Raw genomic sequence first — 43,413 nt, forward strand, 5'->3', positions numbered from 1 at the left:
CCCCGCTGACCCGGCGGCTTGTAATCCGTTGTTCCGTGTCAGTGGAGGCGCATTATAGGGAGTTATTTCAGGCTGACAAGTTAAAAATATAAAAAACCTATCAAGCGATTACTTTTCAATCAATACGTCCATTTCCGCCTGGATTTTAAACAAAAACGAGCCCCGCAGGGCCCGTTTATTGTTGTTTTGTGACTTACTGCACTGCCACTATGCGATCGTCATTCACTTCCAGACGAATCGTTTTGCCCGGAATCAGTTCACCAGACAGAATTTGCTGCGCCAGCGGGTTTTCGATCTGCTGCTGGATAGCACGTTTCAATGGACGCGCGCCATACACCGGATCGTAACCATTCGCGCTCAGCAGTTTAAGCGCCTCGTCAGAAATATGGATTTCATAGCCACGCTCTTCCAGACGTTTGTACAGACGCTGCAACTGGATCTGAGCAATAGAAGCAATATGCTGCTCACCCAGCGGGTGGAACACAACAACCTCATCTATACGGTTGATGAATTCCGGGCGGAAGTTATTGCTCACAACGCCCAGCACCATATCTTTCATATGGCCGTAATCCAGCTCACCGAAGCGTTCCTGGATCAGATCGGAACCCAGGTTTGAGGTCATAATGACAACCGTATTACGGAAGTCGACCGTTCTCCCCTGTCCGTCAGTCAGACGACCATCATCAAGCACCTGCAGCAGAATGTTGAACACATCCGGATGCGCCTTCTCCACTTCATCCAACAAGATGACAGAGTAAGGACGACGACGTACTGCTTCCGTCAGGTAACCACCTTCTTCATAACCGACATATCCCGGAGGTGCCCCGACCAAACGAGACACGGAGTGTTTCTCCATAAACTCGGACATATCGATACGCACCATTGCATCGTCACTGTCGAACATAAAGTTTGCCAGCGCTTTGCACAGTTCGGTTTTACCGACACCGGTTGGACCAAGGAACAGGAATGAACCAATCGGACGATTCGGATCGGACAAGCCCGCACGGCTACGACGGATGGCGTTAGAAACGGCTTCCACCGCTTCGTTCTGACCAATTACGCGGCTGTGCAGCTCCTGCTCCATACGCAATAGTTTTTCCCGTTCGCCTTCCAGCATGCGAGCAACTGGGATCCCGGTCCAGCGCGCCAGCACCTCAGCAATTTCTGCATCCGTGACTTTATTACGCAGCAGACGCATGGTTTTGCCTTCAGACTGGGTAGCTGCTTCCAGCTGTTTTTCCAGTTCAGGAATTTTGCCGTACTGCAGTTCAGACATCCGCGCCAGGTCGCCAACGCGGCGCGCCTGTTCGATGGCGATTTTTGCCTGCTCCAGCTCAGCCTTGATAGTTTGCGTTCCCGAGAGGGAAGCTTTTTCAGCTTTCCACTCTTCCTCTAACTCAGAATACTGGCGTTCTTTGTCGTCCAGCTCTTCGTTGAGCATATCGAGACGTTTTTTACTTGCCTCATCAGACTCTTTCATTAATGCCTGCTGTTCCAGTTTGAGCTGGATAATACGGCGGTCGAGTCTGTCGAGTTCCTCCGGCTTGGAGTCAATCTGCATACGAATGCTGGATGCCGCTTCGTCAATAAGATCGATAGCTTTATCCGGCAACTGACGATCGGCAATATAGCGGTGAGACAGCGTAGCTGCCGCAACAATCGCCGGGTCAGTAATCTGCACATGATGGTGCAGTTCATAACGTTCTTTCAGGCCACGCAAGATTGCGATGGTGTCTTCCACTGAAGGTTCAGCCACAAACACTTTCTGGAAACGACGTTCCAGCGCCGCATCTTTTTCGATGTACTGGCGATATTCATCAAGCGTTGTTGCGCCTACGCAGTGCAGCTCCCCACGGGCCAACGCAGGTTTCAGCATGTTCCCGGCGTCCATTGCGCCATCGGCTTTACCCGCCCCAACCATGGTATGCAATTCGTCGATAAACAGAATGACGTTGCCTTCCTGTTTCGAGAGATCGTTCAGCACACCTTTTAAGCGTTCTTCAAACTCACCACGATATTTGGCCCCAGCCACCAGCGCGCCCATATCCAGCGCCAGTACACGACGGCCTTTTAAGCCTTCCGGCACTTCACCATTGATGATGCGTTGGGCCAGCCCTTCAACGATGGCGGTTTTACCGACACCGGGTTCACCGATTAACACCGGGTTATTTTTAGTACGACGTTGCAGCACCTGAATGGTACGGCGAATTTCTTCATCACGGCCGATGACCGGATCGAGTTTGCCCTGTTCGGCACGTTCGGTCAGATCGACGGTATATTTTTTCAAGGCCTGACGTTGGTCTTCAGCCCCCTGGTCATTCACGCTTTCACCTCCACGCATTTGTTCAATTGCCTGAGTGATATTGGCGGTCGTCGCGCCTGCTGATTTTAATAAATCGGTCAGCGTACCGCGTGACTCAAGCGCCGCCAGAACGAACAGTTCTGACGAAATAAAGTTGTCCCCACGTTTTTGCGCCAGCTTGTCGCAAAGATTCAGTACACGCACCAGTTCCTGAGAAGGCTGCACATCGCCGCCGGTACCTTCTACCTGTGGCAAACGGCTCAACGCCTGGTCAATGGCTGTACGTAACTGGCCAGCATTAATGCCAGCAGACGTTAATAAAGGACGTACCGATCCCCCTTCCTGATTCAGCAAGGCGCTCATTAGATGAAGTGGTTCGATAAATTGATTGTCGTGCCCCAATGCGAGTGACTGGGCATCGGCAAGAGCAAGCTGGAATTTATTAGTAAGACGATCCAGACGCATAACTCCTCCCATAACAGGTCAAAATTGCTACTGGAGATTAAATGAGGTCATCCCTCAATTATTCAAGGTGAATGACCTGAATTATGTGAAAAGAATATTACACGTACCGGATCGTCTTGATTCTTTAGGTTATATCAGCCAAATAAAACTTGCCATACGACCCGTGGTATTGTCACGACGATAAGAGAAGAACGTCTCACTTTCGCTGAAGGTGCAACGGTCGCCACCGTAGAGATTCTCCACGCCGACATTGGCCAGGCGCTGACGGGCAAGCTGGTAGATATCCGCCAGATACTTGTCGCCGCGCGGCACAAATGCAAGGTCCGCTTGCGGATCTTTCGTCATGAACGCCTCGCGGACTTCTGGTCCAACTTCAAACGCGTTTGGACCTATCGCCGGGCCTAGCCAGGCAATAATGTTTTCAGGTTTGTCGGCAAAACACGCCACCGTCTCTTCCAGCACGCCGGCGCATAATCCGCGCCAACCCGCATGGGCAGCAGCAACTTCCGTTCCGGCACGATTGCAAAACAACACCGGCAAACAATCAGCGGTCATCACCGCACACACGGTGCCCGGCGTGTTGCTGTACGACGCATCTGCACGTTTGGAGGCGTAAGGCTCGCCGGTCAGTTTCAGGACATCCTTACCGTGGACCTGCTCCAGCCAGACCGGCTTTGACGGCAGATTGCCCGCAGCAAACAGTCGTTTGCGGTTCTCTTCAACATGCTCCGTGTTATCGCCGCAATGGGCGCCCAGATTCAGCGAATCGTAAGGCGGCATACTGACTCCGCCAATACGGGTAGAACTACACGCCGCGACACCTTGCGGTATCGGCCACTGCGGGACAATTAGCTTACTCATAGCCAGGCAATATCATCCTTGTGTTCTTCGAAATCAGCGCGCATCACTTCAATCAATTGCACCATATCTTGTGGAATCGGCGCATGCCATTCCATTTCGATACCGGAAATCGGGTGATACAAACGCAGCATGGTCGCATGCAGCGCCTGACGGTCGAACTTACGCAGTACGGAGATAAATTCGTCAGAAGCGCCTTTCGGTGGACGTGGACGGCCACCGTAGACCTGATCGCCCACCAGAGGATGAGTGATATGTGCCATGTGCACGCGGATCTGGTGCGTACGTCCGGTTTCCAGACGCAACCGCAGACGCGTGTGCACACGGAAGTGTTCCATAATGCGATAGTGCGTTACCGCCGGTTTCCCCATTGGGTGTACGGCCATGTGCGTACGCTTGGTCGGGTGACGGCTAATCGGTTCCTCAACGGTTCCGCCAGCAGTCATGTGACCAATCGCCACGGCTTCGTACTCACGGGTAATTTCGCGCAGCTGCAACGACTCCACCAAACGTGTTTGCGCCGGAACCGTTTTTGCCACCACCATTAATCCGGTCGTGTCTTTATCCAGACGGTGCACGATACCAGCACGAGGAACATCCGCGATTGGCGGGTAGTAATGCAGTAACGCATTCAATACCGTGCCATCGGGATTCCCGGCGCCCGGATGCACTACAAGGTCACGGGGTTTGTTGATGACAAGAATGTCGTCATCTTCATAAACGATATCCAGTGGGATATCCTGAGGTTCAAAACGAACCTCTTCATCAATTTCTGCGTTGATGGAGACACGCTCTCCACCCAACACTTTTTCTTTCGGTTTATCGCAAAGTTGGTCATTTACCAGTACGCGCTGGTCGAGGATCCATTCTTTTATGCGCGATCGCGAATAATCAGGGAACAATTCGGCCAAAGCCTGATCTAAGCGTTGACCGAGCTGATTTTCGGAGACTGTTGCGGTGAGTTCTACTCGTTGTGCCATAAACTGCTTCTTCGTTTAACGTTGGGTTTTACGGCTTTGCCGTTTAATATAGTGTGCTATTGTAGCTGGTCTTAACCGGGAGCAGGAACAGAGAATCTCCCGTATTACATTTTGAGGAAAGTCAAAACGTCATGACGCGCATGAAATATCTGGTGGCAGCAGCCACGTTGAGCCTGTTTTTGGCGGGTTGCTCTGGTTCAAAGGAAGAGGTGCCCGATAATCCGCCAAATGAAATCTACGCGACTGCTCAGCAAAAGCTGCAGGACGGTAACTGGAAACAGGCAATAACGCAATTGGAAGCGTTGGATAACCGTTATCCATTTGGACCGTATTCTCAGCAGGTGCAATTAGATCTCATCTACGCCTACTACAAAAACGCCGATCTGCCACTTGCTCAGGCTGCTATCGATCGTTTTATCCGTCTTAACCCGACACACCCTAACATTGATTATGTCATGTATATGCGTGGCCTGACCAATATGGCGTTGGATGATAGCGCACTGCAAGGATTCTTTGGTGTTGATCGCAGCGATCGCGATCCACAACATGCCCGAGCTGCGTTTAATGACTTTTCCAAACTGGTGCGTGGGTATCCGAATAGCCAGTACACCACTGACGCCACCAAACGTCTGGTGTTCCTGAAAGACCGGCTGGCGAAGTATGAATACTCCGTTGCGGAATACTACACTGCCCGCGGCGCATGGGTTGCCGTGGTAAACCGTGTGGAAGGCATGCTGCGCGACTACCCGGATACCCAGGCAACACGTAATGCCCTGCTGTTGATGGAAAACGCTTATCGCCAGATGCAGATGAATGCGCAGGCTGAAAAAGTCGCGAAAATCATTGCCGCCAACAGCAGCAATACCTGATTTGCCTCAGAATGCAAAACGGCAGCCCAAGGGCTGCCGTTTTTTTATCCGTTAACGCCACAACTGAAGCGGTTTAGCTCCAACGCATCCCATCAAATATGGCCTGCTTTCAGGTATTCCTCAAGTAAAAAATCGCCTGTTCCTGCGGTGCCTCACAAAAAGGTTTTCTTGACAAAAAGCGACAAAATAATGTGATTTAGATCACACATTTTGACATTGGGAACGGTATGCTGGAATCACCAAGACGGGAAAGACAAGAGGTAAAATTTATGACAATGAACATTACCAGTAAACAAATGGAAATTACTCCGGCAATTCGCCAGCATGTCGCAGACCGTCTCGCCAAACTAGAAAAATGGCAAACTCATCTGATTAATCCACATATCATTCTGTCTAAGGAGCCACAGGGTTTCATTGCTGATGCCACCATCAATACACCGAACGGACATCTGGTCGCCAGCGCAAAACACGAGGATATGTACACCGCAATTAACGATTTGATCAACAAGCTGGAACGGCAGCTCAATAAAGTGCAGCACAAAGGCGAAGCCCGTCGTGCAACAACTTCAGTCAAAGACGCCAACTTCGTCGAAGCAGAAGAAGAGTAGTCCCTTACATTGAGTGTATCGCCAACGCGCCTTCGGGCGCGTTTTTTGTTGACAGGGTGAAAACAGTACGGGTACTTTACTGACGTAGCCAAAGGAAAATTACATGAAACTTGTCCCGTTCTTCTTCGCATTCTTTTTTACCTTCCCCTGAATGGGAGGCGTTTCGTCGTGTGATAAAGAATGCGAAGACGAACAATAAGGCCTCCCACAACGGGGGGCCTTTTTTATTGATAACAAGAAAGGCAACACTATGACATCGGAAAACCCATTGCTGGCGCTGCGCGATAAGATCAGCACGCTGGATGAAAAATTACTGGCCCTGCTGGCTGAGCGACGTGGACTGGCCGTAGAAGTTGGTAAAGCCAAACTGCTTTCGCATCGTCCGGTTCGTGATATCGACCGTGAACGTGACCTTTTGGACCGACTCATTCAGCTTGGCAAAGCACATCATCTTGATGCTCACTACATTACTCGCCTGTTCCAGCTCATCATCGAAGACTCCGTCCTGACTCAACAGGCACTGCTCCAGCAGCACCTGAACAAAATTAACCCACACTCCGCGCGCGTGGCCTTCCTTGGGCCAAAAGGGTCATATTCTCACCTCGCAGCACGTCAGTACGCTGCCCGCCATTTTGAACAATTTATTGAAAGCGGCTGCGCAAAATTTGCCGATATCTTTAATCAGGTCGAAACCGGACAGGCTGACTATGCTGTAGTTCCGATTGAAAACACCAGCTCCGGTGGGATTAACGACGTTTACGACCTGCTGCAGCACACCAGCCTGGCTATCGTTGGCGAGATGACCATTACAATAGACCACTGTGTACTGGTGTCTGGCACAACGGATCTTGAGACCATTGAAACGGTATATAGTCATCCGCAGCCGTTCCAGCAGTGCAGCAAGTTTCTGAATCGCTACCCGCACTGGAAGATTGAGTACACCGAAAGCACCTCTGCGGCGATGGAAAAAGTTGCGCAGGCTAACTCACCGCGCGTGGCGGCCCTGGGGAGCGAAGCCGGAGGCGTACTGTATGGATTGCAGGTTCTCGAACATATTGAGGCTAACCAGTCGCAAAACATCACCCGTTTCGTGGTGCTGGCACGTAAAGCAATCAATGTATCCGACCAGGTTCCGGCAAAAACCACGCTGCTGATGGCAACAGGACAACAGGCCGGTGCGCTGGTTGAGGCGCTGCTGGTACTGCGTAACCATAATCTGATTATGACTAAACTGGAGTCACGCCCGATTCACGGCAATCCGTGGGAAGAGATGTTTTATCTTGATATCCAGGCCAACCTAGAATCGCCCCAGATGCAAAAAGCATTGAAAGAGCTGGGTGAGATTACGCGTTCGATGAAAGTACTGGGATGCTATCCAAGTGAGAACGTGGTGCCAGTCGATCCGAGTTAACGTTTGACAATGCCGGATGGCGCTACGCTTATCCGGCCTACGATTCATACGATTTTTGAAGGCCGGATAAGGCGAAGCCGCCATCCGGCATCTTAATTAAGGACGGCTGTCATTCGCCTGACGTAACAAAGTACGGCTTTCACTCTGGAAGCGTTTCGCATAATCGCCAAACCAGTGCTCCACCTTACGGAAGCTGTCGATAAACGCTTGCTTATCGCCCTGCTCCAGCAAACCGATCGCCTCGCCAAAACGTTGGTAGTAGCGTTTAATCAGCGCAAGGTTGCTCTCAGACGACATAATAATATCGGCATAGAGCTGCGGATCCTGGGCAAACAGACGGCCAACCATTGCCAGTTCAAGGCGGTAAATCGGCGAAGAGAGCGCCAGCAGCTGCTCCAGTTGAACGTTCTCTTCCGCTAAATGCAGACCGTAAGCAAAGGTCGCAAAGTGACGCAGTGCCTGAATAAACGCCATGTTCTGGTCATGTTCAACAGCGCTGATCCGATGCAGTCGCGCACCCCATACCTGAATCTGTTCCAGAAACCACTGATAAGCTTCCGGCTGACGTCCGTCACACCAAACTACGACCTGCTTGGCCAGACTGCCGCTGTCCGGACCAAACATTGGGTGTAACCCCACCACCGGGCCATCATGTGCAGCCAGCATCGCCTGCAAAGGGCCATTTTTCACTGAAGCCAGATCCACCAGGATGCAGTCAGACGGCAGACGCGGTAGTTTGGCGATCACCTGCTCGGTGACGTGGATCGGCACGCTGACGATCACCATGCCGGCATCAGAGACGATCTCCGGCGCGCGATCCCAGTCCTGCTGTTCCAGGATCCGCACCTGGTAACCTGACAGGGTGAGCATTTTTTCGAACAGACGCCCCATCTGACCGCCGCCGCCGACAATCACCACCGGCCGCAGAGAAGGACAAAGCGTTTTAAACCCTTTGTCGTTCTCACTGGAGTAGGACTCACGCATAACGCGGCGTAGCACATCTTCAATCAGGTCCGGCGGCACGCCAAGGGCTTCCGCTTCCGCACGACGAGAGGCCAGCATAGAGGCTTCCCGTTCCGGTACGTAGATCGGCAGCCCAAAGCGGCTTTTTACTTCACCAACTTCGGCAACCAGCTCCAGGCGGCGTGCCAGTAAATCCAGCAGCGCCTTGTCGACTTCATCAATTTGATCGCGTAATGCGGTCAATTCAGCAACCATAACCAACCTCTTATGCTACACGCGCCGACAGCTGACCGTTTAAATCCTGGCTAATTTCACGCAGCAGCGCATCCGTCATTTCCCAGCTAATGCAGGCGTCAGTTACGGATACGCCGTATTTCATTTCGCTGCGCGGCTGTTCAGAAGACTGGTTGCCTTCGTGAATATTACTTTCAATCATCAAGCCAATGATTGAGCGATTGCCATCTTTGATTTGTGCAATCACGGATTCAGCCACGGCAGGCTGACGGCGGTAATCTTTATTGGAATTACCATGACTGCAATCTACCATCAGAGAAGGTCGTAGTCCCGCCTGCTCCATCTCTTTTTCGCACTGGGCGACATCTGCCGGGCTGTAGTTCGGCGCTTTACCTCCGCGCAAGATCACGTGACCGTCCGGATTCCCCTGTGTTTGCAGCAGTGCAACCTGCCCGGCCTGGTTAATACCGACAAAGCGGTGCGACTGCGCGGCCGCGCGCATGGCGTTAATGGCGGTCGCCAGGCTACCGTCGGTACCATTCTTAAAGCCAACCGGCATCGAAAGACCGGAAGCCATTTCACGGTGAGTCTGCGATTCCGTAGTACGGGCACCGATTGCGGACCAGCTAAACAGATCGCCCAGGTATTGCGGGCTATTTGGATCCAGCGCTTCAGTTGCCAGCGGCAGTCCCATATTTACCAGTTCAAGCAGCAGCTGACGCGCAATTTTCAGACCTGCTTCAACATCAAAAGAGCCATCCATATGAGGATCGTTAATTAACCCTTTCCAGCCGACAGTGGTACGGGGTTTTTCAAAATAGACGCGCATCACCAGGTAGAGGCTATCGCTGACCTCTGCGGCAAGGGCTTTAAATCGACGAGCATACTCAATCGCCATTTCAGGATCGTGAATGGAGCATGGGCCACATACGACCAGCAGGCGAGGATCGCGACCAGAGATAATATCTGAGATGGTTTTACGCGACTGGGCGATTTGCGCCTCTTGCTCCTGGCTCAGCGGAAATTCAGCTTTCAGCTGCTCCGGAGTCATCAGAACCTGTTCGTCGGTAATATGTACGTTGTTCAGCGCGTCTTTTTGCATGATGGTGATCCTGTTTAGCTCGTTTGCGATAGTTGATCCTCAGCGAGGAGGAAATAACGATATCACAACAGGTAAAGATTTCAATCCACAATCCGTAAATTTTAATTTACATAGTGCTATTTTAAGGCAAAAACAGCCCTTATAAATGTACATTTAAATTTACACAACCGAATTTTCAGATCCACTATGCTTAAAAAAACGAAGGAGCACAGGCAATGAAGCAACTCATCAGCACCTTATTTCTATTACTTCTTAGCGGATGTCAGATAGATCCCTACACCCATGCCCCTACCTGGACTGGTACCGACTGGTACGACGCCGGGATACAAGATGCCATTTCGGGGTATGCCGTTAAAGATAATGAAACGCTTGCCGACAACTACAATGACCCCGAGGTCGATCGTACGGAATACCTTAAGGGTTACACTGAAGGACAACGCAAAACCTGCCAGCAGGATTTTGTTTATGCCAGAGGCCTGACCGGGAAAACTTTTCCGCCCAGTTGCGATACTGTCGAAAATGTTGACCAGTTACACAGCGCCTGGCAGCAAGGGGCAAACGAGGGTGCCGCCTCGATAAGGTTAAATTAAACAATGGGTTATATTTTATAAACCATTAAGATTTAACTTAAATCACCAATAGCATTATTCCAGGAATAATGACGGCTTAGGAAAATAATGTTATTTTGTTGCAAACAATCTTGAATGTATTTCGACGTTTTACAGCAAACGCTGGTAGGTAACTATTCATGAGCTATTCTTACCGACTCATACTTCTACTGGCACTGCTCCTGACCGGATTACCGCTGTATGCCCAAAGCGTTACGGAAGAAGCAAAATCGGTACGCGCTATGGTTTCCGGCATCGTCAGTTATACACGCTGGCCCGCACTTTCCGGGCCCCCAAAACTGTGTATTTTCTCTTCATCGCGTTTTTCCAGTGTCCTGAAAGATACCAGTGCAGGCGCATTACCCTATCTTCCCGTCATCATCCGTACGGAACAAGAAATATTAGTTTCGCAGTGTGACGGTTTTTATTTTGGAAAAGAATCCCCTACTTATCAGGTGGAATTAAAGAATAAATATCCGACTAAGGCATTGTTATTAATTGCTGAACAGAACCCCGAATGCGTTATTGGCAGCGCCTTTTGTCTCATAATTAAAGACGAAGATGTGAGATTTTCCGTAAATATGGATTCCCTTTCACGCAGCGGCGTAAGGGTCAGTCCAGACGTATTGATGCTTGCACGGAATAATAAGCATGGATAAGGGCCATTCTCCCATAGCACGCCCGACGTTTAAGCGAACATTACGGCGTATCAGCATAATCAGCGTTCTGGTAACCATGATGCTGATCTGGCTGCTGCTCAGCATTTCTTCCGTGCTGGCATTAAGACAGTATGCGCAAAAGAATCTGGATCTGACTGCCGCTACCATGACCCGTACGCTCGAAGCTGCATTAGTCTTTTCTGATAGTGTTGCAGCAACTGAAACGCTGGCGGCACTGGGCCAGCAGGGGCAATTTTCCGTTGCAGAAGTCCGTAATAAAAACCAGAAGGTGATCGCCACCTGGCGCTATAACGCGCAGGATACCACTGAAAAGATCAGCGGGATGATCAGCCACTGGCTGTTCCCACAACCGGTCACTCAGCCGATTTTGCATAATGGCAACGTCATCGGCGAAGTACGATTGACTGCGCGCGATAGCGTTATCAGTCATTTCATCTATTTGTCGCTGGCCGTCCTTACCGGGTGCATTCTGTTGGCATCCGGAATTGCATTAATGCTCACTCGCTATTTACACAATGGCGTTGTGGATGCACTGCAAAACATTACCGAGGTGGTACATGATGTTCGTACCAACCGTAACTTTTCACGGCGCGTATCAGAGGAACGCATTGAAGAGTTTCATCTCTTTGCCCTGGACTTTAATAGTCTGCTGGACGAGATGGAGGAGTGGCAACTTAAACTGCAGGCAAAAAACGCTCAGCTGTTGCGTACTGCACTACATGACCCTCTGACGGGTTTGGCAAATCGCGCAGCATTTCGCAGCAGCATAAATGCCCTAATGAATGATGATGCCGCCCACAGCAGCTCGGCATTGTTATTCCTTGATGGCGACAATTTTAAATTTATTAATGATACCTGGGGCCACGCAGCGGGGGATCGGGTCCTGATTGAAGTCGCAAAAAGGTTATCCGAGTTTGGGGGGAGTCGCCATTACCCATACAGACTTGGCGGCGATGAGTTCGCCATGGTGCTGTACAGCGTTCATTCTGAATATGAGGTTCAGCGGATCTGCGCGGCACTGTCACAAGAGTTTAACCGACCTTTTGACCTGCATAATGGTCATCTGGCAAGCATGACGCTCAGCATTGGGTTTGCGCTGACGTGGGAACATGCCTCTGCCGAAAAATTACAAGAACTTGCCGATCAAAATATGTATCAGGCTAAACATTTGCGTTCTGAACGCATTATTAAAAAATAAGGAATTACACACATGCTAAAACGTTTATTATCCCCGTTTCTTCTGCTTTTACTGATTCTGGCTGGCTGTCAGGCACCTCAGGGGAAATTTACCCCGGAGCAAATTGCAGCCATGAAATCATACGGATTTACTGAAGCATCAGGAGACTGGTCTCTCGGCCTGTCTGATACCATCCTGTTTGACAAAAATGACTATAAACTCCGTCCTGAAAGTGAAAAACAGATCAAGGAAATGGCATCCAAACTAGCAGCTACCGGGCTGAATCATGCTCGCCTGGATGGTCATACTGATAACTACGGCGAAGACAGCTACAACGAAGCTCTGTCACTCAAACGCGCTAATGTCGTTGCCGATGCCTGGGCGCAGGGCGCTAATATTCCCCGCACCAATCTGACTACTCAGGGACTCGGGAAGAAATATCCCATTGCGAGCAACCAGACATCAAAAGGTCGCGCTGAAAACCGCCGCGTGGCGGTCGTGATCACGACACCATAATCATCCCCCAACTGGCTGCGCGCCGCGCAGTCCTTCCATTGCCATAAAGAACAAAAGAGTAAACGTCGGGATAAAAAAAGGGCCAGCCTTTCGGCCAGCCCTTTTCTAACAGGATGTCGCTTGCGCGAATCTTAGTTAAGACGCTCTTTGATACGAGCAGACTTACCAGTGCGCTCACGCAGGTAGTACAGTTTAGCTTTACGAACAGCACCACGACGTTTAACAGCAATGCTGTCAACTACCGGAGAGTGAGTCTGGAAGACACGCTCAACGCCTTCGCCGTTGGAAATTTTACGAACAGTGAATGCAGAGTGCAGACCGCGGTTACGAATAGCGATAACCACGCCCTCGAATGCCTGCAGACGTTTTTTGGAACCTTCAACAACCCATACTTTCACTTCCACGGTATCACCCGGACGGAAGGAAGGTACGTCCTGCTTCATCTGTTCTTGTTCAAGTTGCTTAATAATGTTGCTCATAATTTAATCTCTTATCCTGGGTAAACTGATATTGGGGGCTTACGCCTGCCCATCATGTTTATGTTGCTGTTGTGCGTGTTCCGTTTTGAACTCCGCCAGCAACCTTGCTTGCTCTTCAGTCAGAGCCAGGTTTTCCAGAAGTTCAGGTCTTCTAAGCCAGGTCCGGCCCAGCGACTGCTTCAAACGCCAGCGACGTATCTCAGCGTGGTTCCCCGACAGTAACACTGCCGGTACTTCCATCTGCTCTAACACTTCAGGTCGGGTATAGTGCGGGCAATCCAGCAACCCATCAGCAAAAGAATCTTCGATTGCCGAAGCTTCATGACCCAGAACTCCCGGAATAAACCGAGAAACGGAGTCGATCAGCGTCATTGCCGGTAACTCACCACCGCTGAGTACGTAATCGCCGATTGACCATTCTTCGTCAATTTCGGTTTGAATCACGCGCTCATCTATTCCTTCATAGCGACCACATACCAGAATCAGCTTTTGATTCGTGGCCAGTTCGCTAACGCCCGCTTGATCAAGCTTGCGTCCCTGAGGTGACAGATAAATCACCTTTGCGCCTTCACCAGCCGCAGCTTTTGCTGCATGAATGGCGTCCCGTAAAGGTTGCACCATCATTAACATCCCCGGTCCGCCGCCGTAAGGACGATCGTCCACGGTACGGTGCCGGTCATGAGTAAAGTCACGAGGACTCCAGCTCTGGATGTTCAGCAGGCCATTTTTTACTGCCCGGCCAGTTACCCCGTAATCGGTAATTGCGCGGAACATTTCTGGAAACAGGCTAACGATACCTATAAACACAAGCCAATCCCCATAACGCCGACTTTTACCGTTTATCCGGTGGTTTAAAAACCAGGATCCCAATCTACTTCGATAGTACGAGTAGCGAGATCGACTTTCTTGATAACCTGCCCATCGAGGAACGGCACAAGACGTTCCTTGATACCAAACGCATCTTTCAGGTTTGCCTTGATGACGATGACGTCATTCGAACCGGTTTCCATCATATCGACGACTTTACCGAGATCGTAGCCTTCAGTAGTCACTACCTGGCAGCCCATAAGGTCTTTCCAGTAGTAGGAACCATCTTCCAGCGCTGGCAACTGCGAGGAATCCACGACAATTTCGCAATTAGTCAGTAGATTCGCCGAATCACGATCGTCAACGCCTTTCAGCTTGATGATCAGATCCTGATTGTGGTGCTTCCAGCTTTCCAGCTGTACTTGCTGCCACTGACCCGCCTTCTGGATAAACCAGGGCTGATAGTCAAAAATGCTTTCGGCGTCTTCAGTGGAAGAAAACACTCTGAGCCAACCACGGATACCGTAAGAAGACCCCATTTTCCCCAAAACGATGGGTTCCACAGGAGCCTGTGCGGCGAGTTGCTTGCTCATCATGACCACCGTGACAGATTAAGCTGCTTTGTTTGCTGCTTTGATCAGCGTAGCTACGCGATCAGAAATAGTCGCGCCCTGGCCAACCCAGTGAGCGATGCGATCCAGATCCAGGCGAGTGCCTTCTTCTTTTTCGCTAGCGATTGGGTTAAAGAAGCCAACGCGCTCGATGAAGCGACCGTTGCGTGCATTACGGCTGTCGGTAACAACAACCTGGTAGAACGGACGCTTTTTAGCGCCGTGACGAGCTAAACGAATAGTAACCATAACATCCTCTTGTGTGAATAAAACACCCAGGCCCCATCGAGGAACGGAGCCCGGGTGTCATATTAAAAGCCCGAAAATTTTACTGATTTCTGGGGAAAATGCAATCAGCAGTTGATAACTCTGCTATAAAAGGCCGTTGGCGGTGCCGTCAGTTCGGTGCCGGCGTGCGCGCAGCCACCGGAGCGTACACGCAGTACGTGAGGATGGCGAGCACACCCCGGTGCCGAAATGGCAAACAAGCCAGGCCGATTAGCGGCCTGGGAATCCAGGCGGCATCATCCCCTTCATACCACGCATCATCTTCGCCATTCCACCCTTCTTCATTTTCTTCATCATGCGCTGCATGTCGTCGAACTGTTTCAGAAGGCGGTTTACGTCCTGAACCTGCATACCGCAACCGGCAGCGATACGGCGTTTACGGGAACCTTTGATAATTTCCGGTTTAGCGCGTTCTTTCATCGTCATCGAGTTGATGATGGCTTCCATACGCACCAGCACTTTATCGTCCATCTGCGATTTCACATTGTCAGGGATCTGACCCATGCCCGGCAGCTTGCCCATCAGGCTTGCCATACCGCCCATGTTTTTCATCTGGTTGAGCTGTTCAAGGAAATCGTTGAGATCGAAGCCATCGCCTTTTTTCAGCTTGCTGGCTAATTTTTCTGCCTGCGCGCGGTCAACCTTGCTTTCGATATCTTCGATCAGCGACAGCACGTCGCCCATGCCGAGAATGCGCGAAGCAATCCTGTCCGGATGGAACGGCTCCAGTGCTTCGGTTTTCTCGCCGACGCCGAGGAATTTAATCGGCTTACCGGTAATATGACGAATAGAGAGCGCCGCACCGCCACGGGCATCACCATCAACTTTTGTCAGCACTACGCCGGTTAACGGCAGCGCTTCGTTAAAGGCTTTTGCGGTATTCGCGGCATCCTGACCGGTCATGGCGTCGACCACAAACAGCGTTTCTACCGGTTTGATAGAAGCGTGGACCTGTTTGATTTCGTCCATCATCGCTTCGTCAACGTGCAGACGACCGGCGGTATCCACCAGCAGCACGTCGTAGAATTTGAGTTTGGCTTCTTTCAGCGCGGCGTTAACGATATCGACCGGCTTCTGGCCGACATCCGACGGGAAAAAGTCCACACCGACCTGCTCGGCCAGCGTTTCCAGCTGTTTAATCGCCGCCGGGCGATAAACGTCCGCGGAGACCACCAGCACTTTCTTCTTATGCTTCTCGCGCAGGAATTTACCCAGCTTACCGACGCTGGTCGTTTTACCCGCACCCTGCAGGCCCGCCATCAGCACCACGGCTGGCGGCTGTGCAGCCAGATTCAGGGTCTGGTTTTCTTCGCCCATTGCCGCAACCAGTTCGTTACGGACAATCTTGACGAACTCCTGACCCGGCGTCAGGCTTTTGTTAACTTCATGACCAACCGCTTTCTCTTTTACGCGATTGATAAACTCACGCACTACCGGCAGCGCTACGTCAGCCTCCAGCAGCGCCATGCGCACTTCGCGCAGCGTCTCTTTAACGTTGTCTTCAGTAAGGCGTCCACGGCCACTGATATTGCGCAGCGTGCGCGACAAACGATCGGTTAAATTATCAAACATTGTCTCTCGCCTGGGGTGGAAACGGTCGGTCGCGACAGCGACACATCAACAGAAATTTGTCGCAGTATAACATGAAGCCGCCTTTGTTGTTATGCAACGGTTGGAGCAGCGGTCACGTAACGCTATACTGCTTTTCTTTATCACTGGCCAACTGTCGACACCTATATGCCCGTTTTTGCTCTGCTCGCCCTTGTCGCCTACTCAGTCAGCCTCGCGCTGATTATTCCCGCACTGCTGCAAAAAAACAGCGGCTGGCGGCGTATGGCTATTCTTTCTGCGGTCGTTGCGCTGGTAAGCCATGCTATTGCCCTGGAAGCGCGTATCCTACCCGGCGGCGAAAGCGGACAAAACCTGAGTCTGTTGAACGTCGGCTCGCTGGTAAGCCTGATGATCTGTACGGTAATGACCATCGTCGCGTCCCGCAATCGTGGCTGGTTATTGCTGCCTATTGTCTACGCCTTTGCGCTGATAAACCTGGCCTTCGCCACGTTTATGCCTAACGAGTTCATCACTCATCTCGAAGCTACGCCGGGCATGATGATTCACATCGGGCTATCGCTGTTCGCTTACGCCACGCTGATTATCGCCGCACTCTATGCGCTACAGCTTGCGTGGATTGACTACCAGCTGAAAAACAAGAAACTGGCCTTCAGCAATGAGATGCCGCCACTGATGAGTATTGAGCGGAAAATGTTTCATATCACCCAAATTGGCGTGGTTCTGCTGACGCTCACCCTGTGCACTGGCCTGTTTTACATGCATAACCTGTTCAGTACCGAGAACATTGATAAAGCCGTTCTCTCTATCGTGGCATGGTTTGTCTATATCGTTCTGTTGTGGGGGCATTACCATGAAGGTTGGCGCGGACGTCGCGTCGTATGGTTTAACGTCGCAGGCGCAGGCATTCTGACGCTGGCCTATTTCGGCAGTCGCATCCTGCAGCAGTTCGTGAGTTAAATCTTTAAGGAATCCTACGTGGAACACATCTCCACCACCACGCTCATTGTCACGCTCCTCATCATGGTGGTCATTTCCGCCTATTTTTCCGGTTCTGAAACCGGAATGATGACCCTGAATCGCTATCGTCTACGTCATCGGGCCAAGCAGGGAAATCGACAGGCGAAACGCGTTGAAAAGTTACTTCGTAAGCCGGATCGCCTGATAAGCCTGGTGCTCATCGGTAATAATCTGGTGAATATTCTGGCCTCCGCGCTCGGCACCATTGTCGGTATGCGCCTGTATGGCGATGCGGGCGTCGCCATTGCCACTGGGGTACTGACGTTTGTGGTGCTGGTTTTTGCCGAAGTGCTGCCAAAGACGATTGCCGCGCTATATCCGGAAAAAGTCGCCTATCCGAGCAGCGTCCTGCTGGCTCCGCTGCAGATTCTGATGATGCCGTTAGTATGGCTACTCAACACCATCACGCGGCTGCTGATGCGCATGATGGGCATCAAAACGGATATCGTAGTGAGCGGTTCGCTGAGTAAAGATGAACTGCGAACGCTGGTGAATGAATCGCGCTCGCAAATCTCACGCCGTAACCAGGATATGCTGCTGTCAGTGCTGGATCTGGAAAAAGTCAGCGTCGATGACATCATGATCCCGCGTAATGAAATCATCGGCATTGATATTAACGATGACTGGAAATCAATCGTGCGTCAGCTTTCGCACTCTCCGCACGGTCGTATTGTGCTGTATCGCGACTCGCTCGACGACGCCATCAGCATGCTACGCGTACGTGAAGCCTGGCGATTGATGGCCGAGAAAAAAGAGTTCACCAAAGAGACCATGTTACGCGCCGCCGACGAAATTTATTACGTTCCGGAAGGCACACCGCTCAGCACCCAGCTCATTAAATTTCAGCGCAATAAGAAGAAAGTGGGCCTGGTCGTCAATGAATATGGCGATATTCAGGGACTGGTTACGGTCGAGGATATCCTGGAAGAGATTGTTGGTGACTTCACGACCTCAATGTCACCGACGCTTGCCGAAGAAGTCACGCCGCAGAATGACGGTTCGGTGATCATTGACGGTAGCGCCAACGTTCGTGAAATCAATAAGGCGTTTAACTGGCACCTGCCGGAAGATGATGCTCGTACTGTGAACGGTATTATTCTTGAAGCGCTGGAGGAGATCCCGATTGCTGGCACACGTGTGCGTATTGGGCAGTACGATATCGATATTCTCGACGTGCAGGACAATATGATTAAACAGGTGCAGGTGTTGCCCGTCAAACCGCTGCGGGAAAGCGTATCGGACCAGTGAGAGTAATCCAGACCGGGTAGCGCATCAGCATTACCCGGTCTGAGGCTGATTAACCTTTGGCTTTCGCCACAGAGACCATCGCCGCACGGATGGTACGTCCGTTCAGGGTATAGCCTTTCTGCATAACCATCAGCACATTACCGGCAGCAACGTCGTCAGACTCTACCATTGCAATCGCCTGGTGCACGTTCGGGTCCATCGGCACGTCGATATCCGCAACCACCTGTACGCCAAACTTCGCCACAACATCCAGCATTGACTTACGGGTCAGCTCAATACCTTCGACCATAGCCGCCATAGCGTCATTGTCTTTGTCCGCAACTTCCAGCGCACGGTCCAGGCTATCCAGCACCGGCAGCAGTTCGTTGACGAATTTTTCCAGTGCAAACTTATGCGCTTTTTCTACGTCCAGTTCGGTACGACGACGCAGGTTTTCCATTTCCGCTTTGATACGCAACACGCTGTCGCGCTCGCGCGTTTCGGCTTCAGCAAGCTGAGCTTCCAGATTCGCAATTTTTTCATCGCGCGGATCCACCTGCTCAGCAGAAGCGTCTGGTTCAACCGCCTCAACTTCTTCGTGCTGATCCATGATAATTTCTTCCGGGGCTTGCCCCTCAGGCGTTTTCTGTTCTTTACTACTCATGAATTTCTCCGCGTTTTTTTCGCATTCATCTCGCTAACTTGGCTTATTATGGGGATCAGATTCAGGGATTCAAGGGAAGTACTCACATTGTCACTAATCTTCGTTACAAGGACCTCGAGAAAATGAACAAACATTTCAAGTGTATTGGCATTGTGGGGCATCCACGTCACCCCACTGCACTGACCACACATGAAATGCTCTACCGTTGGCTGTGCGCCAAAGGTTATGAGGTTATCGTTGAGCAACAAATCGCCCACGAGCTGCAGCTGAAAAATGTGAAAACCGGTACGCTCGCTGAGATTGGCCAGCAGGCAGACCTCGCCGTGGTAGTCGGCGGCGACGGCAATATGCTGGGCGCCGCACGCACCCTTGCACGTTATGACATCAAGGTTATTGGCATTAACCGCGGTAATCTCGGTTTTCTGACCGACCTTGACCCAGACAATGCCCACCAACAGTTAGCTGACGTGCTGGAAGGCCACTACATCAGCGAAAAGCGCTTTTTACTTGAAGCCCAGGTGTGCCAACAGGATTGCCAGAAGCGTATTAGCACGGCGATCAATGAAGTTGTGTTGCACCCCGGAAAAGTGGCGCACATGATTGAATTTGAAGTCTATATCGATGAAATTTTTGCCTTCTCCCAGCGCTCGGACGGCTTGATTATTTCCACACCGACCGGCTCTACCGCCTACTCGCTCTCTGCCGGAGGTCCGATCCTGACGCCTTCGCTGGATGCTATTACGCTGGTCCCGATGTTCCCGCATACGCTTTCCGCGCGACCGCTGGTGATCAACAGTAGCAGCACCATTCGCCTGCGCTTCTCTCATCGCCGTAACGATCTGGAAATCAGTTGCGACAGCCAGATCGCCCTGCCTATACAGGAAGGTGAAGACGTATTAATTCGCCGCTGTGATTATCATCTAAACCTGATACACCCAAAAGATTACAGCTATTTCAACACATTAAGCACTAAACTAGGCTGGTCAAAAAAATTATTCTAATTTAACGCCAACCTCTTTACTGTATAAAAAACCAGTTTATACTGTATGTAATTACAGTTATGGTTTTTCATACAGGAAAACAGCTATGTTGGCACAACTGACCATCAGCAATTTTGCTATCGTTCGTGAACTTGAGATCGATTTCCAGAACGGAATGACCGTTATTACCGGTGAAACCGGTGCGGGTAAGTCCATTGCCATTGATGCTCTCGGTTTGTGCCTGGGCGGACGCGCAGACGCCGACATGGTACGTGCAGGCGCCACGCGAGCCGACCTCTGCGCGCGATTCGCCTTAAAAGACACCCCCGCGGCTCTGCGCTGGCTGGAAGAAAACCAGCTTGAGGAAGGCCGTGAATGTTTGCTGCGTCGTGTTATCAGCAGCGACGGACGTTCACGCGGCTTCATTAACGGCACTGCCGTACCGTTGTCACAGCTGCGCGAGCTGGGCCAGTTGCTTATTCAAATCCACGGTCAGCATGCGCATCAGCTCCTGACAAAATCAGAACACCAAAAGTCTCTGCTGGATGGTTACGCCAATGAAGCGTCCCTGACTCAGGAAATGGCTGCGCGCTACCAGCTGTGGCACCAAAGCTGCCGTGACCTGGCGCATCATCAACAACAGAGTCAGGAACGCGCAGCCCGGGCGGAACTGTTGCAATACCAGTTAAAAGAACTGAACGAATTCAACCCGCAGCCGGGTGAATTTGAGCAAATTGATGAAGAGTACAAGCGTCTGGCTAACAGCGGGCAATTGCTCACCACCAGCCAACAGGCGCTGGCTATCCTGGCGGATGGCGAAGACATCAACCTGCAAAGCCAACTGTACACCGCAAAGCACCTGGTCACTGAACTGGCAGGCATGGACGGCAAACTTTCCGGTATCCTGGATATGCTGGAAGAGGCCACTATCCAGCTCAGCGAAGCCAGCGACGAGCTGCGCCACTATTGCGATCGTCTGGATTTGGACCCTAACCGTTTGTTCGAACTTGAACAGCGTATTTCCAAACAAATCTCATTGGCCCGCAAGCATCATGTTGCCCCTGAAGCGCTGCCACAGTTCTATCAGTCTTTGCTGGATGAACAACAGCAGTTAGACGATCAGGCCGACTCGCTCGAAACCTTAACCCTGGCGGTGAATAATCACCACCAGCAGGCTCTGGAAACGGCAAAAATGCTGCACAAACAGCGCCAGCATTATGCTCAGGAACTGGGACAACTGATTACAGAGAGCATGCATACTCTCTCAATGCCGCACGGTGTCTTTTGCATTGATGTGAAATTTGAGGAACATCATTTGAGCGCAGACGGTGCCGATCGCGTAGAGTTTAAAGTGACCACTAACCCAGGCCAGCCGTTGCAGCCGATTGCGAAAGTGGCTTCAGGTGGGGAACTGTCGCGCATTGCGCTGGCTATTCAGGTTATTACCGCACGCAAAATGGAAACACCTGCGCTGATTTTCGATGAAGTGGATGTCGGTATCAGCGGCCCGACTGCTGCGGTAGTGGGAAAAATGCTGCGTCAGTTGGGCGAGTCAACTCAGGTAATGTGTGTTACTCACCTGCCGCAGGTTGCTGGCTGTGGCCATCAACACTTCTACGTCAGCAAAGAAACGGATGGCGCGATGACCGAAACACACATGCAGCCGCTTGATAAACGCGCTCGCCTGCAGGAATTAGCCCGCCTGCTTGGCGGTAGCGAAGTAACGCGCAATACCCTCGCAAATGCAAAAGAACTGCTGGCGGCATAAACTTTTTTACCTTGTTAAGGTCTGAGTTCAACATAAAATCGCCGACCGACCCGACAGCAAAAGGTTTTAAAGTGGTGAAAGGTCTATTATCATCGGCATATTACATATGAGCCGCGTACTGCTCGGGCCCGAAAAGGAATCAAATCACTATGCGCTGTAAAACGCTGACTGCTGCTGCAGCAGTACTACTGATGTTGACTGCAGGCTGTTCCACTCTGGAGCGAGTGGTTTACCGCCCTGACATCAACCAGGGAAATTATCTGACACCTACCGATGTCGCCAAAGTGCGCACGGGTATGACGCAACAGCAGGTTGCTTATGCTCTGGGTACACCAATGATGTCCGATCCTTTTGGCACTAACACCTGGTTTTATGTGTTCCGTCAGCAACCTGGTCATGAAGGCGTAACCCAGCAAACACTGACGCTGACCTTTAACAGCAGCGGCGTTTTGACCAACATTGATAACAAACCTGCTTTGACCGACAACAAGTAGGTTTGATAGATCAAAAAAGGTGCTCAATGAGCACCTTTTTTATTGTCTGCTATTTTTTAGCGGATTTCTCTGCTCGCTGTCTGCGCAGCTCTTTCGGATCAGCAATCAGTGGCCGGTAGATTTCCACCCTGTCACCGTCCTGCAGAACATCAGCAAGCTTTACCGGACGGCTGTAAATGCCCACTTTATTTTTGCTGAGATCGATATCGGTACGTAATTCCAGCAGCCCGGAAGCGCGGATAGCCTCTTCCACCGTAGCGCCCTGTTGCAGCGTTACACGTTGCAGATACTGTTTCTCGGGCAGCGCATACGCCACTTCAACGACAATTTTAGCTGACGCTGACACTGTAAACCTCTTTCGCGCGAACCGTGAAGGCCTGCACCATGTTTGAAGCCAGCTCTTTAAAGATACGACCAAACGCCAGCTCGATTAATTTATTGGTGAACTCAAAATCGAGATGAAATTCAATGCGGCACGCTTCATGACTCAGTGGCGTAAACTTCCATCCGCCAATGAGTTTCTTGAACGGTCCGTCGACCAGATGCATCAGGATGCTCTGGTTACTGGTCAGTTGATTGCGCGTAGTGAACGTTTTGCTGATCCCTGCTTTCGAGACATCCACCGCCGCTGTCATCTGTCCCGGAGTTGACTCCAGCACACGGCTACCGGTGCAACCCGGTAAAAACTGGGGATAGGATTTAACATCATTCACTAGCTGATACATCTGTTCCGCACTGTAAGGTACTAAAGCGGTCCGGCTAATCTGAGGCATAACAATTTCCATCAATATCAATCACACAAATAATACCATTTATCCCCCGCTAAAAAAAACGCTATAGCCTAACTCGTGCTAAGATAGCGCCTTGCGCCCCGCTGGATGAAATGGGGTGTTTTTCGATTCCAGATTACCTATACTGAGCGGCATTATGACGAAGAAAAAAGCACACAAACCTGGCTCAGCCACAATCGCGCTGAACAAGCGCGCACGACACGAATACTTTATTGAAGAAGAGTTCGAAGCAGGACTCGCTCTGCAAGGTTGGGAAGTCAAATCCCTGCGCGCGGGTAAAGCTAACATCGGCGACAGCTACGTCATCCTTAAAGACGGCGAAGCGTTCCTGTTTGGCGCCAACTTCACACCGATGGCTGTTGCCTCAACGCATGTGGTATGTGATCCCACCCGTACCCGTAAGCTGTTGTTAAACCAGCGTGAGCTCGACTCCCTGTATGGTCGAATGAATCGTGACGGTTATACCGTCGTTGCGCTTTCACTGTACTGGAAAAATGCCTGGTGCAAAGTGAAAATTGGCGTCGCAAAAGGTAAGAAACAGCACGACAAGCGCTCCGATGTGAAAGAACGCGAATGGCAGTTAGATAAAGCACGTATTATGAAAAATGCTGGTCGCTAATCGCAACTCCCCTATGACCAGTCTCTCATCCTGAGACTGGTTCTTATTTTTTAGTTATTGAAACCCACCTAATACATTCATCGAGTTTATGGTTTGTTTGAGCTGAATCGTTCAGGTATAAAATAAACTTCCCTGGCATTACCGTAGCACTCCATAGTCTAATAAAATAAAACTTCAAGACCATACCACCTGTATTTAAACTTATTTAATAACACTATTATTACTGTTGTTTATTATATCACCCCCTCATTCCAGTTAAATCACAAACCCTTTAGATACAATAAATTAACTAAAAAACCAACCATTAAATACGCACCGGAAAGTATCCTTTTCAATAAGCCAAATATATTTTTAATATGGATAAGTTGCAGAATACTTTCTTTCTGACTATATCATCTAATACGAAAGAACTATTCAGCCGACAGGTCCCGAACGTATTTGATAAGTAAACGAACATCTGTATGACCTAATCAATGTAATTACATGTCTAAATTCATCTTTATGATGAACGGGGCCCCTGTCTGCTCATTTTCCCAGCGCGCTGTTGCGGATTAATACTCCCGACATGCCATCAGGAGTGAACATATGCGTCTACTCGCCGTTGTATCAAAATTAACTGGCGTTTCCACAAATGTTGAATCCTCTGAAGTTACGCTCATTTCGCCTTCTATCGTGAAACTGTCGGTGTCGCGTGAGGAGGTGAGTCAACTGACACGCGTTAATCAGGATCTGGTTGTCACACTCCGCTCAGGTGAAACCATCACCATTAAGAACTTCTACGTCGGAAAAGGTGATGCGCAAAACCAGCTTGTTCTGGAAGACAGTAATGGTGCGCTGTGGTGGGTTCAGGATACTGATGGGGCATTCCATTTCCAGCATTTGGACGATCTCACTCCACTAATGACTGCCGAGGGAAGCCATGAAGGCGGCGCCGTCTGGCCGTGGGTTCTTGGTGGGATCGCGGTCGCAGGCGGAATTGGCCTCGCGGCAGGTGGTGGCGGCGGCGGCGGCGGCGGCGGCGGCGGCGGCGGCGGCGGCGGGAGTGATAATAACGCCGGAAACGGAAATGGCGGAAATGGCGGAAATGGCAACGGTGATAATGGGGATGGCGGCTCACCGCCAACAACAACCCCTAACATGCCTGACGTACCCGTTATCACCAGCATAATCGATAACCAGGAGCTGATTACTGGTCCTGTTAATCAGCAGGAATCCACCAACGATAATACGCCCACTCTCCAGGGCACCGGCCCCGCAAATGCCACATTGCATATTTTTGATAACGGCGTCGAAATCGGCCAGGTCACTATCGATGCCAACGGCAACTGGTCGTTTACGCCATCCTCTCCGCTCGCAGACGGTACCCACAAGTTTACCGTCAGTGCATCAGACGGTACGGGCAGCAGCGACATGTCGGACAGTTGGGAGATTATTGTCGATACGCTTGCCCCCGACGCCCCTGTGGTCACAGAAGTAACTGACGATTCAGGTTCCATTAAAGGCTTGATAGGTAATAACGGCGTAACCGACGATGCCACTCCAACACTCACAGGCACTGGTGAGGCGGGCTCTTACATCAGTATTTCTGATAATGGCATTCTGATTGGCATGGTTCAGGTGGATGACAATGGTAACTGGACGTTTACACCGGATACACCGCTTAGCGACGGTGTTCACAATCTGACGCTGACGCAAACTGACGATGCGGGTAACGTGAGCACGGAAACGAGTGTACCGACATTCACCGTTGATACCACCCCGCCTGAAGGCGCGGTCATTTCCTCCGTAAACCTGCAAGGCACCGAGGTAACCGGTAGTGCAGAGGTGGGAAGCCAGGTCATTATCATCGGTAGTAATAATCAGGTTTTGGGTTCAACTACCGTTGATCAAACCGGCAATTTCGTCATCGCGATTTCACCTTCACAGACGCACGGTGAAGCGCTGATCGCGAAGATTCAGGACCAGGCAGGCAACGTCGGGCCAGATACCTCCTTCAATGCCACTAACTCTGGCTACCCGGGCGTACCCGTTATCATCAGCATTGTGGATGATGTTACCCCCTCAACTGGACCATTGAACAATAATCAGGCCACCAACGACCCAACGCCTACGATCTCGGGTACCGCAGACGCCAACAGCACGGTTAACATTTATAACAACGGTGCGCTTGTTGTAAGCGTGCTTGCCGATTCCAGCGGCAACTGGACCTGGACCTCCAACACCAACTTGCAGGACGACTCATACTCCTTCACCACCACAGCAACCAACCACCTGGGCACGGGAGGAACGTCAGCGGCATTCAATATCACTATCGATACTCAGCCACCGTCAGCGCCGGACGATCTGAACGTATCTGCCGACGGCTCTGTCGTCACCGGTACAGCCGAACCAGGAAGTACCGTGACCATCAATAATAACGGTCTTCAGATCGGCAGCGGCGTCGCCGGAACGGATGGCTCATTTACCATTACCATTGACCCGCCACAGACCAATGGTGAAACCATTACCGCTATTGCCACCGATCCCGCCGGGAACCCAAGCCAACCGGAAACCGCGCTCGCGCCAGACATCACAGCACCACAACCGCCAGCTAATCTGGTGATTAATCCTACAGGCGATCAGGTTACCGGCATGGCGGAACCCAACAGTACGGTACATATTCTGGATCCTGGTGGCGCGATAATTGGAACAGCAACCGCCGGCTCGAACGGAGAATTCACCGCCACGCTGGTTCCGCCGCAGACCAACGGAGAACATCTTGTCGCCAACGCGACGGATGCGGCTGGCAATACCAGCGGCAACAGCGCGATTACCGCCCCGGATACCACGGCACCTGACGCGCCTACCGGCGTCATCGTCGCCGGGGACGGTGGTTCTGTAAGCGGACATGCTGAAGCGGGAAGCTCCGTCACCGTAAAAGACAGCAATGGTAATCAGATCGGCACAGGCCAGGCAGACAGCGGCGGCAACTTCACGGTGTCGATTACGCCGTCGAAAATGAACGGCGAAACGGTAAAAGTTACCGCAACGGACAACAGCAATAACGAGAGTCAGCCAACTTCCGCGGTGGCTCCGGATATTACCGCCCCCGGAACACCCATCATCACCGCCGTGACGGATGACCAGCCCATGTACCAGGGCCCTCTCAAAAACGGCGATGTCACCAACGATAGCAAACCTAAGCTGGAAGGCACCGCCGAAGCAGGTTCTCAGGTCAAAATTTACGATAACGGCACCCTGCTGACGACCGTTGTCGCTGATATCAACGGTAACTGGAACTATACGCCAGTCTCGGCGCTAAGCGAGGGCGCTCACATCTTCACGGTGACAGCCACAGACGCCGCGAATAACACCAGCAGCGCGGCAAGCTGGAAAATAATTGTCGATACCATTGCGCCAACTGTTCCAGTGATAACGTTGGTTAACGATGACGTTGGCAGCATTACGGGCAGCGTTGCAAATAACGGTTGGGTCACCAACGACAATACGCCAACCATCTCGGGTACCGGTGAGCCAGGTTCACTGGTGAACCTGTACGATGGCATTCAGTTATTGACGGTTATTCTTGTCGACAGCTCGGGTACCTGGAGTTATACCGTTCCGGGGAATCAGGTGCTCAGCGATCGCACCCATCAGTTTACGGTATCGGCAACTGATGCCGCCGGTAATGTCATCACCTCACCCACAGTGGTCAGCGTTACCGTAGATACCCAACCGCCAGGCGATCCTGTCATTTTGGCTGCTACCGACGACGTTGGGAATGCACCGATCGATCTGCCTACCGGAAGCCGTTCAAACGATACCTTGCCAGAGCTGAAAGGAACCGGAACAGACGGTTCTAAGATCACTCTCTATGATGGAACTACGCCAATTGGAAGCACGACTGTTTTGCCCGGAGGCACCTGGAGTATTCAACTCGACCAACCGCTCAGTGAAGGCTCACACAATTTATCCGCTATTGCCACGGACGTTGCAGGCAACGCCAGTAATGCCGGGACCTTTACGCTAACGATTGATACCACCCCACCAGCAGCCCCAGTTATCAGCTCCGCAGAAGGTCTGATTGGGACAAATCTACAAACGCTGAGTAACGGCAGCAGTACCAAGAGCTTAAATCCCGAACTCTCCGGAACCGGCGAGCCCGGCGCGAAGATTACGATTTATGATAATGGCGGTTCCATTGGCACCGTCACCGTACAGCCAGACGGCACCTGGACATTTACCCCAACCTCACTCGCCGACGGACCGCACAAATTCACCGCTACAGCGACTGATGTTGCAGGCAACACGGGGATCCCATCAGCCAGCTTTACCCTGACGGTAGACAACACACCTCCCGCACAACCAGCCGCGCCAATCATTACCGACGATGTGGCTCCGGTAACAGGTGTGGTCACTAACGGCAACACCAACGATACCACGCCAACCTTTAGCGGCACGGGAAACGTCGGGGATTTGATTACCATTTATCTGAACGGCACTCCCCCTTTGCAGGGAACGACAACAGTAGGTGCAGACGGAACCTGGAGCTTTACTCCGCCAGCACCGGTTACTCCAGGTACTTACCAGGTAACCCTCACCGCAACCGATCCGGCAGGCAACATCAGCCAGCCATCAACAGCTATAACACTGAACATCGACACGACGCCGTCTGCGCCGCCGGTGATTATCGCCGCCAATGATAACGTCGGCGATATCATGGGTGACCTTGCGCCCAACGCCGTGACCGATGACACCACGCCAACCATTCGTGGTACAGGTGTCAATGGAGACATCATCACTCTGTATAACGGCGGTACGGTGATCGGTACTGCAACGGTGGCAGGCGGTACCTGGAGTATTACCCCCGGGACTGCGCTGGCAAACGGGAACTACACATTAAGCGCTACCGCAACAGACCCCGCAGGTAACGTCAGCGACAATTCAAACAGCATTTCGTTTACGGTTAACAACACGAAGTTAACGTTGCCGCAGGTCACGGATATCCAGGATAACGTTGGCGTCTTTACCGGTTCGCTAACCAGCGGCAGCGTCACGGACGATACAACGCCAACCATTAGCGGTACCGGCACACCGGGCAGTACGATTTTGATTTTCGATGGTAACAATCCCATCGCCATTGCGACAGCTACCGTTGCTGCTAACGGCAGTTGGAGTGTGGATGTCCCCCTCACGCCCAATGTCACTCACACACTGACTTTCGGCGCCGTGGATGACGCTGGTAACTCACTGACAGCAGATAACCCGCTGACGTTGATTGTCGATACCCTGCCGCCTGCAACGCCTACGGTTACCAGCGTAGACCCGAAAGGTACGCTGGTTAGCGGCTCTGCCGATCCAGGCAGTACCGTCATCATTCGCAGCGGTACCACGATCCTCGGCCAAGGGATCGCAGACGGTTCAGGTAACTTCGCTGTCACAATTTCGCCAGCACAAACAACCGGTCAGGCGCTCAACGCCATCGCTCAGGATCCCGCTGGAAATCAAAGCGATCCGACAACGTTTAACGCTGCAACCTCCAGCGTTCCTCATCCACCAACGCTTGAGATCGTTGATGACATTGCGCCCATCATGGGGGTGATTGGCAACGGTAAAACTACCAATGACACATTACCGTTGCTGCAAGGGACGGCCACAGCAGGGGCGACTGTTAATATTTATATAAATGGCACATTGCTCCCCATCACGGTAACTGCCGATGCCGTGTCTGGCGCATGGAGTTATCAGTTACCCGACCCACTGACTAATGGCGTAACCTATAACTTCACTGTGGCGCAAACCGTCAATGGCATACTGAGCGGTCAGTCACCCAACTACGCTATCACCATCGACACGACGGCACCGCAAGCGCCAACGATCACCAGCATTATCGACGATGTTGCCCCCGGAACTGGATCGTTGGATAAAGGGCAAATTACAAATGATTCACGTCCGACGCTCAACGGAACTGGCGAACCCGGGGCAACCATTACCCTCTACGATAACGGTATCGCTTATGCCACAACGACCGTAAACAGTAACGGATTCTGGAGCTTTACCCCGACAGCACCGCTGGGAGAAGGCGATCATCTCTTTACCGCCCGCGCAACGGACGCCGCTGGCAACCAGGGAGATCCATCCAGTGATTTCCGGATCATTGTCGATACCCTGGTACCGAATGCGCCATCTATTGTGACGGTCACGGACAACGTTGGTACGATCCAGCCCCTGACCTCCGGGCAGTTGACCAATGATAATACCCCAACGCTTGCTGGCGTTACCGAGGCGGATTCGGTTGTTACCATCCGCGATAATGGCACGGTAATCGGCACAACCACCAGCGACGAAAATGGCAACTGGAGCTTTACGCCTGCCCCTGCTCTCGGAGAAGGAAGCCACTCGCTGACTGCCAGCGTTACAGATAACGCGGGTAACATTAGCCCGACAACGCCACCATTTGTGGTCGTCGTCGACACGCTGGCGCCAGCCACACCGAGCATTACCTCAGTAATTGACGATCAGCCCGGCAATACCGCGCTGACCAACGGACAGCTTACAAACGATGCGCAGCCTACCCTGAACGGCAAAGGCGAGATTGGCGCCATCATCACGATCCGTGATAACGGCGCTGAAATAGGTACAACTCAGGTGGACGAGTCAGGTAACTGGAGCTTCACTCCGGATGCTCCACTGGGACAGGGGCAACATATTTTCACCGTCGTTGCCACAGATCAGGCGGGGAACACAGGCGGAGTATCATCATCGTTTACTATTGAGCTGGACTCTATTGCCCCGTCTACACCGGTAATTCTGACCGTTCAGGACAATACCGCGCCGACAACCGGGCCAATCTCCAATGGGCAAATCAGCAACGAAAGTCGCCCGGCGCTCAGCGGTACCGGTGAAATTGGCGCGACGATTACCGTCCTGAGCGATAGTCAGCCGATTGGCACCACCATCGTCGGCGCAGGCGGAAACTGGAGTTTTACGCCCTCCGCGGCATTGGGTAACGGCCAGCATACTCTGACCGTCACGGCTACAGATAGCGCAGGCAATACCAGCCTGCCTTCTGGTGGCTTTACCTACACTGTCGATACTCTGGCACCGACAGCGCCAGTGATTACTCTGGTTGCGGATGATGTCGGCCCACTGATTGGAAATCTGAACAACGGTCAGGCCACGAACGATCCACTCCCGACGCTTAGCGGTACGGCAGAAGCCAATTCCACGGTGAAAATTTACGATAACGGAGCGCTTATCGGATCTGCTCCTGTAGATGGTACGGGCGCCTGGAGCTTCACACCGGGAACCCAACTTAGCAACGGTAACCACGCGCTGACAGTAACAGCCACCGACGCGGCCGGAAACGTCAGCCCGACATCTGCAGGATTTAACATCGTTGTTGATACCGTCGCCCCGCTTGCGCCAACGATTATCCAGGCGTTTGATGACGTGCAGCCGGGAACCGGAACGCTATCGAACGGAGCCTCTACCAACGACACCCGCCCCGTACTCAGCGGCTCAGCGGAAGCCGGTGCCCGGGTAGCCATCTACGATAATGGCGCGCTGCTGGCAACGGTGACTGCGACGATAGACGGCACGTGGGAATATCTGACCACCACACTTGGCAACGGTCAGCATGTGTTTAGCGCCATCGCTACCGACGCCGCCGGGAACGTGAGTCCTGTCTCAGGCGGGTTTACGATTAATGTCGACACCATTGCACCATCCGTCCCGCTGCTGGTCTCTGTGGTGGATGATATCGCAGGCGGCGTGTTCAATGCAGCGCTCAGCAACGGACAGCTGACCAACGATGCACGTCCGACGCTGAACGGCACCGCCGAGGCAGGCAGCACCATCAGCATCTATGACGGAAGCACCCTGTTGGGTACCGCGCTGGTGCAAAGCAATAACAGTTGGTCGTTTACCCCAACCACACCGCTGGCAAATGGATCGCACACCTTCACCGTCACCGCCACCGATGCGGCGGGCAACACCAGCGGCGCAACCGCAGGCTTCAGCGTGGTGGTTGACACCACGGCGCCGACGCAGCCTTCAATCAGCAGTATTATTGACGATGTCGGGCCAAACACCGGGCCGATTGGCAGCAATCAGCCGACCAACGACGCGCGTCCAACGTTAAACGGCATCACGGAAGCCAACGCGCGAGTTGATATTTATGATAACGGCAGCTTTGTCACCAGCGTAACGGCGGACGGCAGCGGCAACTGGAGCTACACCCCGACTACCGCGCTGGCACAAGGTACCCACTCGTTTACCATCACTGCAACGGACAGTGCGGGTAATACCAGTGGCATATCGTCTGCGGCAGCGATCGTGGTCGATACCGTTGCCCCGGGTATCCCAACCGGGCTGGCGGTAAACGCCAACGGCACCGCGCTCACCGGCGTTGCCGAGCCAAACAGCACGGTCATTATTACCTCCAGCGGAGGAACGGTGCTCGGCACGGCAACCGCCAACGCCTCCGGTAATTTCACCTTCACTCTGAACCCACCGCAAATCAGTGGGCAAACTCTGCTGGTCAGCGCACAGGATGCCGCAGGCAACATCGGTACGGCGGGTAACGTGCTGGCACCGTTTACCGGCGTACCACCTGCGCCTGTTATTGCCAGCGTGCTCGATGACGTCGGCACTATCATGGGACCCGTCGCTCCCGGTAAAACCACCAATGACACCCTGCCAACGCTCAGCGGAACGGCGCAGGCTAACGCCGTCATCAATCTGTACAACAACGGCGTGCTAATGGGCTTCACGACCGCAGACGGTAACGGGATCTGGAGCTTTACCCCATCCGGTGCACTCAGCGAAGGTAACCATGCGTTTACCGCCACGGCAACCAACGCCAACGGCGCAAGTGGGTTGTCCGGTTCGTTCAGCGTAATTGTGGACACCACACCACCGACCGCGCCAACGATCCTGATCAGCGCCGATGGCGGTACCGTCAGCGGCGTCGCCGAAGCGGGAAGCACCGTCACCATTTCTCTGCCCGGCGGCACCAGCGTGACGGCAATCGCCAACAGCAGCGGTGTCTACAGCGTCAACCTGCCGGTTCGCCAGATTGAAGGGCAGTCGCTGTCCGCCACGGCGACCGATGCGGCGGGAAATACCTCATCGCCGACAAACGCTCTCGCACCAGTATTGCCGCTGCTGGCTGAAGACAATGTCACCAGCCTGCCGCTACAAACCGATGTCACCGTCAGCACCGAGCATCAAAGCGATTATGGTTTCCTGTTGGTCAATGCGCTGGGAAATGTCGCCAACGTGCTGGGGAACGATACGGCAAGCGTGAATTTCAGCATCGCCTCTGGCGGCAGCGGATCCATTACGATCAATGCCGCTGCAACCGGCGTGGTGCTGTCGCTTTTAAACACGCTTGAAGTCGTCATCCAGCGCTTTGACACCGCGCTGAATACCTGGGTGACAGTGGTGGATACCGGGAAACCAAACTTTGCCAGCCTGCTTACCCTGGGCGCCTCGGGCGTAACGCTCAATTACAGCGGACTGACTGGCGGTGATTACCGCGTGGTCAGCTACAACACCAACCTGCTGGCGACCGGGGCATACACCAGCCTTGATGTCTCAGTGGTAAAAGCCAGCGCAGGGACCATCACCGGCGGTACCACGGAATCCGGGAATATCATCACCGATACCGATCCCGCCAACGGGCAGGATAATGCCCCTTCCGGCACGCTGGTCACCGCCATCACCGACGGTAACGGCAACGTCGTGAACATCCCGGCGGGCGGCATTGATGTGCAGGGGAAATACGGCATCCTGCATATCAATCAGAACGGTAGTTACACCTATACCCTGACCAATACGTCAATCTCGGTGTATGGCCGTTCTGAAAGTTTTACCTACACGCTGACGCATGGCAGCGATCACTCCTCGGCAAAACTGGTGGTAACGCTCGGTCAGGCTCCAACCACCAGTACGGTAACCGCGGCAGATGATGTAGCTGCGCTGACTTACGGGACGCAGGTCATCGCGGTTGATCATGGCACATCACAGCAAACCGGCTTCACCCTCGCCAACGTCGGACTGGGTAATGTGCTGGACGTCAGCCTGGTTAACGGTTTAACCAATCCGATCAAATTTAATGTGGATGATGGCGCAACCCGCACGCTGACCGTCAAGGCCAGCGTTCTCGGCGTCACGGTTGGCGGTTTTGATCTCTATGTTTATCGCTTCAACGAGTCCATTCAGCAGTATGAGCAGTTCCGCGTGAAGCCCAACTGGGTCACGGCGCTGCTAGGAGGTAGCTCAACGGATTACACCATCACCCTGCCTGGCGGTGACTACCTGTTCCTGCTTAACGCCTCTGGCGGTCTGACGCTGCTGACCAGCTATACCCTGAATATCCAGGCCGATCACACCTACGCCGTCGACAGCCTGAGTGCGACAACCAATGGAAACCTGCTGGTCAACGACTCGGCTCCGGCCAATACCGTTATCACCGAAGTTAACGGTGTCACCGTAAACGGAACGGGCACTACCACCATTAACGGGCAGTACGGCACGCTGACTATTGATGCGAAAGGGAACTACACCTACACACTGAGAAGCGGACTGGGCGCAGACGGTATCAATACGCCGGACAGTTTCGTGTATAAGGTCAAAGCGCCAAACGGTGATACCGGGAGTGCATCGCTGAATATCAAACCAACACCGCAGGCGCTGGATGCAGTAAATGACGTCAGCAGCACGATGGCGGTGAGTACCGTTCAGGACTCTGCTGCATACGGAAGCGGCGCGCTGGGAACAGCAACAATTCCGACACTGGGGAGCAAAGCAACCGGTACAGGTTCGTTTGATATCGCGACAAATGACGTTCTGAAAGGTGCCACGCTTAACTTCAGCATCGGCACGCTTATCACCGTTGGTACGCTGGGCGTGACCTGGACCATAACCGGTCCTGACGGATTCTCGCTTTCAGGCTCGATACCCGCCAGTTCCATCAGCCTGTTAGGCAGTTCAATTGCCGTCTCACTGGGTAATGCTGAGTTAGCCGCAGGCCATTACAACATCAGCTTCACCGGAACGATGGGAGGACTGGCAGTTGGCAACGTCAGTATTACGCCGAACGTCACGGGTACGACATGGCACCTCAATACCTATGACGTTAACGCCACCACGGTGAATGGCAATATTTTTGATGGCAGTGATGCCGCAGGTGCGCACGATCAGCTCTCAACCGTCCATACCCAGCTCACCGTAACCGGCTTTAACGGCAGTACAGCCACCCTTAATCCGGCCGGCAGCGCCAGTAGCGCAACAATTCAGGGTCATTATGGTTCACTGACCATGAACCTTGATGGCTCATACATCTACACGCTGAAGCCGGGTACAACCGTAGCATCGATCACCAGCAAAGAGACCTTTACCTATACGCTTAACGACCAAAACGGGCATACGGACACCGCTACGCTGACCATCAATATGAATCCGCAGATGGCAAGCACCGCACAGCATGACGTGATCACCGGATCGGTCTACGGCGATACGCTGATTTATCACCTGCTCAACGCCAACGACGCTACCGGCGGCAACATTAGCAATGGTGCTACCGATACCTGGACCAACTTCTCGCTGGCCCAGGGTGACAAAATCGATATCGGCGACCTGCTGGTGGGCTGGAACGGGCAGAACGCTACACTCGGCAACTACCTCACCGTAACCACCAGCGGTAACAACACGGTGATTGCCATCGACCGCGACGGTACGGGCAACACATATCACTCAACCAATCTCATAACGCTGGAGAACGTACACACCACGCTCGATGAGCTGGTGCAACAAAATCACATCGTACCCTGACGTTAACGCAATGCGTTAACGCGCCATAACTACAGCCCCGGATGCCATGACGTCCGGGGCAATAACAGTCGTCGCTGCCGTATTTTGTAAGGGATAAACTATGAAAAATGTCGCGCCTGTTGCATTACTTCTGGCATTAACGCTCTGTACCCTGCGGGTGAATGCCGAAGATGAACCGCAAATTATTACGCCGGAAGGACTGGCCACCAGCCAGATGCTTCCCTCGCTGGACGGCGCGGTTGCCGATCTGCCGCTGAGCGCTGCCGCCCCCGGCAACCTGATGCTCAACGACGCGGTAAGTCGTGCCGTGAGCTGGCATCCTTCTATTCGTGAATCGATCGGCAAACTGCTCTCACAAAACGAGCAGATAGACGTGGCGAAATCGAAATATTACCCGCAGGTTTCTGCCGGAATGAATAACGGTTACAGCAATACCTATACCGACCACGGCTTTAGCCCGGCGCTGGTTATTTCGGTGTCACAAATGCTGTACGACTTCGGTAAAGTCGCAAGCCAGGTCCGCGCCGAGACCGCCGGAGCCGCACAACAGCAGGCGAATGTGTTACTCAGTATTGATACCATCGCCCACGCAACCGCTAACGCGATAGTCCAGGTGCAGACGTGGCAACAAATGGTGGATGCCGCCGAAGAACAGCTCACCGCCTTAAACGACATTGGTCGACTGACCCGACAACGCAATGATGAAGGGGCAACCTCGCTGTCCGACGTGGTGCAAACCGATGCGCGTATCGAGTCTGCACGTTCTCAGCTGGCGCAATATCAGGCCAATCTCGACAGCAGTAAGGCCACATTGATGAGTTACCTCGGCTGGAACTCACTTAACGGCATCAGCAACGAATTCCCGGCCAAACTGGACAGCAGCTGCGATGTGGTCAAACCGGAAGATAAACTGGTTCCCGCGGTTCTGGCGGCCTGGGCACAAGCGAATGTGGCACAGGCAAATCTCGATTACGCCAACGCGCAGATGACGCCCACCATCTCTCTGGAGCCGTCGGTTCAGCATTATCTCAACGACAAATACCCCAGCCATGAGGTGCTCGACAAAACCCAGTACTCCACGTGGGTAAAAGTTGAGATGCCGCTGTATCAGGGGGGCGGACTCACCGCCAGGCGCAACGCCGCCAGCCATGCGGTAGAGTCTGCACAATACTCCATCCAGCGCACCCGACTCGAAGTACGACAAAAATTACTGGAGTCCCGCAGCCAGGCAATGAGCCTCGCCACCGCCCTGCAGATTCTGCGCCGCCAGCAGCGACTGAGTGAACAAACGCGCGAGCTTTATCAACAGCAGTATCTGGACCTCGGTTCGCGCCCGCTGCTCGACGTGCTTAACGCCGAGCAAGAGGTGTATCAGGCCCGTTTTGCCGAACTCCAGACTCAAAACCAGCTGCGCCAGCTCCAGCTGAACTGCCTCTATAACACTGGCTCGCTTCGCCAGGCGTTCGCCTTAAATAATCGCAGCATTCAATCGGTGGAGATCAAGCTATGAGCGACCTCGATTCACATGCAGAAGATGCGATTAGTGAACACGCTCTTAGCCAGTGGGCGCTGGCGATGACGCATATTGCCAATCACTATCGCGTGGCCTGTTCTCCCGGCGCAATCCAGGCCAACGCCCCGTGGTTTGCGGGAAAAAGCCGGGCAACGGCCCTGTCGCAACTGGCGCGTCAGGCGGGCCTGTCATTTCATGCGCTGGATACCGCCACGCAGGCGTTCGGTCAGTGGCATCTGCCGGTGGTGGCGGAACTGCGCGACGGCCAGCTAATGGTGATAGAGCATTTCAACGGCGAAGATGCACTGGATGTGTTTATCATCGCCGAAGGGGGCCAGCGTAACCGGCTCACGGTCGCAGAGCTTCTGCCGGAGATCGTGAGTATTACCGCGCTGCGCCCGCTGTCGGCGCTGAAGGACAGTCGGGTAGACCGCTATATTTCGCGCTTCAAGCCCGACTGGATGCGCGAACTGGTGTTAAAGGACATCCGCCCTTACCTGCCGGTCATGATTGCCGCCTTTCTGATTAACGTTCTGTCGCTCGCCGGGATTATCTTTTCTATGCAGGTTTATGACCGGGTGATCCCCGCTCAGTCTTATCCAACGCTGTATGTTCTCTCCACTGGCGTTCTGGTGGCGGTGCTGTTTGGCTTTTTGCTGCGCGAAGCGCGTACCCACATAATGGACCTGCTCGGCAAACGCGCCGATATGCGTATTTCCGATCGCGTATTCAGCCATGCATTGCGCCTGCGTAACAGCGCCGTCCCTCGCTCGACGGGGAGCTTCATTTCTCAACTGCGCGAGCTGGAACAGGTTCGCGAGATGATCACCTCCTCGACCATGTCGACCATTGTCGATCTGCCGTTTTTCTTTTTGTTTATCGTGGTGCTGGCTTTTATCGCCCCGCCGCTGGCATGGATAGCGCCCGTCGCGGCCCTGCTGATGATCCTGCCCGGTTTGCTGTTACAGAAGAAGCTGGCGGTGCTCGCCAACCAGGCTGCCCATGAATCCACCCTGCGCAACGCGGTGCTGGTCGAAAGCGTCCAGGGGCTGGAAGACATCAAGCTGATGCAGGCTGAAAACCGCTTTTTACAGCAGTGGAACAGCTACATCCGCATTACCGGAGAGTCCGGGCTGCGCGCGCGCAGGCTGACTCAGGGGCTGATTGGCTGGGGCATGTCGGTACAAAGTCTGGTCTACGCCGCCATCATTATGTTTGGTGCGCCGATGGTCATTGAAGGCACGATGACCACCGGGACCGTGGTGGCCGCCTCGATGCTCGGTTCCAGAATGATTGCCCCAATGGCTAATCTGTGCGGCGTGCTGGCCCGCTGGCAACAGGTCAAGGCGGCGAAGATGGGGTTGGACAGCATCATGCAGCTCCCCACCGAAACGCAGTACGACGAAGACCGGGTACATCAGGAGATTTTTCACGGTCATTATCTGTTTGAGAATGCACACTTTCGCTACCACAGCGACGATCAGCGCGTTCCGCTGCGCATCTCGTGCCTGGAGGTCATGCCCGGCGAACGGGTGGCAATCCTCGGGCGTAACGGTGCCGGGAAATCAACCCTGCTGCAGGCCATGGCGGGTGGTGTGGAGATTATCCAGGGCGATGTCCGGCTCGACAACCTGAGTCTGGCGCAGATCGATATGGCTGATTTACGCCGCAACATCGGTTTTCTTAGCCAGAACGCGCGGCTGTTTTTTGGCACCCTACGCGAGAACCTGACCCTTGGCGCACCGCATGCCAGCGACGCGCAGATCTTCGAAGCGCTGGAGGTCAGCGGCGCGGCAGCTTTCGTTAAACAGCTCGCCAAAGGGCTGGCGCATCCCATTATGGAGGGCGGCAACGGTTTGTCCGGTGGACAACGGCAGTCGATCCTGCTGGCAAGAATGCTGCTGCGATCGCCCAATATCGTGCTGCTCGACGAACCCAGCGCCTCGCTGGATGAACATACCGAGCGGGAGTTTATTCAGCGCCTGAACCAGTGGCTGGGCAACCGCACATTGATTGTCGCCACCCATCGCGTACCGGTTCTGGAGCTGGTCGAACGCGTGGTGGTATTAAAAGAAGGCCAACTGGTTATGGATGCCCCGAAAGCGCAGGCATTAAATGCGAGTCGGGCACCCGCCCCAACTCACGGTCGGGAGTGGAAAAATGAAAACCAATCCGCATGATGCCGCCATGGACGACCTCGATATCCGCCGCGAGCACCGTTTTTCCGGGGCCAGCCGCATTATTCTGCTCAGCACGCTGCTGTTTGCCGTCCTGGGTATCTGGGCATATTTCGGCAAGCTGGATGAAGTCTCAACCGGCAGCGGGAAAGTGATCCCCAGCTCGCGAGAGCAAGTCTTGCAGTCGCTGGATGGCGGCATTCTCGCTGAGCTTACGATACGCGAGGGAGATAAAGTGCAGGCCAATCAAATTGTGGCGCGCCTCGACCCTACCCGTTCTGAGTCCAACGTTGGGGAGAGCGCCGCCCGTTATCGCGCCTCACTGGCTTCCAGCGCAAGGCTTAATGCCGAAGTTAACGATCTGCCGCTGGTCTTTCCCGATTCACTGCGCGCATGGCCGGATCTCATCGCCTCCGAAACTCGTCTGTATAAAAGCCGTCGCGCGCAGCTTGCGGATTCAATGGCGGAACTGCAAGATGCCCTGGTCTCAGTTAATAAAGAACTGGCCATCACCCAACGGCTGGAGAAAAGCGGTGCCGCCAGCCACGTAGAAGTGCTGCGCCTGCAACGACAAAAAAGCGATCTGGGATTAAAAATCACCGACCTGCGCTCGCAATATTTCGTGCAGGCGCGGGAAGCGCTGTCAAAAGCTAACGCCGAAGTGGACATGCTGGCGGCGATTTTAAAAGGACGCGAGGATTCCGTCACCCGCCTGACCGTACGCGCGCCGATGCGCGGTATTGTGAAAAACATCCAGGTCACCACCATCGGCGGCGTTATCCCGCCCAACGGCGAGATGATGGAGATTGTGCCGCTGGACGATCATCTGCTGATAGAAACCCGCTTGTCGCCGCGTGATATCGCGTTCATCCATCCTGGACAACGGGCGCTGGTGAAGATTACCGCCTATGACTACGCCATTTACGGCGGCCTGGAAGGCGTAGTCGAAACCATCTCTCCGGACACCATTCAGGACAAAGTGAAACCGGAAATCTTCTATTACCGCGTGTTTATCCGCACGCATCAGGACTTCTTACAGAACAAACTGGGACGCCATTTCTCCATTGTACCGGGCATGATTGCCACAGTGGATATAAAAACAGGTGAAAAAACCATCGTCGACTATTTAATCAAACCGTTTAATCGCGCAAAAGAAGCGCTGCGCGAGCGCTAAATCCTTGAGGATTAGGGGTTGCGGGGGCTGGTCACGCGTGTCACAAGTCTGTTATACTTGCTCTAACACATTGGGGCTGATTCTGGATTCGACGGGATTCGCGAAACCCAAGGTGCATGCCGAGGGGCGGTTGGCCTCGTAAAAAGCCGCAAAAAAATAGTCGCAAACGACGAAAACTACGCTTTAGCAGCTTAATAACCTGCTCTGAGCCCTCTCTCCCTAGCTTCCGCTCTTAAGACGGGGATCAAAGAGAGGTCAAACCCAAAAGAGATCGCGTGGAGGCCCTGCCTGGGGTTGAAGCGTTAAAACTAATCAGGCTAGTCTGGTAGTGGCGTGTCTGTCCGCAGGTGCCAGGCGAATGTAAAGACTGACTAAGCATGTAGTACCGAGGATGTAGGAATTTCGGACGCGGGTTCAACTCCCGCCAGCTCCACCAAATCATGATCCGGATACGTCCGGTGAAGTACAGAAAGCCCGCATGGCACAAGCCCTGCGGGCTTTTTTGTGTCTGATGTTGTCCGAGAACATCCGGCTAAATCCAGATAAAATTGGTACACGTTTAGGTACACGCTATACTGTGGTCCATTAAACGTGTACCAATTATGGAAGGGATCCAGACATGGCGCGCATTACACGCCCCCTCACTAACAACGAAATCCTGAAAGCGAAACCCCGCGAAAAAGACTTCACCCTGCATGATGGTGATGGCCTGTTCTTACTCGTCAAAACCTCCGGTAAAAAACTCTGGCGCTTCCGTTATCAACGACCGGGAAGCAGCAGCCGCACAAATTTGAGTCTCGGCTCATACCCTGCCCTTACACTCGCAGCAGCTCGTCAGATACGCGACCAGCACTTAACCACGCTCGCGCAAGGCATGGATCCACAACAGCAACAGGAACAAGCGTCAGAACAACGCCAGATCGAGTTAGACAGCATTTTCTCAACAGTGGCTGCTAACTGGTTCCAGATTAAAAGCAAAAGTGTCACAAAGGATTATGCAAAGGATATTTGGCGTTCTTTGGATAAAGACGTGTTCCCGGCAATCGGTGCGATACCCGTTCAAGAGATTAAGGCCAGAACGATAGTTGAAGCATTGGAACCGATCAAAGCACGCGGCGCATTAGAGACTGTTCGTCGCTTGGTCCAGCGCATTAACGAAATAATGATTTACGCAGTCAACACCGGCCTGATTGATGCTAACCCGGCATCAGGTGTTGGAATGGCATTTGAGAAACCCAAAAAGCAGAATATGCCCACGCTACGACCAGAAGAATTACCTAAGCTGATGCGTTCTCTGGTCATGTCAAATCTGTCTGTTACGACTCGTTGTCTTATTGAGTGGCAGCTTCTGACCCTTGTGCGCCCTTCTGAGGCTTCTGGTGCTCGGTGGGTCGAGATCGATCTTGATGCCAAACTCTGGACGATTCCCGCCGAACGAATGAAGGCTAAGCGTGAACACATTGTTCCTTTATCACCGCAGGCGCTAAATAGCTGCGCCTAATACCGCTACACTTTTGCCTGACCATGTTTTCCTCCGGGGAATGGGCTGGCGGTTTCCATAAAATGGCGGACCTTTTTCAGTAACTGCCACATTGAGCGGCACTGATGATTACGGGTTATCGTGTCATGAAGTGCCTGCCATAGCCGTTCCACATGATTCACCCACGGCGAGTAAACCGGCTGGTAAATTACCCTGAACTTGGGATTTGCTTTCAACCAGCGCTGTGTTTCGCGGCTTTTATGGATAATGTAGTTATCAACGATCAGCGTGATTGTTTTCGCCCGCCGGTAAGTGGCTTTCAGGTGCTTCAGCAGAGCGATAAACAGCGCTGAACTTTTGCTGTTGCCGCCCACGTAGCTGACTTTACCCGTGCCACTGTGCAGTGCGCCGGCCAAATAGTATTTTTCGTTCTGCCCCGGCGTCACTACCCGTTTCTGCTGTCCGCGCAACTGCCAGTCCGCACCGATTTTAGGATTAAGGTGGATATCCACTTCATCTTCATAAAATACCGGATGCTCTGCGCTGCATTCATCCAGCGCTTTGTGGATTACCGCCATCTTTTCATCTTTATGTGGGTCACGGATACGCAGAGTTGGCGCGGCCCTGCGCCATACAAGCCCCGCAGATGGCAACCAGCGGCGAACGGTTCCTGCATGTAACTGGCAACCGGTTATCTCATTGATTTTTATTGCCAGTAATTCGGTGCTCCAGCGTGAACGTTGATAACCAAAATCGCCGGGAGAATGCTTTATCAGCTCACGTAACAGGGTGCAGATATGTTCAAAAGGCCAGCGTCGGGAGCGCCCTGCGGGTAAGGATTTCAGGCCTTCAATACCTGAGTGCGTAAACCAGTTAATCCAGCGACCAACGGATGAACGGGCACAACAGAGAGTTCTGGCAACATCGCTGACCCGTTCACCCCGATGAAGCATCAGCATGGCCGTGAGTCTGCGGGCATGATTTTTATCACGCGTTTTATGAATAGCTTTCTGCATCAGGCGTCGTTCGCCACGGGGTATTGGTACTATGATCGGCATCGCTCAGTCCGGTTGGTGATTTTGGTTGGTTTGGCGATTGATCAGATCGCACAATCCGGGCTGAGTTCCCTTTCAGTGATCTACTATTCCGCGCAGCTATTTAG

Annotated in this window: 32 protein-coding genes, 1 other RNA gene, 1 pseudogene and 1 other annotated feature; of the genes and pseudogenes, 20 read left to right on the forward strand and 14 right to left on the reverse strand. The window is 52.9% G+C overall.

Annotation, left to right across the window (positions count from 1 at the left end; translation table 11 throughout):
• Window positions 1-193: 193 nt before the first annotated feature.
• The 3 genes from clpB to rluD all read right to left on the reverse strand — a co-directional run bounded on the left by clpB (window position 194) and on the right by rluD (window position 4,605).
• The gene (gene clpB, locus OGX92_RS06895) at window positions 194-2,767 is read right to left on the reverse strand and encodes an ATP-dependent chaperone ClpB (protein ID WP_003826468.1); all 2,574 of its coding nucleotides are present in this window, start codon (window positions 2,765-2,767) and stop codon (window positions 194-196) included.
• Window positions 2,768-2,896: 129 nt separating this feature from the next.
• Entirely contained in the window at window positions 2,897-3,628 is a 732-nt protein-coding gene (gene yfiH / locus OGX92_RS06900) for a purine nucleoside phosphorylase YfiH (RefSeq protein WP_286586369.1), read from the reverse strand.
• The gene (rluD, locus tag OGX92_RS06905; RefSeq protein ID WP_003826464.1) at window positions 3,625-4,605 is read right to left on the reverse strand and encodes a 23S rRNA pseudouridine(1911/1915/1917) synthase RluD; all 981 of its coding nucleotides are present in this window, start codon (window positions 4,603-4,605) and stop codon (window positions 3,625-3,627) included. Before rluD ends, yfiH begins: the two co-directional genes overlap by 4 nt.
• A 131-nt stretch (window positions 4,606-4,736) precedes the next feature.
• On the opposite strand from rluD, the gene bamD reads away from it, so the two are divergent.
• From bamD to pheA, 4 genes are all read left to right on the forward strand, one after another.
• Entirely contained in the window at window positions 4,737-5,474 is a 738-nt protein-coding gene (bamD, locus tag OGX92_RS06910; protein ID WP_286586370.1) for an outer membrane protein assembly factor BamD, read from the forward strand.
• Window positions 5,475-5,743: 269 nt separating this feature from the next.
• Window positions 5,744-6,082: a ribosome-associated translation inhibitor RaiA gene (raiA, locus tag OGX92_RS06915; RefSeq protein WP_003031244.1), complete on the forward strand. Its 339-nt coding sequence runs from the start codon at window positions 5,744-5,746 to the stop codon at window positions 6,080-6,082.
• A 102-nt stretch (window positions 6,083-6,184) separates the two neighbouring features.
• Window positions 6,185-6,310, forward strand: a sequence feature (Phe leader region).
• Window positions 6,186-6,233, forward strand: a complete 48-nt coding sequence (gene pheL / locus OGX92_RS06920) for a pheA operon leader peptide PheL (RefSeq protein ID WP_100250063.1) — start codon at window positions 6,186-6,188, stop codon at window positions 6,231-6,233. Its footprint overlaps the feature before it by 48 nt.
• Window positions 6,311-6,332: 22 nt before the next feature.
• Window positions 6,333-7,493, forward strand: coding sequence for a bifunctional chorismate mutase/prephenate dehydratase (pheA, locus tag OGX92_RS06925; RefSeq protein ID WP_149335750.1), 1,161 nt, complete (start codon window positions 6,333-6,335; stop codon window positions 7,491-7,493).
• 96 nt (window positions 7,494-7,589) lie between these two features.
• Here pheA and tyrA read toward each other — a convergent pair whose 3' ends face one another.
• The gene (gene tyrA, locus OGX92_RS06930; protein WP_003826456.1) at window positions 7,590-8,711 is read right to left on the reverse strand and encodes a bifunctional chorismate mutase/prephenate dehydrogenase; all 1,122 of its coding nucleotides are present in this window, start codon (window positions 8,709-8,711) and stop codon (window positions 7,590-7,592) included.
• Between the two features lie 10 nt (window positions 8,712-8,721).
• Window positions 8,722-9,792, reverse strand: coding sequence for a 3-deoxy-7-phosphoheptulonate synthase AroF (gene aroF / locus OGX92_RS06935; protein ID WP_003031241.1), 1,071 nt, complete (start codon window positions 9,790-9,792; stop codon window positions 8,722-8,724).
• A gap of 215 nt (window positions 9,793-10,007) precedes the next feature.
• Between aroF and OGX92_RS06940 the strand changes: the two genes are divergently transcribed.
• The 4 genes from OGX92_RS06940 to OGX92_RS06955 all read left to right on the forward strand — a co-directional run bounded on the left by OGX92_RS06940 (window position 10,008) and on the right by OGX92_RS06955 (window position 12,773).
• A complete protein-coding gene (locus OGX92_RS06940) occupies window positions 10,008-10,382 on the forward strand; it encodes a DUF2799 domain-containing protein (protein ID WP_200921270.1) in 375 nt (124 codons plus the stop codon).
• Between the two features lie 158 nt (window positions 10,383-10,540).
• The gene (yfiR, locus tag OGX92_RS06945; RefSeq protein WP_003826451.1) at window positions 10,541-11,059 is read left to right on the forward strand and encodes a regulatory sequestration protein YfiR; all 519 of its coding nucleotides are present in this window, start codon (window positions 10,541-10,543) and stop codon (window positions 11,057-11,059) included.
• The gene (dgcN, locus tag OGX92_RS06950) at window positions 11,052-12,278 is read left to right on the forward strand and encodes a diguanylate cyclase DgcN/YfiN (RefSeq protein ID WP_003826449.1); all 1,227 of its coding nucleotides are present in this window, start codon (window positions 11,052-11,054) and stop codon (window positions 12,276-12,278) included. Before yfiR ends, dgcN begins: the two co-directional genes overlap by 8 nt.
• A gap of 12 nt (window positions 12,279-12,290) precedes the next feature.
• Window positions 12,291-12,773 carry an OmpA family protein gene (locus OGX92_RS06955; RefSeq protein ID WP_003826447.1) on the forward strand — a complete coding sequence of 161 codons (483 nt, stop codon included), beginning with the start codon at window positions 12,291-12,293 and terminating at the stop codon, window positions 12,771-12,773.
• A gap of 131 nt (window positions 12,774-12,904) precedes the next feature.
• On the opposite strand, the gene rplS is transcribed toward OGX92_RS06955, so the two are convergent.
• The 5 genes from rplS to ffh all read right to left on the reverse strand — a co-directional run bounded on the left by rplS (window position 12,905) and on the right by ffh (window position 16,530).
• Complete coding sequence (gene rplS, locus OGX92_RS06960) at window positions 12,905-13,252, reverse strand: 50S ribosomal protein L19 (protein ID WP_002914145.1); 348 nt, start codon at window positions 13,250-13,252, stop codon at window positions 12,905-12,907.
• A 39-nt stretch (window positions 13,253-13,291) separates the two neighbouring features.
• The gene (gene trmD / locus OGX92_RS06965) at window positions 13,292-14,059 is read right to left on the reverse strand and encodes a tRNA (guanosine(37)-N1)-methyltransferase TrmD (protein ID WP_003826417.1); all 768 of its coding nucleotides are present in this window, start codon (window positions 14,057-14,059) and stop codon (window positions 13,292-13,294) included.
• A 44-nt stretch (window positions 14,060-14,103) separates the two neighbouring features.
• Entirely contained in the window at window positions 14,104-14,652 is a 549-nt protein-coding gene (rimM, locus tag OGX92_RS06970; protein ID WP_003031230.1) for a ribosome maturation factor RimM, read from the reverse strand.
• A gap of 18 nt (window positions 14,653-14,670) precedes the next feature.
• Window positions 14,671-14,919, reverse strand: coding sequence for a 30S ribosomal protein S16 (rpsP, locus tag OGX92_RS06975; RefSeq protein WP_003031228.1), 249 nt, complete (start codon window positions 14,917-14,919; stop codon window positions 14,671-14,673).
• A gap of 249 nt (window positions 14,920-15,168) precedes the next feature.
• Window positions 15,169-16,530: a signal recognition particle protein gene (gene ffh, locus OGX92_RS06980; RefSeq protein WP_003031226.1), complete on the reverse strand. Its 1,362-nt coding sequence runs from the start codon at window positions 16,528-16,530 to the stop codon at window positions 15,169-15,171.
• Window positions 16,531-16,695: 165 nt separating this feature from the next.
• Here ffh and OGX92_RS06985 point away from each other — a divergent pair, with 165 nt between their 5' ends.
• Window positions 16,696-17,487 carry a cytochrome C assembly family protein gene (locus OGX92_RS06985; protein WP_003031224.1) on the forward strand — a complete coding sequence of 264 codons (792 nt, stop codon included), beginning with the start codon at window positions 16,696-16,698 and terminating at the stop codon, window positions 17,485-17,487.
• An 18-nt stretch (window positions 17,488-17,505) separates the two neighbouring features.
• Entirely contained in the window at window positions 17,506-18,795 is a 1,290-nt protein-coding gene (locus OGX92_RS06990) for an HlyC/CorC family transporter (protein WP_003826409.1), read from the forward strand.
• Between the two features lie 49 nt (window positions 18,796-18,844).
• Here the strand turns inward: OGX92_RS06990 and grpE are convergent, their stop codons facing one another.
• Complete coding sequence (gene grpE, locus OGX92_RS06995; RefSeq protein ID WP_003826408.1) at window positions 18,845-19,438, reverse strand: nucleotide exchange factor GrpE; 594 nt, start codon at window positions 19,436-19,438, stop codon at window positions 18,845-18,847.
• Between the two features lie 122 nt (window positions 19,439-19,560).
• Between grpE and nadK the strand changes: the two genes are divergently transcribed.
• The 3 genes from nadK to bamE all read left to right on the forward strand — a co-directional run bounded on the left by nadK (window position 19,561) and on the right by bamE (window position 22,680).
• A complete protein-coding gene (gene nadK / locus OGX92_RS07000) occupies window positions 19,561-20,439 on the forward strand; it encodes an NAD(+) kinase (protein ID WP_003826406.1) in 879 nt (292 codons plus the stop codon).
• An 85-nt stretch (window positions 20,440-20,524) separates the two neighbouring features.
• A complete protein-coding gene (gene recN, locus OGX92_RS07005) occupies window positions 20,525-22,186 on the forward strand; it encodes a DNA repair protein RecN (RefSeq protein ID WP_003826404.1) in 1,662 nt (553 codons plus the stop codon).
• Window positions 22,187-22,335: 149 nt separating this feature from the next.
• Entirely contained in the window at window positions 22,336-22,680 is a 345-nt protein-coding gene (gene bamE / locus OGX92_RS07010; RefSeq protein ID WP_003826401.1) for an outer membrane protein assembly factor BamE, read from the forward strand.
• Window positions 22,681-22,729: 49 nt separating this feature from the next.
• Here bamE and OGX92_RS07015 read toward each other — a convergent pair whose 3' ends face one another.
• Both OGX92_RS07015 and ratA read right to left on the reverse strand, forming a co-directional pair.
• Window positions 22,730-23,026, reverse strand: coding sequence for an RnfH family protein (locus OGX92_RS07015; RefSeq protein WP_008785525.1), 297 nt, complete (start codon window positions 23,024-23,026; stop codon window positions 22,730-22,732).
• Complete coding sequence (ratA, locus tag OGX92_RS07020; protein WP_003826396.1) at window positions 23,010-23,453, reverse strand: type II toxin-antitoxin system toxin RatA; 444 nt, start codon at window positions 23,451-23,453, stop codon at window positions 23,010-23,012. Before ratA ends, OGX92_RS07015 begins: the two co-directional genes overlap by 17 nt.
• A 154-nt stretch (window positions 23,454-23,607) precedes the next feature.
• Between ratA and smpB the strand changes: the two genes are divergently transcribed.
• The 7 genes and pseudogenes from smpB to OGX92_RS07055 all read left to right on the forward strand — a co-directional run.
• Window positions 23,608-24,090 carry an SsrA-binding protein SmpB gene (smpB, locus tag OGX92_RS07025; RefSeq protein ID WP_003031211.1) on the forward strand — a complete coding sequence of 161 codons (483 nt, stop codon included), beginning with the start codon at window positions 23,608-23,610 and terminating at the stop codon, window positions 24,088-24,090.
• A 585-nt stretch (window positions 24,091-24,675) separates the two neighbouring features.
• The gene (locus OGX92_RS07030) at window positions 24,676-35,907 is read left to right on the forward strand and encodes a BapA/Bap/LapF family large adhesin (protein WP_286586371.1); all 11,232 of its coding nucleotides are present in this window, start codon (window positions 24,676-24,678) and stop codon (window positions 35,905-35,907) included.
• Between the two features lie 100 nt (window positions 35,908-36,007).
• Window positions 36,008-37,417, forward strand: a complete 1,410-nt coding sequence (locus OGX92_RS07035; protein WP_063941899.1) for a TolC family outer membrane protein — start codon at window positions 36,008-36,010, stop codon at window positions 37,415-37,417.
• Entirely contained in the window at window positions 37,414-39,600 is a 2,187-nt protein-coding gene (locus tag OGX92_RS07040) for a type I secretion system permease/ATPase (RefSeq protein WP_286586372.1), read from the forward strand. The genes OGX92_RS07035 and OGX92_RS07040 overlap by 4 nt, the downstream gene beginning before the upstream one ends.
• Window positions 39,601-39,607: 7 nt before the next feature.
• A complete protein-coding gene (locus OGX92_RS07045; protein WP_122973896.1) occupies window positions 39,608-40,771 on the forward strand; it encodes a beta-barrel domain-containing protein in 1,164 nt (387 codons plus the stop codon).
• A 72-nt stretch (window positions 40,772-40,843) separates the two neighbouring features.
• Window positions 40,844-41,207, forward strand: a transfer-messenger RNA (tmRNA) gene (gene ssrA / locus OGX92_RS07050).
• 183 nt (window positions 41,208-41,390) lie between these two features.
• Window positions 41,391-42,257, forward strand: a pseudogene (locus OGX92_RS07055) (phage integrase central domain-containing protein); the annotation flags it as partial.
• A 20-nt stretch (window positions 42,258-42,277) separates the two neighbouring features.
• Here the strand turns inward: OGX92_RS07055 and OGX92_RS07060 are convergent.
• Window positions 42,278-43,309 (reverse strand): IS630-like element ISEc33 family transposase, encoded by a 1,032-nt coding sequence (locus OGX92_RS07060; protein ID WP_001395480.1) that lies wholly within the window; start codon window positions 43,307-43,309, stop codon window positions 42,278-42,280.
• Window positions 43,310-43,413: the final 104 nt, after the last annotated feature.

Source organism: Citrobacter sp. Cpo089, from assembly GCF_030332695.1.
Taxonomy (GTDB): domain Bacteria; phylum Pseudomonadota; class Gammaproteobacteria; order Enterobacterales; family Enterobacteriaceae; genus Citrobacter; species Citrobacter portucalensis.

Coding starts and splice junctions, on each gene's coding strand:
- clpB (WP_003826468.1), bottom strand. CDS start 2,767: ATGCGTCTGGATCGTCTTACTAATAAATTCCAGCTTGCTCTTGCCGAT.
- yfiH (WP_286586369.1), bottom strand. CDS start 3,628: ATGAGTAAGCTAATTGTCCCGCAGTGGCCGATACCGCAAGGTGTCGCG.
- rluD (WP_003826464.1), bottom strand. CDS start 4,605: ATGGCACAACGAGTAGAACTCACCGCAACAGTCTCCGAAAATCAGCTC.
- bamD (WP_286586370.1), top strand. CDS start 4,737: ATGACGCGCATGAAATATCTGGTGGCAGCAGCCACGTTGAGCCTGTTT.
- raiA (WP_003031244.1), top strand. CDS start 5,744: ATGACAATGAACATTACCAGTAAACAAATGGAAATTACTCCGGCAATT.
- pheA (WP_149335750.1), top strand. CDS start 6,333: ATGACATCGGAAAACCCATTGCTGGCGCTGCGCGATAAGATCAGCACG.
- tyrA (WP_003826456.1), bottom strand. CDS start 8,711: ATGGTTGCTGAATTGACCGCATTACGCGATCAAATTGATGAAGTCGAC.
- aroF (WP_003031241.1), bottom strand. CDS start 9,792: ATGCAAAAAGACGCGCTGAACAACGTACATATTACCGACGAACAGGTT.
- OGX92_RS06940 (WP_200921270.1), top strand. CDS start 10,008: ATGAAGCAACTCATCAGCACCTTATTTCTATTACTTCTTAGCGGATGT.
- yfiR (WP_003826451.1), top strand. CDS start 10,541: ATGAGCTATTCTTACCGACTCATACTTCTACTGGCACTGCTCCTGACC.
- dgcN (WP_003826449.1), top strand. CDS start 11,052: ATGGATAAGGGCCATTCTCCCATAGCACGCCCGACGTTTAAGCGAACA.
- OGX92_RS06955 (WP_003826447.1), top strand. CDS start 12,291: ATGCTAAAACGTTTATTATCCCCGTTTCTTCTGCTTTTACTGATTCTG.
- rplS (WP_002914145.1), bottom strand. CDS start 13,252: ATGAGCAACATTATTAAGCAACTTGAACAAGAACAGATGAAGCAGGAC.
- rimM (WP_003031230.1), bottom strand. CDS start 14,652: ATGAGCAAGCAACTCGCCGCACAGGCTCCTGTGGAACCCATCGTTTTG.
- rpsP (WP_003031228.1), bottom strand. CDS start 14,919: ATGGTTACTATTCGTTTAGCTCGTCACGGCGCTAAAAAGCGTCCGTTC.
- ffh (WP_003031226.1), bottom strand. CDS start 16,530: ATGTTTGATAATTTAACCGATCGTTTGTCGCGCACGCTGCGCAATATC.
- OGX92_RS06985 (WP_003031224.1), top strand. CDS start 16,696: ATGCCCGTTTTTGCTCTGCTCGCCCTTGTCGCCTACTCAGTCAGCCTC.
- grpE (WP_003826408.1), bottom strand. CDS start 19,438: ATGAGTAGTAAAGAACAGAAAACGCCTGAGGGGCAAGCCCCGGAAGAA.
- nadK (WP_003826406.1), top strand. CDS start 19,561: ATGAACAAACATTTCAAGTGTATTGGCATTGTGGGGCATCCACGTCAC.
- recN (WP_003826404.1), top strand. CDS start 20,525: ATGTTGGCACAACTGACCATCAGCAATTTTGCTATCGTTCGTGAACTT.
- bamE (WP_003826401.1), top strand. CDS start 22,336: ATGCGCTGTAAAACGCTGACTGCTGCTGCAGCAGTACTACTGATGTTG.
- ratA (WP_003826396.1), bottom strand. CDS start 23,453: ATGCCTCAGATTAGCCGGACCGCTTTAGTACCTTACAGTGCGGAACAG.
- smpB (WP_003031211.1), top strand. CDS start 23,608: ATGACGAAGAAAAAAGCACACAAACCTGGCTCAGCCACAATCGCGCTG.
- OGX92_RS07030 (WP_286586371.1), top strand. CDS start 24,676: ATGCGTCTACTCGCCGTTGTATCAAAATTAACTGGCGTTTCCACAAAT.
- OGX92_RS07035 (WP_063941899.1), top strand. CDS start 36,008: ATGAAAAATGTCGCGCCTGTTGCATTACTTCTGGCATTAACGCTCTGT.
- OGX92_RS07040 (WP_286586372.1), top strand. CDS start 37,414: ATGAGCGACCTCGATTCACATGCAGAAGATGCGATTAGTGAACACGCT.
- OGX92_RS07045 (WP_122973896.1), top strand. CDS start 39,608: ATGGACGACCTCGATATCCGCCGCGAGCACCGTTTTTCCGGGGCCAGC.
- OGX92_RS07060 (WP_001395480.1), bottom strand. CDS start 43,309: ATGCCGATCATAGTACCAATACCCCGTGGCGAACGACGCCTGATGCAG.